58 protein-coding genes and 2 pseudogenes (1 of these 60 only partly in view) are annotated in these 54201 nt (G+C 69.8%); 24 read left to right on the plus strand and 36 right to left on the minus strand.

Going from position 1 to position 54201, the window contains the following annotated elements; genetic code table 11:
• Nucleotides 1-107: 107 nt before the first annotated feature.
• Entirely contained in the window at nucleotides 108-2159 is a 2052-nt protein-coding gene (locus AB0M67_RS00005; protein WP_365740818.1) for a PQQ-binding-like beta-propeller repeat protein, read from the plus strand.
• Here AB0M67_RS00005 and AB0M67_RS00010 read toward each other — a convergent pair.
• From AB0M67_RS00010 to amcB, 4 genes are all read right to left on the minus strand, one after another.
• A complete protein-coding gene (locus AB0M67_RS00010) occupies nucleotides 2114-2353 on the minus strand; it encodes a hypothetical protein (protein ID WP_365740821.1) in 240 nt (79 codons plus the stop codon). The two genes, AB0M67_RS00005 and AB0M67_RS00010, sit on opposite strands and share 46 nt — an antisense overlap.
• 73 nt (nucleotides 2354-2426) lie before the next feature.
• Entirely contained in the window at nucleotides 2427-3131 is a 705-nt protein-coding gene (locus tag AB0M67_RS00015) for a pentapeptide repeat-containing protein (protein ID WP_365740823.1), read from the minus strand.
• A 27-nt stretch (nucleotides 3132-3158) separates the two neighbouring features.
• On the minus strand, nucleotides 3159-3392 hold the full coding sequence (amcA, locus tag AB0M67_RS00020) for a multiple cyclophane-containing RiPP AmcA (RefSeq protein ID WP_365740825.1): 234 nt from the start codon (nucleotides 3390-3392) through the stop codon (nucleotides 3159-3161).
• Nucleotides 3389-4540 (minus strand): cyclophane-forming radical SAM peptide maturase AmcB, encoded by a 1152-nt coding sequence (gene amcB / locus AB0M67_RS00025; RefSeq protein ID WP_365740827.1) that lies wholly within the window; start codon nucleotides 4538-4540, stop codon nucleotides 3389-3391. The genes amcA and amcB overlap by 4 nt, the downstream gene beginning before the upstream one ends.
• A 204-nt stretch (nucleotides 4541-4744) precedes the next feature.
• Here amcB and AB0M67_RS00030 point away from each other — a divergent pair, with 204 nt between their 5' ends.
• A complete protein-coding gene (locus AB0M67_RS00030) occupies nucleotides 4745-5275 on the plus strand; it encodes an NUDIX domain-containing protein (protein ID WP_365740829.1) in 531 nt (176 codons plus the stop codon).
• A 61-nt stretch (nucleotides 5276-5336) separates the two neighbouring features.
• On the opposite strand, the gene AB0M67_RS00035 is transcribed toward AB0M67_RS00030, so the two are convergent.
• From AB0M67_RS00035 to AB0M67_RS00045, 3 genes are all read right to left on the minus strand, one after another.
• Nucleotides 5337-6791, minus strand: coding sequence for a hypothetical protein (locus AB0M67_RS00035; protein ID WP_365740831.1), 1455 nt, complete (start codon nucleotides 6789-6791; stop codon nucleotides 5337-5339).
• 101 nt (nucleotides 6792-6892) lie between these two features.
• Complete coding sequence (locus AB0M67_RS00040; protein WP_365740833.1) at nucleotides 6893-7144, minus strand: DUF397 domain-containing protein; 252 nt, start codon at nucleotides 7142-7144, stop codon at nucleotides 6893-6895.
• The gene (locus AB0M67_RS00045; RefSeq protein ID WP_365740835.1) at nucleotides 7141-8016 is read right to left on the minus strand and encodes a helix-turn-helix transcriptional regulator; all 876 of its coding nucleotides are present in this window, start codon (nucleotides 8014-8016) and stop codon (nucleotides 7141-7143) included. Before AB0M67_RS00045 ends, AB0M67_RS00040 begins: the two co-directional genes overlap by 4 nt.
• Before the next feature lie 205 nt (nucleotides 8017-8221).
• Between AB0M67_RS00045 and AB0M67_RS00050 the strand changes: the two genes are divergently transcribed.
• A complete protein-coding gene (locus AB0M67_RS00050; protein ID WP_365740837.1) occupies nucleotides 8222-8641 on the plus strand; it encodes an ATP-binding protein in 420 nt (139 codons plus the stop codon).
• 4 nt (nucleotides 8642-8645) lie between these two features.
• Nucleotides 8646-9128, plus strand: a complete 483-nt coding sequence (locus AB0M67_RS00055) for an NUDIX domain-containing protein (RefSeq protein WP_365740839.1) — start codon at nucleotides 8646-8648, stop codon at nucleotides 9126-9128.
• 32 nt (nucleotides 9129-9160) lie between these two features.
• On the opposite strand, the gene AB0M67_RS00060 is transcribed toward AB0M67_RS00055, so the two are convergent.
• The gene (locus AB0M67_RS00060) at nucleotides 9161-9520 is read right to left on the minus strand and encodes a DoxX family protein (RefSeq protein WP_365740841.1); all 360 of its coding nucleotides are present in this window, start codon (nucleotides 9518-9520) and stop codon (nucleotides 9161-9163) included.
• Nucleotides 9521-9527: 7 nt separating this feature from the next.
• Nucleotides 9528-10016, minus strand: a complete 489-nt coding sequence (locus AB0M67_RS00065; protein ID WP_365741793.1) for a cupin domain-containing protein — start codon at nucleotides 10014-10016, stop codon at nucleotides 9528-9530.
• A 200-nt stretch (nucleotides 10017-10216) separates the two neighbouring features.
• Here AB0M67_RS00065 and AB0M67_RS00070 point away from each other — a divergent pair, with 200 nt between their 5' ends.
• Nucleotides 10217-11068 carry a LysR substrate-binding domain-containing protein gene (locus AB0M67_RS00070; RefSeq protein WP_365740843.1) on the plus strand — a complete coding sequence of 284 codons (852 nt, stop codon included), beginning with the start codon at nucleotides 10217-10219 and terminating at the stop codon, nucleotides 11066-11068.
• Nucleotides 11069-11234: 166 nt separating this feature from the next.
• On the opposite strand, the gene AB0M67_RS00075 is transcribed toward AB0M67_RS00070, so the two are convergent.
• From AB0M67_RS00075 to AB0M67_RS00090, 4 genes are all read right to left on the minus strand, one after another.
• The gene (locus AB0M67_RS00075; protein WP_365740845.1) at nucleotides 11235-12470 is read right to left on the minus strand and encodes a serine hydrolase domain-containing protein; all 1236 of its coding nucleotides are present in this window, start codon (nucleotides 12468-12470) and stop codon (nucleotides 11235-11237) included.
• Nucleotides 12471-12545: 75 nt separating this feature from the next.
• Complete coding sequence (locus tag AB0M67_RS00080) at nucleotides 12546-12971, minus strand: DUF1048 domain-containing protein (RefSeq protein ID WP_365740847.1); 426 nt, start codon at nucleotides 12969-12971, stop codon at nucleotides 12546-12548.
• 2 nt (nucleotides 12972-12973) lie between these two features.
• The gene (locus AB0M67_RS00085) at nucleotides 12974-13303 is read right to left on the minus strand and encodes a PadR family transcriptional regulator (RefSeq protein ID WP_365740849.1); all 330 of its coding nucleotides are present in this window, start codon (nucleotides 13301-13303) and stop codon (nucleotides 12974-12976) included.
• 116 nt (nucleotides 13304-13419) lie between these two features.
• Nucleotides 13420-14718, minus strand: a complete 1299-nt coding sequence (locus AB0M67_RS00090; protein ID WP_365740851.1) for an MFS transporter — start codon at nucleotides 14716-14718, stop codon at nucleotides 13420-13422.
• Nucleotides 14719-14772: 54 nt separating this feature from the next.
• Between AB0M67_RS00090 and AB0M67_RS00095 the strand changes: the two genes are divergently transcribed.
• Entirely contained in the window at nucleotides 14773-15528 is a 756-nt protein-coding gene (locus AB0M67_RS00095) for a helix-turn-helix transcriptional regulator (protein ID WP_365740853.1), read from the plus strand.
• A gap of 48 nt (nucleotides 15529-15576) precedes the next feature.
• On the opposite strand, the gene AB0M67_RS00100 is transcribed toward AB0M67_RS00095, so the two are convergent.
• On the minus strand, nucleotides 15577-16221 hold the full coding sequence (locus AB0M67_RS00100; protein WP_365740854.1) for a PH domain-containing protein: 645 nt from the start codon (nucleotides 16219-16221) through the stop codon (nucleotides 15577-15579).
• Nucleotides 16222-16427: 206 nt separating this feature from the next.
• On the opposite strand from AB0M67_RS00100, the gene deoC reads away from it, so the two are divergent.
• The 5 genes from deoC (at nucleotide 16428) to AB0M67_RS00125 (ending at nucleotide 20370) form a co-directional block, all read left to right on the plus strand.
• On the plus strand, nucleotides 16428-17375 hold the full coding sequence (gene deoC / locus AB0M67_RS00105) for a deoxyribose-phosphate aldolase (RefSeq protein ID WP_365741795.1): 948 nt from the start codon (nucleotides 16428-16430) through the stop codon (nucleotides 17373-17375).
• A gap of 5 nt (nucleotides 17376-17380) precedes the next feature.
• The gene (locus AB0M67_RS00110; protein ID WP_365740856.1) at nucleotides 17381-18856 is read left to right on the plus strand and encodes an aldehyde dehydrogenase family protein; all 1476 of its coding nucleotides are present in this window, start codon (nucleotides 17381-17383) and stop codon (nucleotides 18854-18856) included.
• Nucleotides 18849-19775: an aldehyde dehydrogenase family protein gene (locus AB0M67_RS00115; protein ID WP_365740858.1), complete on the plus strand. Its 927-nt coding sequence runs from the start codon at nucleotides 18849-18851 to the stop codon at nucleotides 19773-19775. Before AB0M67_RS00110 ends, AB0M67_RS00115 begins: the two co-directional genes overlap by 8 nt.
• A 91-nt stretch (nucleotides 19776-19866) precedes the next feature.
• Nucleotides 19867-20118, plus strand: coding sequence for a type II toxin-antitoxin system Phd/YefM family antitoxin (locus AB0M67_RS00120; RefSeq protein WP_249948180.1), 252 nt, complete (start codon nucleotides 19867-19869; stop codon nucleotides 20116-20118).
• On the plus strand, nucleotides 20119-20370 hold the full coding sequence (locus tag AB0M67_RS00125; protein WP_365740861.1) for a type II toxin-antitoxin system RelE/ParE family toxin: 252 nt from the start codon (nucleotides 20119-20121) through the stop codon (nucleotides 20368-20370).
• 6 nt (nucleotides 20371-20376) lie between these two features.
• Here AB0M67_RS00125 and AB0M67_RS00130 read toward each other — a convergent pair whose 3' ends face one another.
• Nucleotides 20377-20784, minus strand: coding sequence for a hypothetical protein (locus AB0M67_RS00130; protein WP_365740863.1), 408 nt, complete (start codon nucleotides 20782-20784; stop codon nucleotides 20377-20379).
• Between the two features lie 185 nt (nucleotides 20785-20969).
• On the opposite strand from AB0M67_RS00130, the pseudogene AB0M67_RS00135 reads away from it, so the two are divergent.
• Nucleotides 20970-21575: pseudogene (locus AB0M67_RS00135) on the plus strand (uridine kinase); the annotation flags it as partial.
• Nucleotides 21576-21867: 292 nt separating this feature from the next.
• Here the strand turns inward: AB0M67_RS00135 and AB0M67_RS00140 are convergent.
• Entirely contained in the window at nucleotides 21868-22653 is a 786-nt protein-coding gene (locus AB0M67_RS00140) for a SigE family RNA polymerase sigma factor (RefSeq protein WP_365740865.1), read from the minus strand.
• 192 nt (nucleotides 22654-22845) lie between these two features.
• Between AB0M67_RS00140 and afsQ1 the strand changes: the two genes are divergently transcribed.
• The 5 genes from afsQ1 to AB0M67_RS00165 all read left to right on the plus strand — a co-directional run bounded on the left by afsQ1 (nucleotide 22846) and on the right by AB0M67_RS00165 (nucleotide 26869).
• Entirely contained in the window at nucleotides 22846-23523 is a 678-nt protein-coding gene (gene afsQ1 / locus AB0M67_RS00145) for a two-component system response regulator AfsQ1 (RefSeq protein WP_365636338.1), read from the plus strand.
• 119 nt (nucleotides 23524-23642) lie between these two features.
• Nucleotides 23643-25193, plus strand: a complete 1551-nt coding sequence (locus AB0M67_RS00150) for a HAMP domain-containing sensor histidine kinase (RefSeq protein WP_365741797.1) — start codon at nucleotides 23643-23645, stop codon at nucleotides 25191-25193.
• Nucleotides 25190-25864, plus strand: a complete 675-nt coding sequence (locus tag AB0M67_RS00155) for a hypothetical protein (protein ID WP_365740867.1) — start codon at nucleotides 25190-25192, stop codon at nucleotides 25862-25864. The genes AB0M67_RS00150 and AB0M67_RS00155 overlap by 4 nt, the downstream gene beginning before the upstream one ends.
• 156 nt (nucleotides 25865-26020) lie before the next feature.
• Nucleotides 26021-26575, plus strand: coding sequence for a VanZ family protein (locus AB0M67_RS00160; RefSeq protein WP_365740869.1), 555 nt, complete (start codon nucleotides 26021-26023; stop codon nucleotides 26573-26575).
• Between the two features lie 93 nt (nucleotides 26576-26668).
• Nucleotides 26669-26869, plus strand: a complete 201-nt coding sequence (locus tag AB0M67_RS00165) for a PspC domain-containing protein (RefSeq protein WP_365740871.1) — start codon at nucleotides 26669-26671, stop codon at nucleotides 26867-26869.
• A gap of 88 nt (nucleotides 26870-26957) precedes the next feature.
• Here AB0M67_RS00165 and AB0M67_RS00170 read toward each other — a convergent pair whose 3' ends face one another.
• Both AB0M67_RS00170 and AB0M67_RS00175 read right to left on the minus strand, forming a co-directional pair.
• Nucleotides 26958-27296: an ATP-binding protein gene (locus tag AB0M67_RS00170; RefSeq protein ID WP_365740872.1), complete on the minus strand. Its 339-nt coding sequence runs from the start codon at nucleotides 27294-27296 to the stop codon at nucleotides 26958-26960.
• 194 nt (nucleotides 27297-27490) lie between these two features.
• A complete protein-coding gene (locus AB0M67_RS00175) occupies nucleotides 27491-28624 on the minus strand; it encodes an adenosine deaminase (RefSeq protein WP_365740874.1) in 1134 nt (377 codons plus the stop codon).
• 190 nt (nucleotides 28625-28814) lie between these two features.
• Between AB0M67_RS00175 and AB0M67_RS00180 the strand changes: the two genes are divergently transcribed.
• Nucleotides 28815-29543 (plus strand): alpha/beta hydrolase, encoded by a 729-nt coding sequence (locus AB0M67_RS00180; RefSeq protein WP_365741799.1) that lies wholly within the window; start codon nucleotides 28815-28817, stop codon nucleotides 29541-29543.
• A gap of 28 nt (nucleotides 29544-29571) precedes the next feature.
• Here the strand turns inward: AB0M67_RS00180 and AB0M67_RS00185 are convergent, their stop codons facing one another.
• Nucleotides 29572-30585: a LysR family transcriptional regulator gene (locus tag AB0M67_RS00185; protein ID WP_365740876.1), complete on the minus strand. Its 1014-nt coding sequence runs from the start codon at nucleotides 30583-30585 to the stop codon at nucleotides 29572-29574.
• Nucleotides 30586-30647: 62 nt separating this feature from the next.
• On the opposite strand from AB0M67_RS00185, the gene AB0M67_RS00190 reads away from it, so the two are divergent.
• From AB0M67_RS00190 to AB0M67_RS00200, 3 genes are all read left to right on the plus strand, one after another.
• A complete protein-coding gene (locus AB0M67_RS00190) occupies nucleotides 30648-31952 on the plus strand; it encodes an MFS transporter (protein WP_365740878.1) in 1305 nt (434 codons plus the stop codon).
• Between the two features lie 110 nt (nucleotides 31953-32062).
• Nucleotides 32063-32767 carry a L,D-transpeptidase gene (locus AB0M67_RS00195; RefSeq protein ID WP_365740880.1) on the plus strand — a complete coding sequence of 235 codons (705 nt, stop codon included), beginning with the start codon at nucleotides 32063-32065 and terminating at the stop codon, nucleotides 32765-32767.
• Nucleotides 32768-32847: 80 nt separating this feature from the next.
• The gene (locus AB0M67_RS00200; protein WP_365740882.1) at nucleotides 32848-33831 is read left to right on the plus strand and encodes a sigma-70 family RNA polymerase sigma factor; all 984 of its coding nucleotides are present in this window, start codon (nucleotides 32848-32850) and stop codon (nucleotides 33829-33831) included.
• 93 nt (nucleotides 33832-33924) lie between these two features.
• On the opposite strand, the gene AB0M67_RS00205 is transcribed toward AB0M67_RS00200, so the two are convergent.
• From AB0M67_RS00205 to AB0M67_RS00255, 11 genes and pseudogenes are all read right to left on the minus strand, one after another.
• Entirely contained in the window at nucleotides 33925-34182 is a 258-nt protein-coding gene (locus tag AB0M67_RS00205; RefSeq protein ID WP_365740885.1) for a hypothetical protein, read from the minus strand.
• Nucleotides 34183-34337: 155 nt separating this feature from the next.
• Nucleotides 34338-34679: an STAS domain-containing protein gene (locus AB0M67_RS00210; RefSeq protein ID WP_365740887.1), complete on the minus strand. Its 342-nt coding sequence runs from the start codon at nucleotides 34677-34679 to the stop codon at nucleotides 34338-34340.
• A gap of 110 nt (nucleotides 34680-34789) precedes the next feature.
• On the minus strand, nucleotides 34790-35374 hold the full coding sequence (locus tag AB0M67_RS00215; protein ID WP_365740889.1) for a Uma2 family endonuclease: 585 nt from the start codon (nucleotides 35372-35374) through the stop codon (nucleotides 34790-34792).
• Between the two features lie 95 nt (nucleotides 35375-35469).
• The gene (locus AB0M67_RS00220) at nucleotides 35470-36747 is read right to left on the minus strand and encodes a thymidine phosphorylase (protein ID WP_365740891.1); all 1278 of its coding nucleotides are present in this window, start codon (nucleotides 36745-36747) and stop codon (nucleotides 35470-35472) included.
• Between the two features lie 194 nt (nucleotides 36748-36941).
• Nucleotides 36942-37346 carry a cytidine deaminase gene (locus tag AB0M67_RS00225; RefSeq protein WP_030351616.1) on the minus strand — a complete coding sequence of 135 codons (405 nt, stop codon included), beginning with the start codon at nucleotides 37344-37346 and terminating at the stop codon, nucleotides 36942-36944.
• Nucleotides 37343-38614 (minus strand): ABC transporter permease, encoded by a 1272-nt coding sequence (locus tag AB0M67_RS00230; RefSeq protein ID WP_365740894.1) that lies wholly within the window; start codon nucleotides 38612-38614, stop codon nucleotides 37343-37345. The genes AB0M67_RS00225 and AB0M67_RS00230 overlap by 4 nt, the downstream gene beginning before the upstream one ends.
• Nucleotides 38611-39765: an ABC transporter permease gene (locus AB0M67_RS00235; RefSeq protein ID WP_365740896.1), complete on the minus strand. Its 1155-nt coding sequence runs from the start codon at nucleotides 39763-39765 to the stop codon at nucleotides 38611-38613. Before AB0M67_RS00235 ends, AB0M67_RS00230 begins: the two co-directional genes overlap by 4 nt.
• Entirely contained in the window at nucleotides 39762-41414 is a 1653-nt protein-coding gene (locus tag AB0M67_RS00240; RefSeq protein WP_365741801.1) for an ABC transporter ATP-binding protein, read from the minus strand. Before AB0M67_RS00240 ends, AB0M67_RS00235 begins: the two co-directional genes overlap by 4 nt.
• Before the next feature lie 355 nt (nucleotides 41415-41769).
• Nucleotides 41770-42819 (minus strand): BMP family ABC transporter substrate-binding protein, encoded by a 1050-nt coding sequence (locus AB0M67_RS00245; protein ID WP_365740898.1) that lies wholly within the window; start codon nucleotides 42817-42819, stop codon nucleotides 41770-41772.
• Between the two features lie 147 nt (nucleotides 42820-42966).
• Nucleotides 42967-44196, minus strand: coding sequence for an amidohydrolase (locus tag AB0M67_RS00250; RefSeq protein ID WP_365741803.1), 1230 nt, complete (start codon nucleotides 44194-44196; stop codon nucleotides 42967-42969).
• A 327-nt stretch (nucleotides 44197-44523) separates the two neighbouring features.
• A pseudogene (locus AB0M67_RS00255) lies at nucleotides 44524-44628 on the minus strand (ribbon-helix-helix protein, CopG family); the annotation flags it as partial.
• A 165-nt stretch (nucleotides 44629-44793) separates the two neighbouring features.
• Here AB0M67_RS00255 and AB0M67_RS00260 point away from each other — a divergent pair.
• The 3 genes from AB0M67_RS00260 to AB0M67_RS00270 all read left to right on the plus strand — a co-directional run bounded on the left by AB0M67_RS00260 (nucleotide 44794) and on the right by AB0M67_RS00270 (nucleotide 48146).
• Nucleotides 44794-45267, plus strand: a complete 474-nt coding sequence (locus tag AB0M67_RS00260) for a hypothetical protein (protein WP_365740900.1) — start codon at nucleotides 44794-44796, stop codon at nucleotides 45265-45267.
• A 189-nt stretch (nucleotides 45268-45456) separates the two neighbouring features.
• Nucleotides 45457-47583, plus strand: a complete 2127-nt coding sequence (locus AB0M67_RS00265; protein ID WP_365740902.1) for a hypothetical protein — start codon at nucleotides 45457-45459, stop codon at nucleotides 47581-47583.
• Nucleotides 47583-48146 (plus strand): hypothetical protein, encoded by a 564-nt coding sequence (locus tag AB0M67_RS00270; RefSeq protein WP_365740904.1) that lies wholly within the window; start codon nucleotides 47583-47585, stop codon nucleotides 48144-48146. The genes AB0M67_RS00265 and AB0M67_RS00270 overlap by 1 nt, the downstream gene beginning before the upstream one ends.
• A gap of 27 nt (nucleotides 48147-48173) precedes the next feature.
• Here the strand turns inward: AB0M67_RS00270 and AB0M67_RS00275 are convergent, their stop codons facing one another.
• The 6 genes from AB0M67_RS00275 to AB0M67_RS00300 all read right to left on the minus strand — a co-directional run.
• Nucleotides 48174-48545, minus strand: coding sequence for a hypothetical protein (locus AB0M67_RS00275; protein ID WP_365740906.1), 372 nt, complete (start codon nucleotides 48543-48545; stop codon nucleotides 48174-48176).
• 4 nt (nucleotides 48546-48549) lie between these two features.
• Complete coding sequence (locus AB0M67_RS00280; RefSeq protein ID WP_365740908.1) at nucleotides 48550-49134, minus strand: hypothetical protein; 585 nt, start codon at nucleotides 49132-49134, stop codon at nucleotides 48550-48552.
• Nucleotides 49135-49436: 302 nt separating this feature from the next.
• A complete protein-coding gene (locus AB0M67_RS00285; RefSeq protein ID WP_365740910.1) occupies nucleotides 49437-50543 on the minus strand; it encodes a hypothetical protein in 1107 nt (368 codons plus the stop codon).
• A 4-nt stretch (nucleotides 50544-50547) separates the two neighbouring features.
• Nucleotides 50548-51474, minus strand: a complete 927-nt coding sequence (locus tag AB0M67_RS00290) for an N-acetylneuraminate synthase family protein (RefSeq protein WP_365740912.1) — start codon at nucleotides 51472-51474, stop codon at nucleotides 50548-50550.
• Between the two features lie 12 nt (nucleotides 51475-51486).
• Nucleotides 51487-52701 (minus strand): acylneuraminate cytidylyltransferase, encoded by a 1215-nt coding sequence (locus AB0M67_RS00295; RefSeq protein ID WP_365740914.1) that lies wholly within the window; start codon nucleotides 52699-52701, stop codon nucleotides 51487-51489.
• 215 nt (nucleotides 52702-52916) lie between these two features.
• Nucleotides 52917-54201 carry the 3' portion of a DUF6716 putative glycosyltransferase gene (locus AB0M67_RS00300; RefSeq protein WP_365740916.1) on the minus strand. The gene runs 38 nt beyond the window's last position, so 1285 of the gene's 1323 nt are visible here — the last part of the coding sequence; its start codon lies beyond the right edge, outside the window — the gene reads right to left on this strand; the stop codon is at nucleotides 52917-52919.

Below are 54201 nucleotides of genomic sequence, written 5' to 3' on the forward strand. Positions count from 1 at the left end.
TCGTACTGGACGTACTTGGCCGACTCCGACAACGCGGCGAGGTGCGGTGCCAGGCGTCGCGGGCCCGCGAAGATCGACCGGACAGGACCTAGGTGCGGCGGGGGTACGTGGTGGAAGCGTGGAAGGCGTTGCGTCCCGGGGACCCCGTGCGGGTGGGGCCCTACCGCATCGTGGGCCGGCTCGGCTCCGGCGGTATGGGCAGCGTGTTCCTGGGGCGCTCACGCGGCGGGCGGACGGTGGCCGTCAAGGTCGTACGCCCGGATCTGGCCGAGGACCCGCGGTTCCGCCGCAGGTTCGTCCGGGAGGTCACCGCGATCCGGCGCGTGAACGGCGCCTTCACCGCGGGTGTGGTCGACGCCGATCCCGAGGCCGCCTCTCCCTGGCTGGCCACGGTCCACGTACCGGGGCCGGCGCTGAGCGACGCCGTCGCCACACATGGACCGTGGCCGCCGGGACCGGTCCTGACGCTCGCCTCGGGGCTGGCGGAGGCGCTGGACGCGATTCACGCGGCGGGGGTGGTCCACCGCGATCTGAAGCCCTCGAACATCCTGCTCGCCCATGACGGCCCCCGCGTGATCGACTTCGGCATCTCGGTCGTGAGCGACGCCAGCGCGCTGACCCAGACCGGGATGATGGTGGGCACCCCGGGCTTCATGTCCCCCGAGCAGCTGACGGGCGATCGGATCAGCCCGGCGGGCGATGTGTTCTCCCTCGGAGCGGTCCTCACGTACGCCGCCACGGGCGCGGGCCCGTTCGGTACGGGCGCGCCGCACGCACTGCACTACCGGACGGTGCACGAGCCTCCCCGCCTCGACCGACTTCCCCCCGAATTACGCCCCTTGGTGGACCACTGTCTGGCCAAGGAACCCGGCCATCGCCCCACCGTGACCGCCCTCATGCACCACCTGTCCGGGACCGGCGAGTACACCGCCCCGACACCGGCGAGCGGATGGCTGCCGGAACCGCTCGCCCGGACCGTGGAACTCCACGCCGTGCGGGAGCCCCCGCCGGCGACCCTCACCCGCCGCCGGGCGCTGTTCGGCCTCGCGGGGGTCTCCGCCGCGGCGGGAATCGGTTACGGCGCCTGGCGGCTCACCCGTACCACCGACGACAACGGTCCCGCCGACGCCTCCTCCGCCCCCCAGCAGAGCCCGACGGTCCCACGGCGGCCCGGCGCCCGGCGCTGGACGTCCACGGTCGCCACCGGCGACGGCCGCGACGACGCCGACGGGGCGCTGGCCGTGGCCAACGGCATGGTCTACTTCCCCGGCCGGAAGGGCCTGTACGCGGTATCGGCCGCCAACGGCGCGGAACGGTGGACCCACACCACCAGCGCCACGGACGGCACGCTGGTGCCCACCCCGGCCGTGACCGCCGACACGGTCTGCGTGGTCGTCGGCGACGTCCTGCGCGCGCTGGACGCGGACACCGGCCGGCGGATATGGGCGACGTCCGAACTGAACGTCGCCGACGCCGGCCCGTCGGCGGCCGACGGCACCGTCTCCTTCCTCGGCACCAGCGGCGCCTCGACCGTGCTGTACGCGGTGTCCACGGCGACCGAGAAAATCCAGCTGGAGACCTCCGCCGACCTCGAATACGCCGAATCCGCGCGCATAGCCGACGGCACGGTCTACACCAGCAGCGGAGGCGCCCTGTACGCGTACGACCCGGCCACCGGAAAGCGGAGATGGCGGCATCTGACCCCGGCGGTCCGGCTCTCGGACGTGGCCGTGGCCGGTGACACCGTCTACGTCACCGTATTCGGCGAGAACGGCACCACTGTCTCGGCGGTATCCACGAACGGGACGGAGCGGTGGCTCGCCGCCCCCGAGGACGGCGGCTCGTTCCAGGGCCCCCCGGTCGTGGCCGACGACACGGTCTACGTCTGCGGCGAGACCACCCTGTACGCCCTGCACGCCAAGACCGGCGCCCCGAAATGGCGAACCCCCTTCACCACCGCGCTCCACCCGACCCCGAGCGCCGAGGGCGGCACGGTCTGCGTGGCGGCGGACACCACCCTGCACGCGCTCCACGCGGACACCGGCAAGAAGAAATGGGCCTTCCCCGCCGACGAACCACTCCGCACGGGCCCACTGGTATCCGGCCCCGCGGCCTATGTGACGGGCGCGTCGGGCTCGCTGTACGCGATAACGGTGTAGGGGGCTGCGCCCGGGACCGGACTCCCGTCGGCTCGGTGCTGCTCGGCCTCGTCGGCGGTCAGGGGCACCCAGTCGTCGCCGGGGACGATCGCGCCGTCGTCATAGCCGGGGTCGCCGCCGGGCAGCCGGGCCGGTGCGATGTCGCATCGGCCGCGTATGTCGTCGAACGTGTCGAATACGAGTCGCGGGCCCATGCTGTGCCTCCGAGGGCAGGTGCGGGGATAGGGCGTGTTTCGAGAGTCCCGCCCGGCCTGCGGGCGGACGGCGCTACTTCCGAAACACGCCCTGGTTGTCGTCGACATCTCCACCGAAGGTGAGGTCCAGCTCGGCGATGAGGGCCTCGGCCAGCTGGAGTGCCTGGGCCTGGTCGATGACGATCTGCTTGAGCGAGGCGAGGCCACGGAGGTGGGAGAGGTCGTTGCCCCGTAGGTCAAGGCCGCGGTAGTTCCCGCTGTCGAACTCGGTCAGCCGCAGATCGCTGTCGTCGATCAGCGCGGCGCCCAGATCGACGGCGGTGAAGATGGCCTCCCGCAGCGAACACCCGGCGAAGATCACGGGCCCGACTGCCCGGACACGGGCGAAGGTGCTGTAGTCCAACTTGCAGTTCTCGAACAGCACGTTGTCGAACGTGACGTCTTCGAACATGGCGCCCATGAGCTTGCAGTCACGGAAAACGGCTCGGGAGATCTTGCTGTCGGTCCACTGCGGGGAGGACAGGTCACAGCCGATGAACTCCACGGAGTCGACGCGGAGCTTCTCCAGCCGGGTGCGCTGGACCCTGAGACCGGTGATCCGCCCGTCCATCAGGTGGGTGTCGGCCAGATCGAGGTCCCGCAGGTCGGCGTCGGCGTAGTGGAACTCCGCCACCCGGCCACGGCCGCCCCCCAACGAGGTGACGTTGGAGAGGTAGAGGCCCGGCTCGTCCAGGGCAGGCAGCGTGACGCTCGTGCGGCGGATCGTGCGGGTGTCCATCAACAGCCTTTCAGGGCGGTGGGTCGGTCACCGGTGCTGCCGACACGCCCCGGGGTGTGCCGGCGCGGCCTTTTTCTTCTTGTTCCAGTTGTCCCAGGTCGGACGGTTGTCGAAGGGGGCCGGGTTCTTCGCCCAGTTGTCCCACGTGGGCCGGTTGTCCCACCTCGCTTCAACGATTTCCCGGGTCGAGGCGTCATGCGTGGCCGTCAACTCCATCACAACGGGGGTGTCGGATGCGGTGAGTCGGTCCAGTACGGTCATACCGCTGCCTCCTTGGTCGCGAGCGTGGACAGGGCCGTGACCAGGGCCTGCCGGGAGACCCGGCAGTAGTTGGTCTCGGTGGTCGTGAGACTGCCGTTCTCGAAGTAACGGTTGGCGGCCTGGCCGCCGCGGCAGAAGTCGAAGAACTCACACTCGGCCTCACAGCGGTCCAGCCCGGTGAGGAACTCCCGGACGTAGCGCAGCCGGTGGGCGTTGCGGAGGATCTCGGAGAGCGACCGGTCGAGGATATTCCCGGCCGCGAAGTCTCCGTACTCGGGCGCTGTCGTGTCCGCGAGTTCCGGGGAGAGCAAGACCACATCACCCTTCCAGGAGACGGTGGGGATCGGGTCGAGAAGGCGCCGGTCCCACTCGGCTCGCTGCCCGGAACGGGTCAGCTGGAGGTACTCGGCGAGGCGTTCGACCTCCCTCACGGCCAGGGCCGCGCTGTGTTCACGGGTCCAGGTGATCGTGCGCTGCCAGAACTCCTCGGCCTGGACCGGAGTGGGGGGCTGCCGGTCGGTGTTGACCCCTTCGATCTCCTCGATGTTGAAGCCCACCGAGTGGCACCCCAGAGTCGCCAGGAACTCCAGCAGCTCCTCCGGCATCGCGATGCCCGTGGCGCCGACCACCGAGATGACGGAGAACGGGGTGCCGTGCTCGCGCAGCCGTGTGATGCCGCGCAGGATCCGGTCGAAGGCGGGCTTGCCGTGAAGGTCGACGCGCTCGGCGTTCACGGCGGCCGGACCGTCGATGCTCACCCCGACCTGAACGTCGTACGTGGCCAGCAGGTCGCACCACGTATCGCTGATCAGCGTTGCGTTGGTCTGCACGTAGTGATGGACACGGCCCGCCCGTCGCAGGGCCTCGAACGGCGCGAGCAGGACCGCGAACTTCCGCTGCCCCACAGCGAGCGGCTCCCCGCCGTGCCAGACGATGCCGATCGGATGGCCATTGTCCTCGAACTGGGTCACCGCCTCCGCAAGGGCTTCGGCCACCTCCAGGGACATCTGGTGGTTGAGCTTGCGAAACGGCAGGTAGCAGTACCGGCAGTCCAGATTGCACCAGGTCGTGGGCTGAACCACCACGGTCTGCGGGGCCGCGAACCGCTGCTGATATCGGGCACGCCACGGGGATGGGCGAGAGTGCATAGGGGGCCTCTCCTCTACCGACAGGGGGCGCCGCCCCGAGGCGGGGAGCCGCGGGACGGGATACGACCACCATGTGTCCCGTGATGACCTGCACGCGATGACATCGCGTTGTCATTGCCGATGACATGTCATCCGTGCGGCAATGACACCGACGTGAAGTCTCCGCACTGGCATGAGAGTTCGAGCGGATCGCGGTGAGTTATCGTGACGACTGTGCCTCGCTCGATTCTGATCCACGACGGCCAGACCGCCCGCGACATTGGTTTGGTGTACTGCTGCTCGGGCTACCTCGTCGAGCGCGGCAAAGTGCTGCTCGTGCACCACAACCGCTTCGACAAATGGGTTCCGCCGGGCGGGCATATCGAGCCTGGGGAGTCGTTCGCCGGCACGGCAGTACGCGAGTTCAAGGAGGAGACGGGGCTACTGGTGGAGGCGATCTCCAGCCAACCTGCCATCCACCCGGCCGATCACAACGCCACCCCTGAACCTGTGCCGTTCTACGTGGACATCGAGCGCGAAGGTTTCCCGACCCCGGCGTTGGTCCAGTTCTTCTACGTCCAGCGGCAGCCGGGCACCCGCGAGCAGGCCGTGGAGGCCCAGCTCGAAGAGGTGCATGGGGCGGCGTGGTTCGGCTTGGAGGACATCGACGGTCTCAAGACCTTCGACCAGGTACGCTCCCTGGCCCGGTTCGCCCTGCTGAACTACCCGGTGGCGGCGGAGCGCGCCCAGCCGTAAGCGCCAGCTTTGCTGGATCGCCGACGACGGAGGGCGGCACGAGCCCGGCCCGGAAGACGGCCTACCGGCCCGCGAGACGATACCCGCCGGCGCCGTCGACCTGGCAGGCCAAGAGCAGCCGGGCCGGAGCGCCGCCGAAAGCGGCGGACACGGCCTGGTTGAGACGCTGAGCGTACTTGGGCACCGAGGACGGCGCGACGTAGAGCGTCCCCGCGATCTGCTCCGTCACGAGCCCGCCTTCGGGCGCGTTGTGCATGACCTTCACCAGGTCGAATAGGCGCTCCGACAGCTCACAGACCACCTCCCCGTCGCTGCCGCGGGCGCTGAGGATGACCTTGCGTCCTGGGCCGAGCGCGACATGTTCAATGACCATCCCGGCCGACACCACGCCCGTTCCCTCAGGGGCGCCGTCGTCCAGGCTCAGCCGCGTCAGGCGCCGCAACGCCTCGGTGTACGCCGACACCGTGTAGTACGCGGCGCGGATGGTGGCCCGCTTGCCCGAGGCACCCGGCTCGTTCCACAGCCCGGCCTCGGGATCCCACAGGTCGTTCATCAGGTGCCACGCCTTGGTGAGCCGAGGATCGCGCGGGTCGGCGCCGGACCGTACGGCGGCCTGGGTGCACAACGCGTACGCCATGTGTTCCCACGCGGTGCCCTGCACGTCCTTGTCGTCCTCGACGAACGTCTCCCAGCGGTGGTGGTTGTGCAGCAGCCACTGCCCGGCCCCAGTGACCACGTCACCCAGCCGCTTCATCCGAACTGACCCGTGCACGCCCCCAGCCTCCCGGGGCACGTCCGGGTACGCCGGTTCGCCCTCTGGGCCGATTCCGGAGACGACAGCGGAGAAAGCGAGCAGGCACAGCGCGGTCTTACTCGGGCTCGGGTCGGTGTCGACGTACGTGCGCCAGCCCCACGCCCCGCTGGACCGGCGGTGATAGAGCAGGCCGTGCACGCCGTGGTCGATCAGCGGCTCGACACGCTCCAGCAGGCTGCCGGTGTCCACCCCGCCGGGGAGGCGGAGCCCGGGGCCGAGCTCGTGGAGGGCGTCCCGGAGCTGGGCGAGCCCGTGAACGGCGAGGGCAGTCTGATGCAGCGAGGTGTCGTCGAGTCCCACCACCTCGGGCCAGCCGCGGTCGACCCGGTGGTCCTTGAGCCACTCGACGCACCAGGCTGCGGTCTCCGCGACACCGTTGTGGTGAAAGAAATGCGGGTGGGACAACAGCCCGGCGAGACCGAAGGCGATGAACCGGGAGTGCTCGCCACGTCCGCCCTTGTGACGCGGCAGGCAGTGCTCCGGAATCGCGCCGACCAGGAAGTCAAGGGCCCGGCGCACGGGTTGCCCCGCGATGCCGGCGGCCCGCAGGATCGGCAGGACCTCGCTGGTGTTGACGATTGAGGACACCGAGGTCAGCGTGAGCCCCCACCCGCCGTCATAGCCCTGGTTCCGCAGCAGAGTCCGTGCGGCCTCGCCCGCTCTTGCCTCGAACGCGGTGAGCCCGCCGCGCGACCTCTTCATGACTCGCCTCCGCCGCCAAGTCACGGATTACCCCGGACGGTACGTACCCAACTTGGCTGCTGTGGACCCCTGTTCACGCCTCGGCCGCGGCGTGCCGCCGCTCAGAGTTCGGTGCCGTCGGGGATGAGGTGGTCGTACTGCCCCGCCTTGACGGCCAAGATGTGCGCCAGCATCTCCTTGTCGGTGAAACGCAACGCACCGTCCAGGTCACGGCGCTTGGAGTCACCGAAGGCGACACCGCCGTCGATCGGCATGATCTGAACGCAGTCACTGCCTGAGCCGGCGCTGAACGAGGACTTCTCCCACTCACCGTCGAGTGAGGCCGCGTAGAGGGCGTCCCTCTGGTCGCTCATGTGAGTTCCCTTTCGATTTCCTCGATGCACCGCACGGTCGCTTCCTCGTCCAGCGCATGGCTCGCCAGGTCGGTGAACTTTCGGCGAGCAACCCGAACTTCCACGGGATCATCCTGGAGAGTGTCACCCCGTACCCGTTCCAGAAATACGACGCTTCGGTTGTCCGAGCCGGGGAAGTCAAGGATGGTGAACGGCGCGCCCGTTGTGCTTGCGGCTCCCGCGGCGAACGGGATGACTCTCAAGGTGACATTCGGCCGACCGGTCCACGACTTCAGGTGCCGGAGTTGCGCGCCCATGACCTCCGGTCCACCCACAACTGAGCGAAGAGCCGACTCCAAGCAGAGGGCTTCCATCGTGAGCGGGTTGCGGCGCGCGAGGACATCCTGCCGCCTCAACCGAGCCTCGACGAAGGCTTCGCGGCGCTCCGCGCTCTCCTGCTTCTGGCCGAACGCGGCGAGTGCTTCGACGTACTCACGAGTCTGGAGCAGCCCCGGCACATACGTCCCAGAGTGGACCGACATGCGGTCCGCGGCATCTTCGAGGGAGAAGTAGCGGTACGAGTCGCTGCTGAATACGGCCTGGACCTCCGGCCGTTCGTACCACGCGCGACCGTACGATCTGCCCTGCTCGATTGTCGCGACGATCCCGGCTCGTTCCTCGGGCGTCGCCTTGTAGAGCTTGAGCAGTTTGGGGAGTTGCTCCTCGGTGGGAAACGCCTGTCCCCGTTCGATCTTGCTCACGGTGAACCGTGAGACGCCCAGCACCTCACCGGCCGCCGTCTGTTTGAGTCCCGCCTCTATGCGCAGGCGCTGGAGTTCCTCTCCCACACGGCGCATGGCGAAGATGGCGTTCGCGTTGACGCTGACCGTCACGGTTCTCCCTTCCTCGCTTCCAGCGACATGGTCCCCCGACACCGCCAGAGTATCGGTCAGTTGCACACCCTATGACTCTCCGGGCTTGGATCCACACCCTCAGTTGCGTGAGTTGGGTCGCGTGACCCACACTGAGGCGATCGCGCTGCGAGCACTCACCTGCGGGCGCGTATCCCAACATCCGCGCGCCCGAAAGGTGTGGGTAATGGATCAGCGTGGTTACGTCCTGGCAGTAGAGCGCTATCCCTGTACGGCCGTTGCCGTGCCCGAGGCCCGCGCCATAGCCGCCCGCGCCTACGCGCCGTATCCCTGGGTGGACCACGACACCGTCAAGCTGCTGGTCAGCGAGACCGCCACCAACGCCGTGCTGCACGCGGGCGGTGGCGGGTTCGATCTGATCTGCCACGCGCCGTTCGACGGCTCGGTCCAGATCGAGTTGCACGACCGGAGCGCGCTACGCCGCCCCTCCCGTCGCCCGCACGGCGCGTGGGACCAGCACGGCAGGGGGCTGGAGTTACTGGATCTCCTCGCGCCCGGGTGGTCCGTCGTCAGAACCATGGCCGGCAAGGGCCTCGTCTTCACGGTGAAGGCGGCCTCGTACCCCATGACGCTCAACGAGGAGTGAGGACATGTACGTCGAACTCGGCAGGCCCGAACCACCCCGCCGCCGGACCGGCGTCGCCGGATTCTTCACCCGGTGCGTCGGCGATGAGCTGAACGTGCTCCTCATGCCCGCCGGCACCGGGGAATCCTGGCGACTGCCCGGCGGCGACGCCCAGAGCGACGAGTTCATCCACGAGGCGTACGTACGCGAGATCGCGGAGAGGACCGGCCTCTCTCCCATCCCGCCCGAGGAAATCCTCGTGGTGGACCACGTACCCAGAGGCGTGACGGAGGCCGAAGGGCTCGATGTCGTCTTCAAGGGCGCGGACTTCGTCCCGTACGCCACGGATCCCGGCACGACCGCGTACCGGTGGGCGACGCTCAAGGAGACGGACACCCTCTGCCTCGGTCCGGAGCGCGACCGTATCCACTCCGCTCACGAGGCGTGGCTGACCGGCCGTACCGCCTATCTCATCTGGGGCGAACGCGTCACCGCACCGCGCTCCTGAGCGTCCGCCCGGTCAGGAGCCGAGTCGCGACGTCACAGCCAAGTGGTCGCGAGCCAGCCGGTCAGGGCCGCCGTGAGGATCAGTGGGATGTTGATGCCGACCTGCCGGTCGGTCTTCAGGTGGACCGCGATCGCGCCCGTTTGCAGGGCCACGAGGCCGACGGCGGCGGTCAGGGCCAGTACGGGCGCGATGCCGGTCAGCGGAGGCAGGATCAGGCCGATCGCGCCGAGTACCTCGGCCACGCCGATGCCCCTGACCGCCGGCATCGGTATGCGGTCCACCCAGGCCATCATCGGCCGGAGCCGCTCACGGGTCCTGAACACCTTCACCGCGCCCGCGTAGAGGTAGAAGAGGGCGAGCAGGCCCGCGAGAATCCAATAGGCGATGTCCATGGGCCCCTCAGGCGAAGTCGGCGAAGTCGGTCGCGGGCTCGGTGGCGTAGCGGCTCATCACGTGGATGTTGGCCTCGGGGGTCAGCTTCCGGCCGTCGGCGATCATGTCCTGGAGGTCCCGGAAGTACTGCACGTACAGGTCGGGCGTGAAGATGCTGAGCATGACGGCCGGGTGGTCGGTGACGTTGGCGAAGGTGTGCGGGGCGCCGGGCGGGACCATGACGAGCGTGCCCGCGCTCGCGTCGTGGACCTGGTCCCCCACCGTGAACCGCAGCGTGCCGGAGACGATGTAGAAGCCCTCGTCGTGTCGCGCGTGGCGGTGCTGGGGCGGTCCTGGCGTGTGCGGGGCGAGGACGAACTCGGCCAGGCCCAGGCGGTGGCCGGTGGTGGTGCCGTCTTCGAGGATGCGTCCCCGTGTGGTGCCGAGGGTGATCGTCTCGCCGTCCTCCGGGCCGACCACCGATACGGCGGGGTCGGAGGCCGGTCCGCCGGTCAGCGGTTCGCCGGTCGACGGTTCGCCGGTCGACGGTTCGCCGGTCGACGGTTCGTTGATCGGCGGTTCGCCGGTCAGCGGTTCGCCGGTCTGCGGTTCGTTGGTCGTCGGTTCGTCAGCCATGCTCCGATTCCACTCCCCGGACACAGCGGCTGTCCAAGACCCGTTCGGCGACCCCGATACCGGATGGGTATCGTCGCAGCATGGAGCTACGTACGCTGCGCTATTTCGTGGCGGTGGCCGAGGAACTGCACTTCGGCCGCGCCGCTGTCCGGCTGCACATGAGCCAGCCGCCGCTGAGCCGAGCGATCAAGGGGCTGGAGAGCGAGATCGGCGCCCCGCTGCTCCACCGCTCCCCGGCCGGCGTCACGCTCACCGCCGTGGGGTCGGCGCTGCTGGTGGAGGCGCGCTCCCTGCTCGACCATGCCGACCGGCTCCGCGTACGGCTGGCGGTCGCGGCCGGCGCGGCGACTCTCACTGTCGGTCTGCTGGGTGACAGCACCGACCCGGGCGCGAGGCGGTTGGCCGCCGCGTACCGTCGGCGTCACCCGGATGTCGAGGTCCGCGTCCGCGAGACCGATCTGACCGATCCGACCTGTGGTCTGCGCGCCGGACTCGTCGATATCGCCCTGACCCGCGCGCCGTTCGACGACACCGGCCTGACGGTGCACGAGCTGCGCACCGACCCTGTCGGCGCGGTGCTGCGCGCGGACGACCCACTGGCCGGCCAGGACCGCGTGAGCCTCGCCGACCTGGCCGGCCGGCGCTGGTTCCGGTTCCCCGACGGTACCGACCCGCTGTGGCAGTCGTACTGGAGCGGCGGCGAGTCCCGCGAGGGCCCGGTGGTTCGCGCGGTCCAGGAGTGCGTGCAGGCCGTGCTCTGGAACGGTACGGTCGGGATGGCCCCGCTCGGACACGACCTGTCACCGGAGTTGGCCGTGGTACCCCTGATCGACATGGCGCCGAGCCGCGTGGTGGCGGTGTGGAACGAGGGCGACGCGAACCCGCTGGTCCGGTCCTTCGTCGAGATCGCGACATCCGCCTACCGCGACTGAACGCCTCGCCAGCCTGAACGCCTACCGCGACTGAGCGCCTCGCGGAGCAGCTGAACGCCTCGCGGAGCTGGACGCCTCGCGGACCTGAGCACGCAACGTGGCGGCGTCGACGGCCGGAGCCCGGTCGAGGTCTTCCGCCGGACCGACCTCGACCGGGCAAGGCGGGTCAGTCGTCGATGGCCTGGTAGAGGGTGGTCCAGAAGTCATGGATCGCGTGCGCCGAATCCGGGGTGGACATCCCGGTCTGGGTGAGCAGGATGCCGACGAGCTGGTTCTCCGGGTCCGCGTAGGTACTGGTGCCGGCTCCGCCGTCCCAGCCGAACTGGCCGACGGGCGCGAAGTCACCACGGTAGGTACGTACGGCCATCCCGAAGCCCCAGCCGCCGTGCTGCCCCTGGCCATGTGACAGATGGACGACCTCGCGGGCCCAGGCTTCCCGGGCGGCGAGCTGCTCGGGCCTGAGGCGGTTGGTGGTCATCAGCTCGACGGAGGGCCGGGACAGGATCCGTTGGGTGCCGTGCGTCCCATGGTTCAACAGCATCCGGAAGTAGGCGTGATAGTCGTCGACGGTCGAGTCGAGTCCGCCGCCGCCCGACTGGAACGCCGGAGGCCGGCTGTGGTGTCCCCCCTCGGCCTCGTCCGCCACGATGAACTCCCCGGTCCCCGGATCGGGGGCGTACAGCGGAGGCAGCCGGTCGATCTTGTCTGCGGGCACATGGAAACCGGTGTCCTTCATGCCCAAGGGCTCGAAGACGCGTTCACGCAGATACGTCTCGAACGACTGGCCGGTGACCCTGGCGACGAGCACGCCGAGCACATCGTCGCTGACGTTGTACAGCCACCGTTCTCCGGGCTGGTACATCAGCGGGAGCGTGCCAAGGCGACGCATCCACTCGTCCGGTTCCGGGGCCGGCAGCATCCATTCCTGGCCGTACACCCCCTTCTCGAAGAACGCGCTCATCATCGGGGAGCCCAGCGCCGTCGTATCCAGTCCGAGCCCGCACGTGGAAGTGAGCAGGTCCCGCACGGTGATCGGACGGCGCGCCGGCACGGTGTCGTCGAGCGGGCCGTCGGCCCTCTTGAGCACCCGCCGGTCGGCGAGCTCGGGCAACCACCGGTCCACCGGGTCGTCCAGCCGCAGCCGGCACTCCTCCACCAGGGCCATCGTCGCCGACACCACGACCGGCTTGGTCGTCGAGGCCATCCGGAAGATGGTGTCCCGGCGCATCGGCGCGCCACCGTCATGGCGCATCGTCCCGATCGCTTCGACGTGTGTCTCCTCGCCCCGGCCGACCAGGGCGACGAGCCCGGGAATCCTGTTGGACTCCACGTACCGGTCCAGTACCTCGCGCAGTCTGCGCAGCCCCGCTTCGGAGAAGCCGCTCTTGCCTTTTTCCGTCATGAATCCCCCTGCGTACGGTGTTCGATCACACGCTGTTCGACCTTGCGAGACCCGCCCCGACGCGGCGTGCCGTTGTCAGACCGCCCCGGCCGCCTTATCTCCCTGGTCTCCCTGGTCTCCCTTGTCTTCGTTTCCGGTGTCCTCGGCTACGGCGCGCTCGATGTCGTCGGTCAGCCGCTTCCGCGCACGGGCGGGCACATAGCCACCCTCCGAGTAGTTCTGGGCGAACGCCTCGGCGAACTCCACCGGGTCCTCGCCGACGATCTCGCGGATCGGCGTGCCGTCCGCCATGGCCTGCTCGAACAAATCGGCGAGGTCTTCGAGCATCGCCGCGGTGCTGTCGCCGTCGGCCGGCACGAAGTGCATCAGATACCGCTCGATCGCCTCGACCGCCGTGCGGTGGGCGGCGGGAAGCTCCTTGACCCGCGCCTTATACGCCCACCAGCGCTTCTTGGGCCCTATCAGCTTCGAGATGAAGCCGCTCTTCTCGACATCGGACATGATCACTTGCCCCCTTCGCGGAGCTGTTCCAGTCGTTCCGAGAGGAAGCTCCAGGTCGTCCAGAACTCTTCGAGGTATTCCCGTCCCTGAGCGTTGAGGGAGTGCACCTTGCGTGGCGGCCCCTTCTCGGAGGGGACCTTCTCCACGTCGACGAGACCGCGCTTCTCGACCCTGATGAGCAGCGCGTAGATGGTCCCTTCGGAGATATCGGAGAAACCCTGCTCCCGCAGCCATGCCGTGATCTCGTAGCCGTAGGCGGCACGGCCGGACAGGAAGGCGAGAATGATGCCCTCCAGCGTGCCCTTGAGCATCTCCGTCACCAGCTTGGCCATGGAACACCTCCTCTCTGCGCTAGTCAGCGCTGTTGAGTACCGGTAGACCGTAACACTGACTACCGGTACTCAGCAAGACGGAATAGCGGAGCGGTGGCGCTCTCCTGTCAGGGTGATCAACGGTCCTCGGGCCGGGCCGGAGCGAGCCCGGCACCGGCACCGGCTTCGGCATCGGCATCGGCATCGGCATCGGCATCGGCATCAGCACCGGTGCCAGTGCCGGTGCCGGTGCCGTCCCCCTCCTGATGTGCCTTATGCGCCGCCGCCCCGAGCGAGAGCGGCACCGCCGGTTCCGGCAGCGAGCGGAACAGCAGCCAGCTCAGGAGCGGCATGAGGATCAGCGGCGCCAGAGCGGTACGCAGGGACGTGGCGTCGGCGACGCTGCCGATGAGCGGGCCGGCCAGACCGCCGATGCTGACGGTCAGACCGAGCGTGATCCCGCTGGCGGTGCCGACGCGCGTGGGCAGGTAGTCCTGCCCGAGCGTGACCTGGAGGGAGAACGGTACGTAGAGGCCGACCGAGGTCAGCGCCACGAACAGGTACAGCGTGGGACCGGGTACGAACACGACCCCCGCGACGGACACCACCGAGAACAGATACGACCAGCGGGAGACCGTCACCCGGTCCCGGCGGCCGGCCAGCCGGCCGCCCAGGACGGACCCCACCGCTCCGCCGATGTAGAGGACGAACAGCGCCGCGGTACCCGCCGACTCGCCCCCGTCCATACGCTCCTCGGCGTACAGCGAGATGAAGGTGCTCAGGCCGATGAAGACGATCGACCGGCAGACCACGGCCAGCGACAGCTTCACGAACGACACCTTGTCGTCCCGGCCGACCGCCACCGCCGCGGAGGAACCGGAGGCGCGCCGCCGCTCCAGTTCGCGCAGCACCGGCAGGCACAGCACGCTGCCGACCAGCGCCGGTACCACCAGGAGCGGTGTGAGACGCAGGCCCCCGGTCGCGACGACGGCGGCGACCATGAGCGGGGCCGTGGCGAAGCCGAGGTTGCCTCCCAGCGAGAACCAGCCCATCGCGCTGTGGCTGCCCCCGCTCGCGAGCCGGGCGACCCGGGCGGACTCGGGGTGGTAGGCGGCGACGCCGACCCCGGACACCGCCACGAACGCCAAGGTCAGCGCATACGAGCCGGTGACCCCGCTGAGCGCGATGCCCACCCCGCCGAGGACGGTGCTCACCGGGAGCAGCCAGGGCATCGCCCGGCGGTCGGTGAGCAGACCGAACACCGGCTGCGCCACGGAGGACAGCAGGGACGCGGCGAGCACGATGCCCGAGACCGCGGCGTAGCTGTAGGCCCGTTCGGCGACGAAGTACGGGACGAGGGCCGCCACGGCGCCCTGGTAGACGTCGACGCAGGCATGCCCGACCGACAGCAGCGTGATCGATTGTTTTCCTGACACGTCGCCATGGTCTCCAGCGGGCAAGGTGTCGTGCTTCCGATAAACTGCCAACCGATGCAGAAAATCCGCCATGAACCGATCGCGCCGACCCGCACCCAGTGGCTGGCGCCCGGTGCCGAGATCGACGCCCACCGGCATGACGACCACCAGATCGTCTACGCGGGCCGGGGAGTCCTGGCCGTCACCACCGGCGCGGGTTCCTGGGTCGCGCCGGCAACCCGCGCGATCTGGGTACCGGCCGGCACGGTGCACGCCCACCAGGCCCATGGCCAACTCGAACTGCATCTGGTCGGGCTTCCCGAGAGCGACAACCCGCTCGGGCTGGATACGCCGACCGTGCTGGCCGTCGGCCCCCTGCTGCGCGAGCTGATCCTCGCCCACACCCGGGCCCCTGACGACAACAGCCCCGAACGCGCCCGGCTGCGGGCCGTGCTGCTCGATCAGCTGCGGGCCTCACCGCAGCAGCCGCTGCACCTGCCCTCGCCGACCGTCCCCCAACTCCGGGCCCTGTGCGAGATCCTGCGCGCCGACCCGGCCGACGACCGCACGCTGGCCGCGCTGGGCAGAGAGGTCGGGGCGAGCGACCGCACCCTCTCCCGGCTCTTCAGGAGCGATCTCGGCATGACCTTCCCGCAGTGGCGCACTCAACTCCGGCTCCACCACGCCTTGGTGCTGCTGGCCGGGAACACGCCGGTCACCGCCGTGGCGCACCTGTGCGGCTGGTCGTCGGCCAGCGCCTTCATCGATGTCTTCCGCCGCACCTTCGGTCATACGCCGGGCGCGCACCAGCCGCGGGATCGGGCCAGCTGAATCAGGCCGAATCAACCCAAGAGAGCCCGCGCTACGTCAGCACCCGCGCTACGTCAGCAGCAGCACGATCAGCACGATCAGGCCCGCGACCGCCGGGCCCATCACCTCGTACGCCCACCGCACCGTCGGCTCCCCCTGCGCCGACGGCCGCGACGCCGACCTTTCGGACAGCTCGCGCAGTTCGGCGACCGTACGGTCCGCCTGGGCCATGCCCAGCTGGTCGGCCGCGTTCGCGTGCGCGGTGGCGGCGGCAGCGGAGGCGGAGCGGCCGGAAAGACCCGCTCCCGGCCGCGCCTGGCGGCGGTTCGCGCGCTTGCGCTGGCGCAGCGAGACCGGGACCGCCCACAGCTGGTACTTCGTGCCGTCCTCCGTCAGCGCCTCACAGGAGAACGTGGCCCGTACGGTCGAGACCGAGGACCACGGCAGCGTGATCGTCCGGAAGGGGTTCCTGATCCGCAGCCGGTCGGCGTTCGCGTAGACCGCCGGGCGCAGGGTGAACGCGATCACGAGCGGTACGACGAACAGCAGGGAGGCGAGCGCCAGCCATGGCGTGCGGCCCGCCCCCCGGAAGAGCGCGTCACCGCCGAGCCAGAGGGTGATCAGGAGCAGCAGGCCGCCGCCGACGATCCCGCCGGCCGACCGGAAGACGCGGTCGGCGTAGCTCGGCTCGGTGGGCTGCTCGGGGCTCGTCATACGTCCGATTCTGCCGTATGGCCCGAACATGCCTCCACACCCCCGGCGGGGACCCCCTTCACCCTCCCGATCACCGGCCCCCTCTCCCTCCCCCTCGGTCTCCCCCAGGTCCCCGCTCCGGGTCACATCTCGGGAACGGCTCCCCCTCGTATCCCCGCACCCCCTGTACAGGCTGCTACGCGCGTAGATATGCTCATCTGGTGACCATGCCCACCATTACCCCCGCATTCGCTGACGTGACCGCGTCCGACAGCACACTGCGCCGATTCCTCCACGGGCTCCCCGGCGTCGACGCCGTCGGCCTGGAGGCACGCGCGGCGTCGCTCGGTACGCGCTCGATCAAGACCACGGCCAAGGCGTACGCCATCGATCTGGCCATCTCGATGATCGACCTGACCACGCTTGAGGGCGCGGACACCCCGGGCAAGGTCCGGGCGCTCGCCGCCAAGGCCCTCCGGCCCGATCCGACCGACCGTACGACGCCCGCCACCGCCGCGGTCTGCGTCTATCCGGACATGGCGGAGACAGCGGTCGCCGCGCTGGCCGGTTCGGATGTCAAGGTCGCCTCCGTCGCCACCGCCTTCCCGGCCGGCCGTGCCTCGCTGGCCGTCAAGCTCGCGGACACCCGCGACGCCGTGGCCGCGGGCGCCGACGAGATCGACATGGTCATCGATCGCGGCGCGTTCCTCGCGGGTCACTACCTCAAGGTGTACGAGGAGATCCGCGCCGTGAAGGAGGCCGCGGGGGCGGCCAGGCTCAAGGTGATCTTCGAGACCGGTGAGCTGTCCACGTACGACAACATCCGCCGCGCCTGCTGGCTCGGCATGATCGCCGGCGCGGACTTCATCAAGACGTCGACGGGCAAGGTCGGCGTCAACGCCACACCCGCCAACACCCTGCTGCTGCTGGAGGCCGTACGCGACTTCCGCGCGCAGACCGGGACGCAGATCGGCGTGAAGCCGGCGGGCGGCATCCGTACCAGCAAGGACGCGATCAAGTTCCTGGTGCTGGTGAAGGAGACCGCGGGCGCGGACTGGCTGGACAACCACTGGTTCCGGTTCGGCGCCTCCAGCCTGCTGAACGATCTGCTGATGCAGCGTCAGAAGCTCAGCACAGGCCGCTACTCCGGCCCCGACTACGTGACGGTGGACTGATCACCATGACATCCGTATCCGCGTCCACATCCGCGTCCGCATCCGCGTTCGAGTACGCCCCGGCGCCCGAGTCCCGTGCGATCGTCGACATCGCGCCCTCCTACGGGCTCTTCATCGACGGCGAGTTCACCGAGGCGGCCGACGGCAAGGTCTTCAAGACCGTCAGCCCGTCCACCGAGGAGGTCCTCTCCGAGGTCGCGCAGGCCGGCGCCGACGACATCGACCGCGCGGTCAGGGCCGCCCGCAAGGCGTTCGAGAAGTGGTCCGCGCTGCCCGGCGCCGAGCGGGCCAAGTATCTGTTCCGTATCGCGCGGATCATCCAGGAGCGCTCGCGCGAGCTGGCCGTCCTGGAGACGCTCGACAACGGCAAGCCGATCAGGGAGACCCGCGACGCGGACCTCCCGCTGGTCGCCGCGCACTTCTTCTACTACGCGGGCTGGGCCGACAAGCTCGACCACGCCGGGTTCGGCCGAGGCGGGTCGACCCCGCGCCCGCTCGGGGTGGCCGGCCAGATCATCCCGTGGAACTTCCCGCTGCTGATGCTGGCGTGGAAGATCGCCCCGGCGCTGGCGACCGGCAACACGGTCGTGCTGAAGCCCGCCGAGACGACCCCGCTCTCCGCGCTCTTCTTCGCGGACATCTGCCGTCAGGCGGGGCTGCCCAAGGGCGTCGTCAACATCGTGACCGGTGACGGGAGCACGGGCGCCGCGCTGGTCTCGCACCCGGGCATCGACAAGGTCGCCTTCACCGGCTCGACCGCCGTCGGCAAGGCCATCGCGCGCGAGATCGCCGGTACGGGCAAGAAAGCCACGCTCGAACTGGGCGGCAAGGGCGCCAACATCGTCTTCGACGACGCCCCCATCGACCAGGCGGTCGAGGGCATCGTCACCGGCATCTTCTTCAACCAGGGCCAGGTCTGCTGCGCGGGCTCGCGGCTGCTCGTACAGGAGTCGGTCCAGGACGAGCTGCTGGACTCGCTCAAGCGCCGGCTGGCCACGCTGCGCGTCGGCGATCCGCTCGACAAGAACACCGACCTCGGCGCGATCAACTCCGCCGAGCAGCTGGCCCGGATCACGGCGCTGGCCGACGCGGGCGAGGCGGAGGGCGCCGAGCGCTGGTCGCCCGCGTGCGAACTGCCCTCCTCCGGCTACTGGTTCGCTCCGACGCTCTTCACGAACGTCACCCAGGCGCACACCATCGCCCGCGACGAGATCTTCGGCCCGGTGCTGTCCGTGCTGACGTTCCGTACCCCCGAGGAGGCCGTGGCCAAGGCCAACAACACCCAGTACGGGCTGTCGGCCGGCATCTGGACCGAGAAGGGCTCCCGCATCCTCGCGGTCGCGGGCAAGCTCCGGGCGGGTGTCGTCTGGGCCAATACGTTCAACAAGTTCGACCCGACCTCGCCGTTCGGCGGCTACAAGGAGTCGGGGTACGGCCGCGAGGGCGGTCGCCACGGCCTGGAGGCGTATCTCGATGTCTGAAGCGAACCGTCTGAGCGTCCTCAAGACCTACAAGCTGTACGTCGGGGGCAAGTTCCCCCGCAGCGAGAGCGGCCGGGTGTACGAAGTGACGACTGCGACCTCAGGGGCTGACGGGGCGGCCGGGCAGGGCACCTGGCTGGCCAACGCCCCGCTGTCCTCCCGCAAGGACGCCCGTGACGCGGTCGTCGCGGCGCGCAAGGCGTTCGGCGGCTGGTCGGGCGCGACGGCGTACAACCGGGGCCAGGTCCTCTACCGCGTCGCCGAGATGCTGGAGGGCCGCAGGGGCCAGTTCGTACGGGAAGTCGCGGACGCCGAGGGCCTGTCGAAGTCGAAGGCGGCCGTGGCCGTCGACGCGGCGATCGACCGGTGGGTCTGGTACGCGGGCTGGACCGACAAGATCGGCCAGGTGGTGGGCGGAGCGAACCCGGTGGCGGGCCCGTTCTTCAACCTCTCCACCCCCGAGCCGACCGGGGTCGTGACCGTACTGGCGCCGCAGGAGTCGTCGTTCCTCGGCCTGGTCTCGGTCATCGCGCCGGTGATCGCCACGGGCAACACCGCGGTCGTCGTCGCGAGCGAGAGGTCCCCGCTCCCGGCGCTCTCCCTCGGCGAGGTGCTGGCCACCTCCGACCTCCCGGGCGGCGTGGTCAACATCCTCTCCGGAAGGACGGCCGAGATCGCGGCCCCGCTCGCCGCGCACCAGGACGTCAACGGGATCGACCTGACCGGCGCGGACGAGGTCCTCGCCAAGGAACTGGAGATCGCGGCGGCGGACAACCTGAAGCGGGTACTGCGCCCGGAGCGCGCGGGGCACGTGGACTGGTCGACGGACCCCGGCACCCACCGGCTGACGGCCTTCCTGGAGACGAAGACCGTCTGGCACCCCACGGGCAGCCTGGGCGCGTCGGGTTCGGCGTACTGAGCGGTCGCGCTGAAGCCCCGTTTCCCCTCGTTCGAGGGGAAACGGGGCTTTTTCAGTGCACCGCACTAGGCAGAACCGTACACTTCTGCACATGACTGACACCTATGGCATGACAGAGGCCCGTGCCAACTTCGGCACGCTGGTGCGCCGGACAGCCCATTCCCACGAACGGATCGCCATCACGGACCACGGGCATGTCGCGGCCATACTGATCAACCCGCAGGATCTGGCGGATCTGGAGGACGCGCTCGCGCTGGCCGAGTACCAGCTGGAGAAGGAGCGCGGAACCCTGAAGCCGGGTATCCCGCACGCCGAAGTCGGCCGGATGCTGGGGCTGCGGTAAGTGACGTACGAGATCATCTGGGAGCCGCGTGCCACGGACGCGGCCCTTCGTTTCCTCAAGGACGACCCGGTCGGACTGTCCGCCGTATACGAAGCCGTGGACGCGCTCGCGACACAGCCGTACCCCGACGACTCGCTCGCATACGGGTCGGCCGATGTGCGACGCCTGCACATCGGCGACTACCGCGTCTTCTACGTGATCGATGACGACGTCATCCGGATCCTCGTCACCCATCTCGGCCGTACGCCCTGACACACCTCACCCGAGCAGCAGCTTCACCGCAGGGCCGAGCACCGGCAGGTCGCTGATCGCCGCGCCCTCCGTGAGCGGGGCGGTCAGCTGCGCGGTGGAGACCGGCTTGAAGTCGGCGATCTGTGTACCCACCGCGTTGTCCAGGGGATCCACGCCCGTCTTCGCCAGCGGGTTGAGCTTCAGATCCGTGAGCGGGCCGAGCGCGTACCCGACGGAACCGACCAGAGCCTGGCCCGCCGCCGAGGAGGAGTCGGAAAGCCGCTGACCCGAGTCCGTCGCGGGCGCGGGGGCGACGGGCTGCGCCGCCTGGGCCGCCGTGCCGCCGAGACCGAGGGCCACTGACGCCGCGGTGACGGTCAGACCGGCGCGGAGCAGAGTGCGCCGGGGAGAGAGGGAAGCTGCGTGACGTGCCATGGGGATTCCTGCCTGGCCGGATCGATGAGTAATCGGACTGACACGCAGAGTAGTTGAGGTGGGGTCACCGATACCAATAAACCCGCCAAACCGGCCGAACTGACCCACCCATCCCGCCCGATCGGTCCCCGGGATCGGTCCCCCGGGGGTTCCTTGGGCAGGTACATGCCTCACACTGGTGTCCCGTGAGTTCACCTACTGTTCCGACCCGAGTCGTTCTGCTCGCGGGCCCCTCCGGCTCGGGGAAGTCGTCCCTCGCCGCGCGGACCGGACTGCCCGTACTGCGCCTCGACGACTTCTACAAAGAGGGCGACGACCCCACGCTGCCGCTGGTGGCGGGGGGTTCGGACATCGACTGGGACTCGGTGCGGTCCTGGGACGCGGACGCCGCGGTCGCGGCGGTCGAGGAGCTGTGCCGTACGGGACGTACGACCGTGCCCGTCTACTCCATCGCGACCAGTTCACGCGTGGACGCCGAAGCCCTCGACCTCAGGCGGGCGCCGCTGTTCCTCGCGGAGGGCATCTTCGCCGCCGATATCGTCGCGCGCTGTCAGGAACTGGGGGTGCTGGCGGACGCGCTCTGTCTGCGCGGACGTCCGTCGACCACGTTCCGGCGCCGACTGGTACGGGATCTGCGCGAGGGGCGGAAGTCGGTGGCGTTCCTGCTGCGGCGCGGCTGGCGGCTGATGCGGGCGGAGCGCGCGATCGTGGGCCGGCAGACGGCGCTGGGCGCGTATCCGTGCGCGAAGCCGGAGGCGCTGGGCCGGATCGCGGCGGCGGCGGCCGGGCGCCGCGTCAAGCCGCGCACCACCCGTATCGCGAGCCCCGCGGGCCCCGCGAGCACTGCCAGCGCCGCAAGCACCGCGGGCACTGCGAACCCCGCGAGCACTGCGAACACCGCTCGCACCACGCGCGCCGAAGCGTCCCCGGCGGCGACCAGCCACCCGTAGGCCCGGCCCTGAGCCGACGGTACGCACACAAGCGAAAGCGGGATCGCACAAGCCCCCCAGACCTGTGCGATCCCGCTCCCTGCCCCGTATTCCCCCGCGATCCCCCCGTATCCCCGTGCTTCCCCCTCGGCCTTCAGGCGACAAGCTCCCCGAAGGACTCCTCCTCGTCACGGCCGAAGCTGAGGACCTCGTCCTCGCGCAGTCGGCGGAGCGACCGCCAGATGCTCGACTTCACCGTGCCGACACTGATGTCGAGGATCTCCGCGATCTCCGGGTCGGTGCGGCCCTCGTAGTAGCGCAGTACGAGCATCGTGCGCTGGAGCTCCGGGAGACGGGAGAGCGCCTGCCAGAGCACCGCGCGCAGTTCCGTGCCGCGCATCGCGTCGGTGTCGCCCGCCGTCTCCGGCAGCTCCTCCGTCGGGTACTCATTGAGCTTGCGCCTGCGCCAGGCGCTGATGTGCAGATTGGTCATGGTGCGGCGCAGATAGCCGCCGACCGCGGCCTTGTCGCTGATCCTGTCCCACGCCCGGTAGGTCGAGAAGAGGGCGCTCTGGAGCAGATCCTCGGCCTCGAACCGGTCGCCGGTCAGGTGGTAGGCCGTCGCGTACAGGGAGGCGCGGCGCTCCTGGACGTACGCGGTGAACGCCGCTTCGGCGTCCGCCCGCTCCGTCAGGACCGTCCGTTCCCCCGGAACCTCCCCGTACGCGGCTGCCTTGGCACCCCCGTTACCCCCGCTGCCGCCGCCCGCCCGGTCCGTGCGGTCCGCGTCAACCACCGTCATGTACGACGGCATGTGCTGACGCCCGGCGCCGCGAACGCACCCCCGCCCGTTCACGGCGCCGGACTTCTCGCTGCTCCGCGTGACGTCATGAAGACGCGTGACCACTGCGCTTGAGGTCATGCCGTGCAGTGCGTTCATCCCGCGCCCCCCGTCGGTGGAGTCTGGTTCGTTCCGTGTGCCAATGAGCTTGCCGGGGCAGTTTCATGGCCCTGTCCGCCGTCTGTCACAGCCCTGTCACAGGGGACTTCGGTGCTTGTGAAACGCGTGGGGAAAAGGTGGGAGCGCTCCAACGGTCGAACTCCGGTCCCCCCATGGGACACAATGACCTCCGTGCCTTTCCTGTTGCTGATCGAGGACGACGACGCCATCCGCACGGCCCTCGAACTCTCGCTGTCACGCCAGGGCCACCGAGTGGCCACCGCGGCGACGGGAGAGGACGGCCTGAAACTGCTGCGGGAGCAGCGGCCGGATCTGATCGTGCTGGATGTGATGCTGCCCGGGATCGACGGCTTCGAGGTGTGCCGCCGCATCAGACGCACCGACCAGCTGCCGATCATCCTGCTCACGGCGCGCAACGACGACATCGATGTCGTGGTCGGGCTGGAGTCCGGGGCCGACGACTATGTGGTCAAGCCTGTCCAGGGGCGGGTGCTCGACGCGAGGATCCGCGCGGTGCTGCGCCGTGGCGAGCGTGAGTCCACGGACTCCGCGACGTTCGGCAGTCTGGTGATCGACCGTTCCGCGATGACGGTCACCAAGAACGGGGAGGACCTCCAGCTCACGCCGACCGAGCTGCGACTGCTGCTCGAACTGAGCCGCAGGCCCGGTCAGGCGCTGTCCCGGCAGCAGTTGCTGCGGCTGGTCTGGGAGCACGACTACCTCGGTGACTCACGGCTGGTGGACGCGTGTGTGCAGCGGCTGCGCGCGAAGGTGGAGGACGTGCCGTCCTCGCCGACCCTGATCCGTACGGTGCGCGGTGTGGGCTACCGGCTGGACGCGCCTTCGTGAGTGCCGTGCCCAGGGAGAACGGACCGGACGCCGGCCCGCCGCGGAACGACGCGCACGGCGCGCACCTCGCCGATGGCATCGACCCGTACCGGAACCCGCGCCGGCGTCCGCGCCGCGACCTGGCCGGCGCTGCCGGTGAGGCGGGCGCGGGCGCGGCGAAGAGGGCGGTGCTCGCGGGGCTGCGCTGGACCAGTCTGCGGTTGCGGCTCGTGGTCGTCTTCGCGGCCGTCGCGCTGACCGCCGCCGTCTCCGCCTCGGGCATCGCGTACTGGCTCAACCGCGAGGCCGTGCTGACCCGGACCCAGGACTCGGCCCTGGAGGACTTCCGGCAGGAGATGCAGAACCGCGCCGCGGAACTGCCCCTGCGGCCGAGCCAGTTCGAGTTGAAGAGCGCGGCCGAGCTGATGGCGGGCGAGAGTCCCGGTTACAGCGTGCTGCTCATAGGCACGCGCGACGGCGGAAAGCCGATCGTGGGCGTCTCCGATCCGGACGCCTTCACCATGGACGACGTACCGAAGTCCCTTCAGGACGCGGTGAACGACAAACAGAAGGTCACGTCCGGGAACAAGTACCCGTACCACGTCTTCTGGCAGCGCGTGGAGCGCGGCGGCACGCCCTATCTGGTCGCCGGTACGCGGATCATCGGCGGCGGGCCGACCGGGTACCTGTTCAAGTCGCTCCAGCAGGAACGTACCGATCTCAACTCGCTCGCCTGGTCCCTGGGGATCGCCACGGCGCTCGCGCTCGTCGGCTCCGCCCTGCTGGCGCACGCCGCGGCGACGACCGTGCTCAAGCCCGTGCAGCGGCTGGGCGAGGCGGCGCGGCAGCTCGGCGAGGGCAGGTTCGGCACCCGGCTGCGGGTGTCGGGCGGGGATGAACTGGCCGATCTCTCCCGTACGTTCAACAAGGCGGCGGAGTCGCTCCAGAAGAAGGTCGCGGACATGAGCGCGCGGGAGGAGTCCAGCCGCCGCTTCGTCGCCGATATGTCCCATGAGCTGCGCACCCCGCTGACCGCCCTGACCGCGGTGACGGAGGTGCTGGAGGAAGAGGCCGACAGCCTCGACCCGATGATCGCGCCCGCCGTGACGCTCGTGGTGAGCGAGACCCGCCGGCTCAATGTGCTGGTCGAGAATCTGATGGAGGTCACCCGCTTCGACGCGGGTACGGCCCGGCTCGTCCTGGACGATGTCGATGTCGCCGACCAGGTCACGGCCTGTATCGACGCTCGGGCCTGGCTGGACGCGGTCGATCTGGACGCCGAGCGCGGCATCATGGCACGGCTCGATCCGCGCCGACTCGATGTGATCCTGGCGAATCTGATCGGCAACGCGCTCAAGCACGGTGGCTCGCCGGTGCGGGTGGCGGTGCGTACGGAGGACGACTGGCTGGTCATCGAGGTACGGGACCACGGCCCCGGTATCCCCGAGGACGTCCTGCCGCATGTCTTCGACCGCTTCTACAAGGCGAGCGCGTCCCGGCCGCGCTCCGAGGGCAGCGGGCTCGGGCTGTCGATCGCGATGGAGAACGCGCATATCCACGGCGGTGACATCACCGCGGCCAATGTGCCGGACGGCGGCGCGATGTTCGTACTGCGGCTGCCCCGGGACGGCGCGGAGGCCGCGGGGCGTGACACCGATCAGGATCCGGAAGAGGAAGGCGACACCCCGTGACGCGCTGGAGGGGGACGACGGGGAGCGGCACGAGGCGCCCGCGGCGGCCAGGTGCGGCGGCGTGGGGGCGGCTCGCGGGCGTGCTCGTACTCACCGCGCTCGCCGCGGGATGCGGCATCAGGACCACGTCGGTACCGGTGGACGCCGGACCCGCGCCCTCCCGGAAGCCGTGCGAGGTCTCCGGGAAGGACGTCATCACCCAGGCGCGGCCCGGCGTTCCCGTGCGGATCTATCTGGCCTGCTCCTCCGGGCTCGCGTCGGTGGAGCGCACGGCACAGATCCAGCAGGGCAAGGGTCCCGACGACCGGGTCCGGATCGCGCAGGGGCTGCTCGACGAGTTGCAGGCCCAGCCGTCCGCCGATGAGCGGGAGGCGGGGTTCAGCACGGCCGTACGGGGACCGCTGGTGATCTCGGCCTCGCGGGGCGGCGACCCCGTCGGCACACTGCGGCTCAGCCGCCAGCCGGAGGATCTGCCCGCGACGGCGCTGGCCCAGATCGTCTGTACGTTCGCGGAGAGCGAGGCGACGGACGGACAGGTCGTCCTCGGCGGGCCCGGTGACTATCCGCCGCGCGTCTACGGCTGCACACCCGCGACGAAGGCCCAGCCGGACGGGCCGGTGCCGACGCTCGGCCCGGTCTCGGCGTCGTCCGCCGCCGCCTCCGGCCGGTAAGCCCCGGGGCCCGGACGCGGCCCCGGGCGGGCCGGCCGGGTGATACCCGTCTCATGAACCCCTTCTTCCACGGCCGGCGGAACCGATCCCGCCGGCCGCCGCGTCTTGGGGAACGTGCGTCAAGGTCCTGGCGGCAGTGCCGTCATCCGCTTCCGTATGGCGGGGTTCGTTCTTCTCCTGCTGCATCTGCTGCTGGTGGGATGGGTGACGCTCCGCCCGTTGGACGTCATGTGGGTGAACGCCGCCAATCTGACGCCCTTCGCGGGTATCAAGGCCGATCTGGCGCTGGGGCCCGTCCAGGCCGCCCGGCGCATCGGCGAGGGGCTTCTGCTGCTGGCCCCGCTCGGTGTGCTGCTCCCGATGGTCGACGGCCGGCTCTTCGTCGCCGGGTGGGCCTCCATGGCCCGTACGGTCACGGCCGGCGCGATGATCTCGCTCGGCATCGAACTGCTCCAGACCGGGGTGCCCGGCCGGGTGGTCGATGTGGACTCGCTGCTGCTCAATACGGCCGGGGTGGCCCTGGCCCATCTCGCGGTGGTTCCGGCGGGCCGGGCCAGGCTGCGCCGCGCGCGCCGTACCCGTACGGTCCCCCACCGGGTCCCCCGCGGGTCGTACCCGGGCAGCCGTGAGAATGAGTCCGACACCCTCACACGGGATGAGGCGCTTCAGGGCACGACCCCGACGATTCCCAGGGTCGGCATCGCTCCGTAGAGCGACGCTCTGCCCCACGCTCCCGGCGCACCATGGAGACATCGGGGAGCACGACGAGAGAGGCTCCCGGACAGTCTCACGAAGGAGCCCATCATGGCCGGTTTGGTCCGCCCTCGACACGGACGGATGCTCGGTGGAGTGTGCGCGGCGCTGGCCCGGCGCTTCGGTACCTCCACGAACACGATGCGGGTGATCTTCGTCGCCTCGTGTCTGCTGCCGGGCCCGCAGTTCCTGCTCTACGTGGCGCTGTGGCTGCTGCTGCCGGCCGAGAAGACCGCCACGGCCGCCTGGTAGCCGCCGGGCCGACAGGTACCCGTACGCGTAACGGTGGGGCGTACACCCGGGGTCCGGGTGTACGCCCCACCGCTGTGTGCGCTCGTGCTCAGCCGCCGAGCGGGAGCCCGTTGACGGGGAGCCCCTTGCCCAGGCCGTTCACCGGCAGCCCGCCGACCAGCTGCTGGACGGGGCCGGCCTCCTTCACCGCGTCGGTGGCGTACGGCATGGTCTGCTGGATGGTGCCGAGCGCCAGCCCGGTCGCCGCCAGCGCGCTGGGGAGGGGCTGGGGGAGCTGGCCGACAAGGTCGCCCACCGGCAGCGTCTTGGTGACGAGGTCCCCCGGTGCGGCGGGCGCGGGCGCGGCGGTGGCGCTGCCCGCGGCGGTGGCGGCGAAGGCGGCTCCGAGGGCGACGGTGCCGAGCGTCTTGATGGCGGACTGCTTCATCTGGGATTTCGTCCTTGCGGGAGGGGAGGGGGAAGAGATGGGGAAGGGAATCGGGAAACCAGAAAACGGGGGAATGCGAGCGGTTTTCCAACCTAGCCAGCCGCGCGCATGGCCCGCAAATACCCGAGAGCGGCCGGGATTCCGTGTTCCCGGCCGCTTCCCCATTCCGGCGATCACCCCGCCGTCCGTAAGAACTAGCTGGTCACAGCGGTCTGCTTGAACAGCCATTCGGATTTGAGCTCGGCGTATCCGGGCTTGATCACTTCATTGATCATGGCCAGTCGTTCATCGAAAGGAATGAATGCTGATTTCATCGCATTGACCGTGAACCACTGCATGTCGTCGAGTGTGTAGTCGAAGGCGTCGACCAGCAGCTCGAATTCCCGGCTCATGCTCGTGCCGCTCATCAGCCGGTTGTCGGTGTTGACCGTGGCCCTGAAGTGCAGCTTGCGGAGCAGCCCGATGGGGTGTTCGGCGATCGAGGCGGCGGCGCCCGTCTGGAGGTTGGAGCTGGGGCACAGCTCCAGCGGAACGCGCTTGTCGCGTACGTACGCCGCGAGCCGGCCCAGCGCCACCGAGCCGTCCTCGGCGACCTCGATGTCGTCGATGATGCGCACGCCGTGGCCGAGCCGGTCGGCGCCGCACCACTGGAGCGCCTGCCAGATCGAGGGCAGCCCGAAGGCCTCGCCCGCGTGGATGGTGAAGTGGTTGTTCTCGCGCTTCAGATACTCGAAGGCGTCGAGGTGGCGGGTGGGCGGGAAGCCCGCCTCGGCGCCCGCGATGTCGAAGCCGACAACACCCGAGTCGCGGTAGCGGTTGGCGAGTTCGGCGATCTCCAGGGCGCGGGCCGCGTGCCGCATGGCGGTGAGCAGGGCGCCGACGCGGATGCGGTGGCCGTCGGCCTGGGCACGCCGCTCACCTTCGCGGAAGCCGTCGTTGACGGCCTCCACGACCTCTTCGAGGGTGAGTCCGCGCTCCAGGTGCTGCTCGGGCGCGTACCGCACCTCGGCGTAGACGACACCGTCCCGCGCCAGGTCCTCGGCGCACTCCGCGGCGACCCGGAAGAGCGCGTCACGGGTCTGCATGACGGCGCAGGTGTGGGCGAAGGTCTCCAGGTAGCGTTCCAGCGAACCGGAGTCGGCGGCCTCGCGGAACCAGAGGCCGAGTTTGTCGGACTCCTGCTCGGGCAGGCTCTCGTAGCCGACCTCACGGGCGAGATCGATGATCGTGCCGGGACGGAGTCCGCCGTCCAGGTGGTCATGGAGAAGGGCCTTGGGGGCGCGGCGGATCTGGTCGGCACTGGGCGGACGGTAGGTCTGGCTCGTCATCTCCGCACTCTAACGCCTACGCGCGTAGAGCACGGGGGGTCGATATGTAACAGTGACCGGGCGGACGGGTGGAGTACACCTCTCCTTCTGAGACTGTTCTGCTATGGGACAGCAAGCGGTTCCCGGGCCGGGGGGACGTACGGCAGGCCGGGACGGTTCGGCACGCGGTCGCGCGGAACCGCGGGCACGGTTGGGGCGGGCGTTCGGCGCATCTGCCGCGGGGACCGCGGTGGGGGGCGTGATCCTGGTGCTTCCCGAGGGCGAGCCCGTCTCCGCGCGCCGCCCCTCCCCCGTCGCGTACGCGCGCATGGTGCCTCTGCTGCGCCATCTCGCCAGGGCGGGGGCCGCCGAGGGGCTGGTCGCGCATGTGGTGCACTACGGCGAGCGCGGCTGGAACGGCGCGCGGGCCGGGCTGGCGGCGGACGCCGAGTGGGCGGCGGACGAGGTCGTACGGCGCTACGGCGATGTGCCGGTGTGTCTGGCGGGACACGGGATGGGCGGCCGGGCCGCGCTGCACGCGGCGGGCCACCGCGCCGTCAACTCCGTACTGGCGATGGCCCCTTGGCTGCCGGAGGACGACCGGGCCGCCGAACCTGAGCCGGTACGGCAACTGACGGGGCGTCAGGTCCTGATCATGCATGGCACCACCGACGCGCGCACCGACCCCGAACTCTCCTACCGGCTGGCCGAGCGCGCCAAGAAGGTCAACCGCGACACCTGCCGCTTCGAGATCCACTCCGACGGCCACGCGCTGCGCCAGCACCACGGCGAAGTCCTCGCGCTGGCCGCGGACTTCGTCCTGGGCGCGCTGCTGCCGCGTGCGTACTCCCGGCCGGTCGCGGACGCGCTGGCCGCGCCGCCGCCGCTGGGGCTGCGGATGCCACTGGCGGCGGGGTTCGGACGGTCGCTGCGGCGGTGAGCCCTTTCCGTCCGGCCCCCGCTTCCCCTCAGTCCGGGAGCAGTTGGCCGCGACGGGAGAGCAGGAAGCGCTTGAAGGCCGCCACGGGCGGGGTGTCGGGGTGTCCGTCCAGCCAGGCGACGCCGATCTCGCGGGCCGCGCGGGGCGCCGTGACGGTCAGCTCGACCACCCCGGGTCGGGCCACGGCGGGCGGCGGCAGCAGGGCGACGCCCAGGCCCGCGGCCACCAGGCCGCGCAGCGTCTCCGCCTCCTCGCCCTCGAACGCGACGCGCGGCCTGAAACCCGCCTCGGCGCACAGATCGTCGGTGATCCGGCGCAGCCCGTACCCCGGTTCGAGAGTGACGAACGTTTCGTCGGCGGCCTCGGCGAGACGTACGCGCCGGCGTCCGGCCAGCCGGTGGTCATCGGGCACGACCAGCCGCAGCCGCTGTTCGTCCAGTCTGCGGGCGACCAGATCGGGGGCGTCCGGCACGGGTGAGGTGAGACAGAGGTCCAGCTCGCCCGCGCGCAGCCGCTCCAGCATCGCCTCGCCGTAGTTCTGGACGAGTTGGAACCGTACCCGCGGGTGGTCGGCGCGGAAGGCCCTGATCAGTGCGGGTACGGTCTCCGAGCCCATGGTGTGCAGAAAGCCGAAGGCGACCTTGCCGGACGCCGGGTCGGCGTCGGCGCGTACGGACTCGGCGGCCCGCTCGACCTCCGCGAGGGCCCGTTCGACCGAGGTGAGGAACGTACGGCCGGCGGGCGTGAGGGAGACCGTACGGCCCTTGCGGGCGAACAGGGCGACGCCCAGGTCCCGTTCGAGCCTGACCATCGCCCGGGAGAGCGTGGACTGCGGGACGGCCATGTCCTGGGCGGCGCGGGTCACATGCTCATGGCGGGCCACCCCCGCGAAGTGGGCGAGCCGGGGCGCGAGGACCGCGGACCAGGAGTCGGGGTCCAGGCCGGCCACGGGCGCCGTGCGATCCACGGGACCGGTGTGATCCATGTCGTGTTCGTAACTGTTCCGTGACAGCCGCGGCCGTGAGCTGGGTTCATGCACCATGGGAACGATTATCGCCTTTCCATGCATTGGACGCATGAAGCTGCGGTGCCTACTTTCGAAGCATGCCTTCTGTCAGTACCGAGGCACCCGCCACCGCGGGTGCCTCCGCCGCGCCGTCCCCCGCCGCCACCGATTCGCTGCTCTCCCCCGGCCGCCCCGGCTACCGCCGGATGAGCTTCGCGCTCTTCGCCGCCGGAGTCGCGACCTTCGCACTCCTCTACTCCACCCAGGCCCTGCTGCCCGCCATCTCCGCCGGTCTCGGTGTGACGGCGAGCCAGGCCAGTTGGACGGTCTCCGCCGCGACGGGCGCGCTCGCGCTGTTCGTACTGCCGCTGAGCGCCCTGTCCGAGCGGTTCGGCCGGCGGGCAGTGATGACGGTCTCGCTGGCGGTCGCGGTGATCGTGGGGCTGCTGGTGCCGTTCGCACCGAACGTGGAGTGGCTGGTGGCGCTGCGCGCCGTCCAGGGCGCGGCGCTGGCCGGTCTGCCCGCCTCGGCGATGGCGTTCCTGGCGGAGGAGGTACGGCCGAAGGCGCTGGTCGCCGCGATCGGGCTGTTCGTCGCGGGCAACAGCGTCGGCGGGATGAGCGGCCGGATCCTCACCGGCTGGGTCGCCCAGCTGTGGGGCTGGCGGGCGGCGCTCGGCGCGGTCGGGCTGCTCGCGGTGGTGTGCGCGGTGGTGTTCCGCGCCCTGCTCCCGAAGGCGCGGAACTTCACCTCGCGGTCGCTGAGTCCGCGCGCGCTGGCGAAGACCGTGGGCGGGCATCTGGCCGATCCGCTGCTGCGCCGGCTGTACGCGATAGGCGCGCTCTTCATGACGGTGTTCGGCGCGGTCTACACCGTGATCGGCTACCGGCTGGTGGAGGCGCCGTTCCATCTCCCGCAGGGCGTCATCGGCTCGATCTTCCTGGTCTATCTGGTCGGTACGGCCTCCTCGGCGGCGGCCGGCCGGCTGGTCGAGCGGCTGGGCCGGCGCGGCGCGCTCTATCTGGCGGTGGGCACGACGGCGGCGGGTCTGCTGCTGTCGCTGGCGGACTCGCTGACCGCCGTACTGCTCGGACTGGTCCTGATCACGGCGGGCTTCTTCGCGGGCCACGCGGTCGCCTCGTCGTCGGTGAGCCGTACGGCGAAGACGGGCCGCGCGCAGGCGTCGGCGCTCTATCAGTCCGCGTACTACCTGGGCAGCAGCGCGGGCGGCACGCTGGGCGCGATCGCGTTCCACGCGGGCGGCTGGGCGGCGGCGGTGGCGCTGGGTCTGCTGGCGGTGCTCGGTGTCGTCTCGATCACGCTGTACGGATCGCACGCGGCGCGCGTGGAGCGGCGGCGGTCGCTCGCCGGGACGCGGGCCCGGGCACTCGCCACCGACTGAGTCGCGCCATTCCGTCCCCTCCGCGCAACTAAGCCCTCGTTTCACCCGTCTAGCCCACAGAACGCGCCTTCCGAGTGGCGCGGCCGAGGGACAGAGGGGGACGGAACGGGATGAGACATGCGGAGATAACCCGTAACGGGGCCGTGGCGGCGGGGGTTGCCGCGCTGGTGGTCCCACTGACCGTGGTGCTGGGCGGCGCCACACCCGCGCAGGCGGCGTCGTGCACCACCAGCACGGGCCCGTACCAGAAGCAGGTCGAGAAGTTCCTGGGACGGCCGGTGGACGGAAAGCAGTCGGCCACGGACTGCAAGGCCACCCGCGCCTTCCAGTCGAAGCACGGCATCACGCCGACCATCGGCTACGCCGGGCCCATCACCTGGGGCGTGATGGATGTGATGAACAAGCAGAAGGCCGCGGGCAAGACACCCAACAAGGCGGGCAAGTGCCCGACCAACAAGGGCCGTATCGCCTGCGTCGACCTCTCACGCCAGCTGAGCTGGATCCAGGACGGCAAGAAACTGGTGTACGGACCGGTGCCGGTGCGTACCGGGCGTGACCGCTACGAGACCAGGACCGGGCTCAAGAAGATCTACTGGCGGAACAAGAACCACGTCTCCACCATCTACGACGTGCCCATGCCCTACAGCCAGTTCTTCGACGGCGGGCAGGCCTTCCACCAGGCGAACCTGAGCATGTGGAACCCGCCCGGCTCGCACGGCTGCGTGAACATGACCAAGACGGACGCCGCGAAGTACTGGTCGCTGCTGAAGAACGGCGACGATGTCTACGTTTACGGCCGTAAGCCCGGAACCTGAGCGGATTGTCAGTGCCCTGCGGTAGCTTCCGTGAGACCGGTCTCACAGACTGGTCTCAAGGGGGCGACTGGGGTGACACGATGAGTGATCTTGCAACTGCACAGGACCTGGATTCCCGGCTGGAGAAGCACCGTACGGAGCTGACCGGCTACTGCTACCGGATGCTGGGATCGGCCTTCGAGGCCGAGGACGCCGTACAGGACACGATGGTGCGCGCGTGGAAGAGCTTCGAGAAGTTCGAGGGCCGCTCCTCGCTGCGGTCATGGCTCTACCGCATCGCGACGAACGTATGCCTGGACATGCTCAACGCGGGCAACCGCCGGGCCCGGCCGATGGATCTGTCGGGCCCGACGCCGGTGGCCCAGGCGCGGCTCACCTCGCTTCCCGAGAACGTCTGGCTGGAGCCGGTGCCGGACGGCCGGGTGCTGCCCTCGGTGGCCGACCCGGCCGAGACGGCGGTGTCGCGGGAGACGATCCGGCTGGCGTTCGTCGCCGCGCTCCAGCATCTGCCGCCGAAGCAGCGGGCCGTGCTGATCCTGCGCGAGGTGCTGGCGTGGAAGGCGAGCGAGGTCGCCGAGCTGCTGGAGACGACGGTCGCCTCCGTCAACAGCGCGCTCCAGCGGGCGCGCGCGACGATCGCCGAGTCGGAGCCGGCCGCGACGGATACGGCGGATCCGCTCGACGAGGAGCAGAAGGCGCTGCTTGAGCGGTATGTGGCGGCCTTCGAGGGCTACGACATGAAGGCGCTGACCGCGCTGCTCCATGACGACGCGAAGTTCACCATGCCGCCGTACGACCTGTGGCTCCAGGGCCACGACGACATCACCGGCTTCATGCTCACGATCGGCGCGGGCTGCCGGGGCTCGCGGCTCCTGCCGACGCTGGCCAACGGCACCCCTGCCTTCGCGCACTACAAGCCGGCGGAGTCGGGGGACGGCTTCACCCCGTGGGCGCTCCAGGTGATCGAGATCGAGGACGGCAAGATCGCCACGATGCACTGCTTCCTGGACACGGAGCGGTGGTTCCCGATGTTCGGTCTGCCGGCGGGGCTGGGGAAGGCGTAGGAGACGGCGTACGAGTGGCGCGCCGACGCGGGAGGGGACCGCGTCGGCGGGCCCGCCGCCTCGGGCTGTCGGCGCCGGGCTATCGGCCCCCGGCTATCGGCCCCGGACGCCGTCCTCGCGCGCGTCCGCCCACCAGCCGTTCTGGCAGACCCGGCCCTGGGGGTCGGTGGCTCCCTCGGCGTAGTCCCCGAAGCCGTCGATCTCACCGTTCGGGCCCTGGCCCCCGGCGTGGTAGTAGTAACGGCATTTCTGCGCAGCGGAGTTGGGCGCGGCCTGGGCCGTGGGAACGACGGCGAGGGCGGCACCGGCCGTGCAGACGACGACCGCCACGGCACGCGTGAACACTCGCATGTCGAGCACCTTTCCTTCATGGGGCACGTGGCCCGCGCCCCGGGATGATGCCCTTCCCGCCACCGGGCCCCTCCCCACGGACCGCAGCGCGAACCACCTGATCGACCGGTGCGCCGCGTATCTAGGGCCGGACGGGCCCTGGGGCCTTTGCCCTCCTAAACCACCATGCCGCCCAGACCCACGAGATCCAGCAGCAGCCGCAACTCCCGCCCGGCGTCCCGCAACCGGACCCGGCAGCCCCGTCTGCGGGCGTCGAGCTGGAGCCTGGCGAGCACCTCGACCACCGCCAGATTCGGCCGGTCGAGACCGCCGACCTCGCAGATCACCTCCGTCGCGACGAAGCCGTCCGGCCGCGCGGCCAGCTCCCCGTCCAGCCGCTCGTACAACTCCTCGTAGAACCGGGGCACATCGGCCGGCGTGAGGTGGCCGGCGACAACGAGAACGATCGGTTTCGTGGCATCCACACTGGGGAGACCGGTCCGGCGGCCGGAACTCATCGCAGCGCTCCGGGCACGGCCCGCGCACTGACCGGCCCCGGCACGGTCGTCTTCGACGACATGCGGGATCTGCCGGGACTGCTGGCGGGGCGGTCGGTGAACTGATTCCGTCAGCCGACGGAAAACGTGCTCGTGTCGATGGTCAGGTCGAAGGGGTCGGGCAGAGTGATCTCTTCGCCGAACTTCACGGCATGAAGGACTCGGTACACATCCCCTTTGGGTTCGCCGTAGAGGGTGACTGTGGGGCCGCCTGGGGCCCACCTGTCGATCAGCAGATAGAGCGGGATGCCTGCTTGGGCGTAGTTCGCGACCTTGGTGATGCGGTCGTGACTCGCGTTTGACTTCGAGGTGACCTCTACGACCAACTCGGCTCCGGCTGCGGGGATGTAGTTGCCGGATTCACTCAGAACATCCTCGGGCGCCACAAGCAGGTCCGGAATGTACAGCCCCAGACGCGAGGGGATGGCGATGGCCTGGGTCTGGTAGATGTTCCATTCCTCGGGAATCACGTTGTACAGACGCCGCTGGACCTTGCCCGCGATGCTGTTGTGGTAATTGGCGGGCGCTGGTGACAAGGTGATGAGCCCCTCAATGATCTCCACCTTGTAGCCCTCGGGCGCGTCCGTCTGCTCCCAGGCACGGACGAGGTCGTCCCAGCCCTGGTGGGGCTCATGGTCGACAGTGAGTGCGGTCATGGCGGTCTCCATCCGTTTCACCAGCAATCCCAGCATGCCGAACGGGACCGGTGGCCGTCCACCGATCCCGTTCACCCCTCCGGGGAAGCTACAGGTCAGGCGATACGTTCCCGCACCACCGGCGTCGCCTTGAACTCCGTGTCCGGCGCCTCGATGTCGTACGCGCCCGCCAGCGCGTCCAGCGCGTAGTCGAACTTCTCCGGGGTGTCCGTGTGCAGCGTCAGCAGCGGCTGGCCCGCCGTGACCGGGGTGCCCGGCTTGGCGTGGAGTTCGATGCCCGCGCCCGCCTGGACCGGGTCCTCCTTGCGGGCGCGGCCCGCGCCCAGGCGCCAGGCCGCGACGCCCACTCCGTACGCGTCCAGGCGGGTCAGGACGCCGGTGGTGGGGGCCACCACGACATGGGTCTCGCGGGCCACCGGGAGCGCCGCGTCCGGGTCGCCGCCCTGCGCGGCGATCATGCGGCGCCAGACGTCCATCGCCGAGCCGTCGGCCAGTGCCTTCGCCGGGTCCGCGTCCTTCAGGCCCGCCGCGTCGAGCATCTCGCGCGCGAGGGCGAGGGTCAGTTCGACGACATCGGCCGGGCCGCCGCCCGCCAGGACCTCGACGGACTCGCGTACTTCCAGGGCGTTGCCCGCGGTGAGGCCGAGCGGGGTGTCCATGTCGGTGAGCAGCGCGACGGTCCGTACGCCGTGGTCCGTGCCCAGGCCCACCATGGTGGAGGCGAGTTCACGGGCGTCCTCGATCGTCTTCATGAAGGCGCCTGAGCCGACCTTGACGTCCAGGACCAGCGAGCCGGTGCCCTCGGCGATCTTCTTGGACATGATCGAGGAGGCGATCAGCGGGATGGCCTCGACGGTGCCGGTCACATCGCGCAGCGCGTACAGCTTCTTGTCGGCGGGGGCCAGTCCGTCGCCCGCCGCGCAGATGACGGCGCCGGTGGTGTCCAGGACGTTCAGCATCTCGGCGTTGGAGAGCAGCGCCCGCCAGCCGGGGATGGACTCCAACTTGTCGAGCGTGCCGCCGGTGTGGCCGAGGCCCCGGCCGCTGAGCTGCGGTACGGCGGCGCCGCACGCGGCGACCAGCGGAGCCAGCGGCAGCGTGATCTTGTCGCCCACACCGCCCGTGGAGTGCTTGTCGGCCGTGGGGCGCGACAGCGCGGAGAAGTCCATGCGCTCACCGGAGGCGATCATGGCCGCGGTCCAGCGCGCGATCTCCGTACGGTTCATGCCGTTGAGCAGGATCGCCATCGCCAGCGCCGACATCTGCTCGTCGGCGACCTCGCCCCGGGTATAGGCGTCGATCACCCAGTCGATCTGCTCCGGGCTCAGCTCGCCCCGGTCCCGCTTGGTGCGGATGACGGAGATGACGTCCATGGTGATCCTTTCGATGACTGCCGTACGTGGGCGAGAGTATCCCGGAGACCTCTACGCGCATAGATCCGAGGGGGGCGAGGGAGGCCGAGGGGTTGTACGGCCCCTCCGCCGCCGGGTCGGTCGCGGCGGCGGAGGGGCCGGGTTCAGGAGGGGCGTACGCCCCAAGGGCCGGACGTACGCCCCAGGGGCCGTGGTCAGTTCAGATGCCCCGGGCCGAACGCCTGCGGCAGCATCTCGGCCATCGTGCGGAAGCCGTCCGGGGTCTCCAGCACCAGCTCCGGGCCACCGAACTCGTACAGCAGCTGGCGGCAGCGCCCGCACGGCACCAGCACCTCGCCCGAGCCGTCGACGCAGGTGAAGTGGGTGAGCCGGCCGCCGCCGCTCAGCTGGAGCGCCGAGACCAGACCGCATTCGGCGCACAGCCCGATGCCGTACGAGGCGTTCTCGACATTGCAGCCGGTGATCGTACGGCCGTCGTCCACCAGGGCCGCGACCCCGACGGGATACTTCGAGTACGGGGCGTACGCGTGCGTCATGGCGGCACGCGCGGAGGCCCGCAGCGCCTCCCAGTCCACCGCCGGTCCGGCCGGTGCGGTCATTTTCCTTGCCCCTTCCGGTACGGCATCCCGTCCGCCTTGGGCATCCTGAGCCGTTGCGCGGAGAGCGCGAGGACCAGCAGCGTCGTGACGTACGGGGCGGCGTCCACGAACTGGCTCGGCACCTGGTCGGTCAGCCCGTACCAGGCGAAGAGCAGCGCCGAGACGGCCGCCGAGATCACCGCGGAGACGTACTTCTTCTTGTACAGCTGCCACGCTACGACCAGGACGAGCAGGATCGCGAGAAGCAGCAGCATGGCGTGGACGTTCTCGGCGCCGCCGCGCAGCTTGAGGCTGTCGGTGAAGCCGAAGAGCCCGGCGCCCAGGGCCATACCGCCCGGCATCCAGTTGCCGAAGATCATCGCGGCGAGACCGATATAGCCGCGGCCACCGGTCTGGCCCTCCTGGTAGATGCCGGTGGCGACGATCGCGAGGAAGGCGCCGGCGAGCCCGGCGAGCCCGCCGGAGACGGTGACGGCGATGTACTTGTACTTGTAGACGTTGACGCCCAGCGACTCCGCGGCGACCGGGTTCTCACCGCAGGAGCGCAGCCGCAGGCCGAACGCCGTACGCCACAGCACCCACCAGGTGCCGGGGATCAGCAGCAGCGCGACGACGGTGAGCAGCGACAGATTGGTCACCAGACCGCCGACGACGCCCGCGATGTCCGAGACCAGGAACCAGTGTCTGGCCTGGAGGTCCTGCATCCAGTCGGCGAGCCCCGGGACGGTGATCTCGGTGATGGAGTCGATGCGCGGGGACTGCTTGGAGGAGCCGCCGTCGACCCCGTCGAAGGCGAAGTTGGAGAGATAGCGGGTGGCGCCGACGGCGAGGATGTTGATGGCCACACCGGAGACGATGTGGTTCACACCGAAGGTGACGGTGACGACGGCGTGCAGCAGACCGCCGAGGCAGCCGCCGAGTATGCCGAACAGGACGCCGGCCCACGGGCCCCACTGGAAGCCGGCCCAGGCGCCGAACCAGGTGCCGAGGATCATCATGCCTTCGAGGCCGATGTTGACGACGCCCGCGCGCTCGGCCCACAGTCCGCCGAGTCCGGCCAGCCCGATAGGGATGGCGAGTTCGAGGGCGCCGGCGACCTGACCGACGGAGGTGATGTCATCGGCGCCGCTGATCAGCCGTACGAGCGAGACGAGGGCCAGCGCCCCCGCGACGATCAGCAGGATGACGGGCAGGGAGAGTGTGCGGCGGCCACCGCCCTTCTTGGGGGCGGCGCTGGTGGCTGAGACGGTGCTCGTGCTCGTACTCACAGCGCGGCCCCCTCCTTCTCGGACTCGGTCTTCTCGTTCTTGGGGTGGGCCTCGGTCGTGAGGGCTCCTCCGGCGGCGAGTTCCGCGCCGACCTTCTGCTGCTGGCGGCGGATTCCGTAGCGGCGGACCAGCTCGTAGCTGACGACGACCGAGATCACGATCAGGCCCTGCATGATCGTGGCGATCTCCTTCTCGTACCCGTACTGGTCGAGAGAGGCGGACGCCTTGTCCAGGAAGGCGATGAGCAGGGCGCTGAAGGCGATGCCGAGCGGGTTGTTCCGGCCGAGCAGGGCGATGGTGATGCCGGTGAAGCCGATGCCGGTCGGGAAGTCGAGGCTGTAGGTGTGGGTGTCGCCGAGGAGCGTCGGCATCCCGGCGAGGCCGGCGACCGCGCCCGAGATCAGCATCGAGGTGAGGATCATCTTCTTGGCGTCGACGCCGGAGGCCTGGGCGGCGGTCTCGCTGGCGCCGGTGGCGCGCAGGTCGAAGCCGAAGCGGGTACGGCCGAGGACGAACCAGTAGATGAGGCCGCAGGCGGCGGCGACAAAGGTGAAGCCGTAGATCTCGCCGGCCTCGGCGCCCATGGAGAGGCCGGGGAACCAGCCGGACTCCGGGATGTCACCGGTGGTCAGGTTGTTGGAGCCGGCCGGCTGGACGCCGAAGTTCTTGGGCAGGATCAGCCAGGCGACCAGGCTGGTGGCGATCGAGTTGAGCATGATCGTGGAGACGACCTCGCTCACCCCGCGGGTGGTCTTCAGGATGCCGGCGATGCCGGACCAGAAGGCGCCGACCAGCATCGCGACGATCACGATCAGCGCGATCTGGAACGGGCCCGGCAGATCGACGCTGGCGCCGACGAGCGCCGCCATCATCGCGGCGAGCCGGTACTGCCCGTCGACACCGATGTTGAAGAGGTTCATCCGGAAGCCGACGGCGACCGCGAGCGCGGCCAGATAGTACGTGCCGGCCTGGTTGACGATCAGCACCTGGACATCGACGTACGAGGCGGACTCGAACATGATGCGGTACGGCTCGAAGGGGTCGCTGCCCGAGACGAGCAGCACCACGGTGGTGAGGACAATGGCGACGACCAGCGCGAGCACCGGGCCCGCGAAGCCCAGGATCAGCCGGTCCTTGTCGAACTTCTTCATCGCGCTTCGTCCTCCGGGGGTGCCGCTGCGGCCTGTGGCTGTGGTGCCTCTGCCGTGGGCTCGGCTCGCGCCGCCGGCTCGGGGTCTGCCTCCAGATGACCGGTGGCGGCGCCGGTCATGGCCGAGCCCAGTTCCTCCGGAGTGATGGTGGCGGGGTCCGCGTCGGCGACGAGCCGGCCGCGGTACATCACCCGCAGGGTGTCGGAGAGCCCGATCAGCTCGTCCAGGTCCGCGGAGACCAGCAGGACGGCCAGCCCCTCACGGCGGGCCTCCCGGATCTGGTCCCAGATCTGCGCCTGCGCGCCGACGTCCACACCACGGGTCGGGTGGGCGGCGATCAGCAGCTTCGGCTGGTGGCTCATCTCGCGGCCGACGATCAGCTTCTGCTGGTTGCCGCCGGAGAGCGAGGCCGCGGTGACCTCGATACCGGGTGTACGGACGTCGTACTCGCGCACGATCCGGGTGGTGTCGGCGCGGGCGGCCTTCAGATCGAGCAGTCCGCCGCGGCTGTTGGGCCGCTCGGTGACATGGCCGAGGATGCGGTTCTCCCAGAGCGGGGCCTCCAGCAGCAGGCCATGCCGGTGCCGGTCCTCGGGGATGTAGCCGATGCCGTCCTCGCGGCGCTTGCGGGTGGGCGCGTGCGAGATGTCGGCGTTGTCGAGGGTGATCACCCCGCCGTCGGGGTCGCGCAGCCCCATCAGCGCCTCGATCAGCTCGGTCTGGCCGTTGCCCTCGACGCCCGCGATGCCCAGGACCTCGCCCTGGTGGATGGTGAAGGTGATTCCGTCGAGCACCTCGCGTACCGCGCCGTCGGGGTCGGTCGCGGTCAGCCGCAGCCCGTTCACCGTGAGCGTCGGTATGTCCGTCACCGTCGACTCGCGGGTCTCCGGCGAGGGCAGCTCGCTGCCGACCATCAGCTCGGCGAGCTGCTTGGTGGTGGTGTGCGCGGGGTCGGCGGTGCCCACGGTCGTACCACGGCGTATGACGGTGATGTCGTCGGCGACCGACAGCACCTCGCCCAGCTTGTGCGAGATGAAGATGACGGTCAGGCCCTCGGCCTTGAGCTCGCGCAGATTGTCGAAGAGCGCCTCGACCTCCTGCGGCACCAGCACGGCGGTGGGCTCGTCCAGGATGAGGATGCGGGCACCGCGGTAGAGGACCTTGAGGATCTCCACGCGCTGGCGGTCGGCGACCCCGAGGTCCTCGACGAGCGCGTCGGGACGTACGCCGAGGCCGTACGCGTCCGAGATCTCCTTGATCTTCTTGCGCGCCTTCGCGCCGATGCCGTACAGGCTCTCGCCGCCGAGGACGACGTTCTCCAGGACGGTGAAGTTGTCGGCCAGCATGAAGTGCTGGTGCACCATGCCGATGCCGCGCGCGATGGCGTCGGCGGGGCTGTTGAACGCGGCGTCCGCGCCGTCGACGGTGATGGTGCCCTCGTCCGGCTTCTGCATGCCGTAGAGGATCTTCATCAGGGTCGACTTGCCCGCGCCGTTCTCACCGACCAGGGCGTGGACCGTGCCCTTGCGGATGGTGATGTCGATGTCGTGGTTGGCGACAACGCCGGGGAATCTCTTGGTGATACCGCGCAGTTCGACTGCGGGGGGACTGCTGGAAGGACCGCTGGGCGGGCTGCTGGACGCGTTGATGACGCACTCTCCTTGGCGGGAAAGGAGTGAAGGCGGGGGTGAGTGGCAGGCGGGGGTGAAGTTATCGCGCCGGAGGGTCGTCTACACGCGTAGCGCTGCCGAATCGTAAGGCGGGGGGTGCCGGGCCGGTCGGGGGGTGACCGGGCGGTGACCGGGGGTTCGTACGACGGCCGGTGCGCCGGGGCGTACGCCGGTTCATCCATATCGGGCCGGTCCTGCCGGTCCTGGCCGGGGGACCTGGCCGGTCCTGGCGGGATCCGGCCGGTCCTGGCGGGTGCGCCCGGGGCCCGGGGCGACGGCGTACACCGTCGCCCCGGGCCCGCGGGAGATACCACCGCGCGACCGGACAGAGCCGTTACGGCGTGGTCTTGACGGTGATCTTGCCGTCCACGATGTCCTTCTTCGCCTTCTCCACCGCGGCGACCACATCGGTCAGCTTGGTGTAGGCCGGGTTGGAGTCGGCCAGGCCGACGCCGTCCTTGTCCAGGCCGTAGCGGATCTCACCGGTCTGCGGCGTCCCGTCCTGGACGGACTTGATCAGGTTGTAGACCGAGTCGGCGACATCCTTGGTGACCGAGGTCAGGATCTGGTCCTTGTAGGCGGCCAGGCCCTTCTGGCTGTACTGGTCGGAGTCGACGCCGATGGCCCACTTGCCGGCCTGAGCGGTGGCCTCGATCGAGCCGGAGCCGGCGAGACCGGCGGCGGCGTAGACCACGTCGGCCTTCTTGTCGAGCTGTCCCTGCGCGGCGGCCTTGCCCAGGTCGGGCTTGGAGAAGCCGTCGAAGTTCGGGGGCTGGGTCAGGTACTGCGAGAGGACCTTGACCGCCGGGTCGGTGTCCGCGACGCCCTGCGCGAAGCCGGCCTCGAACTTCTTGATCAGCGGGGTCTCGACACCGCCGATGAAGCCGACCGTCTTGGACTTGGTGACCTTGGCGGCGGCGACGCCGGCGAGGTACGAGCCCTGCTCCTCGTTGAAGACCATGTTGGCGATGTTCTTCCCGGTCACCGAGGAGTCGTCGATGATCCCGAAGGTGGTCTTCGGGAACTTCGGCGCGACCTTCTTGATGGCGGGCGCGTACGCGAAGCCGACACCGATCACGGGGTTGTTGCCGGAGCGGGCCAGCTCGGTCAGGCGCTGGACCTTGTCGGCGTCCGACTCACCCTCGGAGGGCTCGGCGGCGCTGCCCTTTATCTTCAGGTCGGTCTCGGCCTTGGACAGACCGGCGTAGGCGGCGTCGTTGAACGACTGGTCACCGCGGCCACCGATGTCGTACGCGATGGCGGCGCCGGCTTCCTTGGAGTCGGAACCGGCGTCCGACGACGACTTGTTGCCACACGCGGTGGCGGTGAGCGCGAGTGCCGCTGACGCGACACCCACGGTGGCGATCCTGGTGATCCGGCGCAAGGGAGGCTCCTTCAACCTGACCGAAGCGCCTCGGCTGGCGCTGGTTTCGCGGCGATCGTAACGCGCGTAGATGTCAGATAAAGACCTGTACGGAAGCTGTTATCGGATCGTCGCGAACGGAGTGCGAGCCGGAGGTGTCATGGCCGCCTACAAACGGTTTCCGTCGATCAACGCGGCGGCCGTGAAAAGCTCCACGCCGACCTGGATCGCCTGCTCGTCGACGTCGAAATCGCCACGGTGCAGGTCATACCGCGCCTGGCTGCCCGGCGTGCGTACGCCGAGCCGCGCCATCGCGCCGGGCACCTGCTCCAGATACCAGGAGAAGTCCTCCCCGCCGAGGCTCTGTTCGGTGTCCTCGATCGCATACGAACCGCGGCGGGCGGTCTGCGCGGCGCGCAGCAGCTCCGTGACGACCGGATCGTTGACGACCGGCGGCACGCCCCGGATGTACTCGATCTGCGACTTGGCGTGATGCAGCGCGGCGATCTCGTCGATCGCGGCGTGCACCAGGTCAGGGGCGTCGCGCCAGGCGGGCAGGTCCAGGCAGCGGACGGTGCCGGAGAGCTCGGCGTGCTGCGGGATGACATTGCAGGCGTGGCCGGACGCGATACGTCCCCAGGTGACGGAGAGCCCGGAGCGGGCGTCGACCCGGCGGGCGAGCAGCGCCGGAACCTCGGTGGCCACCTTGGCGGCGGCGGTGACCATGTCGGTGGTGAGGTGGGGGCGCGCGGTGTGACCGCCGGGACCGTCGAGGCTGATCTCCAGCCGGTCGCAGGCGGAGGTGATCGGGCCTGGCCGCAGTCCGATCAGCCCGGCGTCGACCTTGGGGTCGCAGTGCACGGCGACGATGCCGCCGACGCCGTCGAGCACCCCGGACTCGATGGCGTCGGCGGCGCCGCCGGGCAGCACTTCCTCGGCGGGCTGGAAGATCAGCCGTACGGCGTTGGGCAACTGTCCCCGCCGGTCGAGCTCGGCGAGAACCAGCCCGGCGCCGAGCACGGCGGCGGTGTGGACGTCGTGCCCGCAGGCGTGCGCCCGGTCGGGCACGGTGGAGCGGTACGGGACCCCCGTCTTGGTGTCAGGGATGGGCAGTGCGTCGATGTCGGCGCGCAGGGCCAGCATGGGACGGGCGGGGTCCGGCGTCCCGATGTCGCACATGAGTCCGGTGCCGGTCTTGAGCACCCGCGGCACGAGCCCCGCCCGCTCCAGCCGGTGCTTGAGCGCGGCGGTGGTACGGAACTCCTGGTTGCCCAGCTCGGGATGCATATGCATGTCCCGGCGGAAAGCGATCAGCTCGGTACGGAGTGTTTCGGGCAACGTGCCGGGGAGTGCGGCTTCCGCCGGCGCGGGCAGGTCTGGCTCGGACTCGCAGGACATCAACTGGCTCACCTGTTGAAGAGTAGGCCCCTTTAGTGATCAACCAGCCCTGGATCAAGAAAATTTCAGCCACACAGGCCAAGAAACCGGGTTCGGGCGTGCATGAGGTACGGACCAAGCGGGTATACCGCGCCATCCTCGCGGTCCGCGCGGCGTCTGGCGGGCGGCGAGCGGCCGGCGACCGGCGACCACCCGAAGACCGCCGGAGGCCGTCACTGATGGTCTGAGGTCCTCGGGCAGATCCGGAAGTGGGTATACCGGCCACCGAGCGGCCGGACGGTCCGGAAGTCGCGGAGGTCCCGGGTCAGGATGGCGTCCGTGTCGTACTCGACGGACTATCTCGGCCTCGGACACGCCCAAGCGGGCCGCGGCCTCCTTGATCAGTGCGAGGTCACTGTCGTCGGCGTAGACATTGGTGCGCTTCAGGGACATGACCCCATGGTGCAGGTCATGTACCACCGCGATCTTTGCGCGAGATGCGCCCTCGGCGCGAACGCCGGCGGAGACGCCGACAACCCTTGCAACTGGCCCTTTACGATAGCTAAGTTGATCCGGAATGCTCAGACCGAGGGCACATTCGGGGGAAGGAGCCCGCAGATGCCGTGGGACGAGTGGGAGCAGCTGAAATCGGACGCTGCCGGGAGGCAAGCCACCGGGATGCGGCTCAATCAGCTACCGGGAGGGCCCGGGAGCGGGGGCGGGGACGATCTGGTGGTCCAGCAGGACGATCTGGGCGCCGTGGGCCATGAAGCCTTCGTCCTCCACCGCGACCTGGGCAAGCAGGCGGACATCGCCGGAGCGGGCGCGGACAAGAGCGGCTCGGGGTCCAGCATGCAGGCCGCAGCCTCCCTCAAGACCCACAACTTCACCCTCGGGTCCGCCCTGGAGACGACGGTGTCGACCTGGACCAGCCAGCTGAAGTCGCTGCTCCAGGCGTGCGCCCACATCTCCAACCACCTGGACTACACCAAGGCGTCGCACGCCAAGGACGACATCGCCATCGAGGCATCGATCCGCAGCCGCGACGGCTCCACCCTGCCCGTGTCACGGCTCGATGAGTACTTCAAGTAGGGAAGAAGGAAGACAGCGGTGGCCAGTCTCACCTTCATGGATGTCGCCGAGGTCGACCTCGGCAAGCTCGGATCAGCCGTCTCGGACTGGAAGACAGCCGTCGGCAACCTCAAGACGCTTGAGGGAAACGCCAAGTCCGGTCTGCTCGCGAAGTCGGACTCCGCCCGCTGGGCCGGCGTCAACGCGACCGTGACCCGGGACTTCGTCGGAAAGACGGTGAAGGAGTTCACCGACGCCCACGCGCAGGCCGAGACCATCTGGAAGCTCCTCGACGACGCCCATTCGGAACTCCTCAAGATCCAGAAGAGCATGAAGACCGCCGTCGAGGTGGACGCCCCCGCGATGGGGGTCAGGATCGAGGACATCGGCGGCGGGGCGGTCCGGTGGTTCTTCCCACATGTCCGTGGTGACACCGACGAGCGGACGCAGGAACAGCGCGACGCGGCGCAGGCGCTGGCCGACCGGATCGCCGGCCTGATCGCGCACGCCACGGAGATCGACGGCTCGGTGACCCGGGCTCTCGGCAAGACCCATGGCGGCGACGCCTACAACTTCGGCCACTCGAACTACACGTCCCTGGACGACGCCCAGGTGGAGCGGCAGTTGGAGCTCGCGGCGCTGGGGCCGAAGATGACCGACGCGCAGCTGGCCGAGTTCAACTCGCACATGAAGTACAACGCCAAGGACCCCGATTTCACCACGGCGTTCTACCAGGGGCTGGGTGGTCCGGAAAAGACCCTTGAGTTCTACGGCCGCATGTCGATCGACGGCACCGGCGGGGACGACAAGGCGCGCCTGGCTCTCACCCAGGAGCTTCAGCGCACCATGGGCACCGCACTGGCCACCGCCACCGACCCCGACAACAAACCCCACCTGCCGGCGAGCTGGGGCGCGGAGTTCCGGAAACTCGGCACGCAGCCCATCGAGCTCGAACCGGGGGCGATGAACTCCCCCTACGGTTACCAGGTGCTCGGCGGACTCCTCCGCTACGGCAACTACGACCCGGAGTTCCTCAACCCCATCGCCGAGCATGTCACTCAGCTGCATCGCGACGATCCGACCCGGTTCATGCTCAACGCGCCGATGGGCAGCGATGACATCTACGGCTTCAACCCGTCCGGGAAGCTGGGCTCCGGGAACGACCCGTTGAACAGCGTCCTTGAGGCGCTGGGGCACAGCCCGGAAGCGTCGGAGAAGTTCTTCACGGATACGCCGACCAAGTACAACGAGGACGGCACGGTCGACAAGAACAACTCGGCCGGCTTCTCCTCGTACCTGGACGAATTCACCAAGGAAGACTTCAAGTGGAACATTGACACGAACGCCGCCAACGTAATGGCGGACGAGGAAAACACCGCGGATGCCCTGAACGACGGCCCGAACGCGCTGGGGCACGCGCTGGAGGCGGCCACGACGGGGCGTCCGTACGACAGCGACGACACCGCGGACGCCATTAAGCACACGCCGGAACGGGCGCAGCTCACGCATGACATTGTCGAGAAGTTCGGCACGAACCCCGAACTCATCCGGCACAATGAGAACGGGGACGTGGACGTCGAAACCGGCCCCCTCTACGCGTTGCGGGACAGTCTGGGAGACATCACCGCCGAGTACATGGGCGATTTTCAGCGCACCATGTACGAAGAAGACAGTTCCAGCGAGATGTTCCCCACTTTCGGCACCGGCGCGGACCTCACTCCGGGCACGGCTCAGCGCTTCCTGGCCGAAGTGGGCCAGGATCCCGATGCCTATGCGTCCATCACCACTGCTCAGCAGGCGTACTCCTCCAGCGTGGTCGACCACGTCATCAACGGCGAGAACACCTCGCAAACGTCTTTGGACGGACGTGTACGGGATGCCGTAGCTCCCGGTGCGGCGATGGCGGGGATCATGAGTGAGGCCCGCGCGAATGCGATCCTCGAATACCACACGGCATCCGATGAGGACTTCAACAAATCGGCCGAAGACAAGCAGAAGTGGGTCGACCGGATCATCGGAATGGGGATCGACAACACTGCTGGAAGAGTACCGATCGCCGGAGACGTTGTCGGATGGATATCCGAAGACATCCAGTCGAGCGTGATGGAGAGCATTCAGCAGGACACGACCAACGAAGCGGAACGAGAAGCGAGCGATGATTACAGCAAGGGTCGTTCCCAGGCGATCCGGTCTGCTGAGGACGCTGTCAATCGGGCTCTGATGGAACGTCCGGACATCAACTACGACACGCACGAGGCGCTACAGCGTGCCGCACGTACTGCGGCGGGCATCAGCCACAGCGATGGGGCGAAATGGGAAGCCGCAGGAAACAAGTGATGATGAAGAAGGGTTGCCTCGCCACCGTTGCCGCCGGTCTGGCCTTCGTACTCTCCGGCTGCAGCGGTGGGGGGTCGGACGGCGGCACGGTGGGATACAGCATCCCGAAGTCGCTCTGCGGCGTAGCCGTCGACCCCAAGCTGCTTGAGCCTTTCCTTCCGGCCGGGAAACAGCTCGCCGTCAAGGAGGATGAGCCGGTTGCGGATGCCATCACTACGTGCGAGTTGTCGATTGACGACGCGGTCGTGGTCAGCATTGAGCGGGAGCGACGTGAGCCCGGCGCTTCGCCGAGGGACATCGCGGTCAATCAACTGAACGTGGGCAACCCGGAGGAGAGTTCGACCGGGGGGTATGTCTATTCAGACAGGATCGCTGTATCCGTCGTCCACTGCGACAGTCCCGGAGCGGTGGCGGAGGACCTGTCGTCGGTCGTCAAGGTCCTCAAGCCGGGCATCGCCGGCAAGAGCGCCATGAAGAGCTTCATCGCTTCGTACACAACGGCGTACGAGAAGCAGCAGCCGTGCCGGGACGAGAACGGCTCACCCGCCCCCACCGCACCGTAGGAGGCGGGTACCGGCTCGGCCCGGGTGTCACTCAGGGAGCGGCTCGGGCGGAAAGCCGCCCGGGAATTCGCCGCCACCGCTCCCGCCGTCACCGCTCCCGGCGTCTCCCCCGCCTCCGTCAGGAGCGGGCGCGGCGTTGCTGACCGGTGTGGTGGAGTCGGAGACGGGGTTGCCGTTGGCGTCGGCCATGTGACCCTGCTGGTCGAAGACCTGGGTGGCCCTGTCGATCGTCTGGTTTCCGTCGGCGTCCTGTTGCCGCGTCTCGTGTCTGAGGGCGGTCACGAAGCCGCTGGGATCCCGGTGAACGTAGTCCGTCTGGGCCTGTCCGTCGGATTGGCTCACGGTCTTCTCTATCGAGCTGCCGTCGACCTGCCGTGTGACCGTCGTCTGGCTTCCCATGGCGTCACGTCCAGGTGGTGCGGGCGAAGTTGACGAGTCCCGTCAGGGCGTTTCCGCCCGCCGAGATGTTGTTGTCCTCGCTTCCGATGCCGAGAGGGCCGCTGACCTGCTCGAACCCGCTGACGGTGCCCACCGCGTACGGGCCGTCGCTCCAGGTACCGAAGAACGCCCCGCCCGAGTCGCCGGGCGTCTCGTCAGCGTGGTGCTCCAGTTCCTGCGCGTCCCCGTCCTCGTCGTCGTCGATGACATGGATCGAGGACTGGAAGCTCGGCCGTTCGCCGTTGTCCACATCGCCCGGGTAACCGACCGAGGTCCAGTAGGCGCCGCCCCTCCAACTGTCGTCGAAGGGCCTCGCGCCCATGCCGCCCAGCCAGTCTCCGAGCGGGTCCGCGAGCCGCAGCACGGCCATGTCGTGCGCCGTCACGTCCTGGCCGGCGTATCCGTGGGCGGCGGTCGCCCACGACTGGCCGCCCGCGCCGGCGCTGGAGTTGCCGTCGAAGTAGCCCGTGACGAACTGGATGGATGCGTTCGGCGCGCCCCACGGAACCGCGTGGGCGGCGGTCGGTACGGCACGCTTGCCGACAAGCACCGCGGGCGGTGCCCGACGCGTCCCAGTTGGGGGAGCCGCACGGTGGCCAGGCCTTCCCTGACCTCGTCCGGGGCCTTCTCCTCGGCGGCGAGGTCGTCCAGGCGCGCCAGTTCGTCCAGAGTGAGCGGGGGTGCCGGGTGGGCATGGTGAGCGGTCAAGGTCGGTCGCCCCCTTCTCTCCTTTCACCGTGCGTCTGTTCGAAGGCGCGCGGGTGCGTAGGTGACCTGTGGGGCTGATGCCAGCGCCGTCTACGTCCCCTTTGGGCCAAACGGGTGAACGAGTGAACGTGCAACGTGCCGGGCTCAGGCCGGCGAAGGCAGTCTCGGGAGGCGGTGGATGTCCCGGGCCGTGCCCGTCACCCCCGACAGGAAGCCCTGGGCGCGCGGGCTCGCCGTCTCCTTCAGCCATTCCGGGGCGATGTCGCAGACCGCGACGCGTACGCCCGTACCCGCCAGGGCCAGGGGGAGGGTGTGGACCACCGTGGAGGGGAAGCTCAGGATCGTCTTGCCGATCGGCCCGCGGCGCGCGATCACTTCCAGGGGGAGGTCCGGGCGGACGATCTCCAGGCCCGTGACCGTGTGGAGGCGGTGCAGCTTCTCCACGTCCTCGCGGCGGTGCGCGAAGTAGCGGGTGGCGCCGTGCGTGCGGGCGAGGGCCGTGACCGCCTCGATGTACTGGTCCGCGTCGATCACGCCCGTCTCGACCAGCGACGTACCGACCATGTCCGCGCCCGCGGATATCCGGGGCGGTCCGAACGTGGCCCGCGTCCACTCGAAGCGGTTGGCGGTGACGGTGATGCCGGGCGGGATCTCCTCGACGGGCATCGAGGTGAAGACCTCGACCGTACGGCCGTCCGACGGGGAGAGCCGACGCCGCGCCGCCGCGGTGACGGGCGCGAGGACCAGTTCCCGCGGCCCGCGGCTGCCGCCGCGCCGGTGCCAGCGCACCAGCCGTTCGCCGCGGGCGATCTGCCCGATGAACTCCAGCGTGGCGGTGCCGTCGTCCACCACCGTCAGTTCCTTGCCGCTGACCAGGGTCAGCAGCAGCTGTACATAGCGGGAGAACGGGTCCCCGATGACTATCCGGCCGGCCTTGCGGAGCAGCGGGGTGAGTTCCCGCAGCGTCCGCAGGGGCGCCCCCGCGCCACCGCGCGCCTCTTGCCAGCGCACGGTGAAACCCTCGTCACGGGCCAGCTCCGCCATTCTGCGGAGCTGACCGCGCGACATGGGATCGGTGGGTGACAGCACGACGACGGTGAGGGCGTCACCGGTCGCGCTGGCTCGCGCCCACTCCAGCACATTGAGCAGCTGGACCGGGCTCTCCACGAACGCGATCGCGTCGGCGTTCCCGCCGGCGTCTCCGCCCGCGGTCGCACGAGGGTGCGGGGAGCCCCCGCCGGCACCGGTCATGGCGTCAGACCGCCACCGGCTCGGTGGACTCGGCGACGACGCCCGCGACACGGCGGAGCTTCTTCATCGGGCCGAGCTCCGACTCGTAGACCTTCTTGACACCGTCACCGAGGGACGCCTCGATGGTGCGGATGTCGCGGACGAGGCGCTGGAGACCCTGCGGCTCGACGGAGGCGGCCTGGTCCGAGCCCCACATGGCGCGGTCGAGGGTGATGTGACGCTCGACGAAGGTGGCGCCGAGGGCGACGGCGGCGAGGGTGGTCTGGAGACCGGTCTCGTGGCCGCTGTAGCCGATCGGGACGTTCGGGAACTCGGCCTGGAGCGTGTTGATCACGCGCAGGTTCAGCTCCTCGGCCTTGGCCGGGTACGTGGACGTGGCGTGGCAGAGCAGGATGTTGTCGCTGCCCAGGACCTCGACCGCGTGACGGATCTGCTTCGGCGTCGACATGCCGGTGGAGAGGATGACCGTACGGCCGGTGGCGCGCAGGGAGCGCAGCAGCTCGTCGTCGGTGAGGGAGGCGGAGGCCACCTTGTGGGCGGGGACGTCGAACTTCTCCAGGAAGGCGACGGCCTCGGTGTCCCACGGGGACGCGAACCAGTCGATACCGCGCTTCTTGCAGTGCTCGTCGATGGCGCGGTACTCGTCCTCGCCGAACTCGACGCGGTGACGGTAGTCGATGTACGTCATCCGGCCCCAGGGGGTGTCCCGCTCGATGTCCCACTGGTCGCGCGGGGTGCAGATCTCCGGGGTGCGCTTCTGGAACTTGACCGCGTCGCAGCCGGCGTCGGCGGCGGCGTCGATCAGGGCCAGGGCGTTGTCCAGCTCGCCGTTGTGGTTGATGCCGATCTCACCCGTGACGTAGACCGGGCGGCCGGGTCCGGCGGTCCGCGTGCCGAGGGTGCGCAGGCGCGAGGTGGAGTTGGTGCTCATGGAGCGTCCTTACTACTTGTTGAGGGTGGGGGTGTGGGGGGTCTGGAGACCCGGCCCGAGGATCCAGGCGGCGATCTCGCGGATCGCTCCCTCGCCTCCGGGGGTCGTAGTGACGGCACGCGCCGCGGCGCGTACGGCGTCATGGGCGCTCGCGACGGCCACCGGCCAGCCGACGAGTCCGAAGCACGGGAGGTCGTTGACGTCGTTCCCGACGTAGAGCACCCGCTCGGGCGCGATCCCGTGCTCGTCGCACCACTGCTTGAGCGCGACGTCCTTGCGGTCGATGCCATGCAGCACCGGCACCTGGAGCTTGCGGGCGCGGGCGGCGACGACCGGGTTCTGTTCGGTGGAGAGGATGAGCAGCTTCAGTTCGCTGCGGCGCAGCGCGGCGATCCCGAGTCCGTCGCCGCGGTGCACGGCGACCATCTCGCGGCCGTCGGAGTCGACGAAGACCTTGTCGTCGGTCTGGGTGCCGTCGAAGTCGAGTACCACCGCGTCGATGTCGTCGTACGTCGGCAGGACGGCCGGGTCGAGGAGCGGGGCCAGGGCGCGGGCGCGGGCCAGATCGTGCGGGTCGTCGATCTCCAGGACCCGGGCGGGGTCGGTGGTGACGAGCGCGGTGTGGCCGAAGAAGCGGTGCTTCGCCTCGCGGAAGCCTTGGGCGCGCATCGCGTAGGCGGCGCCGGTCTCCAGATACTCCTGGGGGCGGTCCTGGCGGCGCGGCCGGTTCGCCTTGTCGTGGTTGACGCCATAGCCGCCCGAGGCCCCGGCGTCGGCGCTGCCCGCGCCGTCCTGGCGCCAGATGAAGCCGTGGGTCGGCGCGACGGTCAGCGCGCTGTCCGCGCCGTCCTCGGTGACCGCGCCCGCGACGCCGTCGAGGTCCTCGGCGGTGATGAACGGGCTCGTGCACTGCACCAGCAGGACGACCTCGGCGGTCTTGCCGCGCATCGCGCCGTAGGCGTCCATCGCGTGCAGCACGGCGGCCTCGCTGGTGGCCGTGTCCCCCGCGATGGCGGCGGGGCGCAGGACGACCTCGGCGCCGGCGGTGCGGGCCGCCTCGGCGATGGCCGCGTCGTCGGTCGAGACGACGACATCGGTCACGCGCCGGGCCGCCAGACAGGCGCGGACGGCGCGCACGACGAGCGGTACGCCACCTACGGGGGCGAGGTTCTTGGCGGGTACGCCCTTGGATCCGCCGCGTGCGGGGATCACCGCGAGGACGGTCATCTGTACTCCTTGGTCCGCGGACGGCTCGTCCGCGGGTCGTTCAGCTGCGGGTCGTTCAGCTGCGGGTCGGTCAGCTGCGGCCCGGTCAGCTGGGGTGGGTCGGTTCGGGGCCGGGGCGGCCACCGCGGGGGCGTCCGCGGCCCGGTCGTCCGCCACCCGTCCCGGGGTGGCGGGCCGGCCGGAGGCCGGTTCCTGTGCCGGCGCCGACGGCCCGGTCACAGGTCGCCCATGCGGCGGATGACGGGCGCCACGCGCTGCACTCCATGGCGGTAGGCGCCGCGCGCGGCGCCCCGTACGGCCTCGCGCACCACGCGTCTGACCCCTCGGGCATCGCCGTCGGAGGTCCTGGACGGCAGTGGAGTCCCGTCCACGGCCAGGTGGTAGCGGGCCAGCAGCGGCGGCAGATACCCCGGTGCGGTGGTGGCCGTGTAGTACGGGCTGATCTCGGGCAGCTCGGGCCCGTCGAGCAGCTCCGCCACCCGCTGCCGGGCCGTGTCGAAGGCCGACGCGTACGATCCGTCGGCGGCGACGCCCTGCCGGTCCGCCCAGACGGCGTCGGGGCGCGGGCGCCCGCCGCCGTCCAGCTGGTCCCAGGACGCCAGACAGCCCGAGCCGATGAAGTGATGGTTGCCGAGCGGTTCCCGCACCCCGAAGTCGGTGAGGATCGCGGTCGGGATGCGCCGGTGCAGGGATTCGAGTGCGGCCGTCGAGGAGACGGTGACCAGCAGATCCGTACGGTCGAGGACCTCGCCCATGTTCCCGTACACGAGCCGGAAGTTGGGCGGCAGACCGCCCGGCACCTTCTCGGCGAGGCGCTGGTACGGGAACTCCTCCACATGCGTGGTGTGCTCGCCGGGCTTGCTGCGGAGCTTCAGCAGCACCTCGCGGCGCGGGTGGAGCCTGGCGTGCTCGACGAGGCGCCGCAGCAGATACGTACGGTCGGCGCGGCTCGCCGGTACGGAGGGCTGGGCGGCGAAGACGACGGTGTCGCGGCCCTCCTCGGGCACATACCGCTCACCGCCGAGGAAGGGCAGCGCGGCCTCGGTGACCGAGGAGGCGTCGGCGCCGACCCCTTCGTACACGGTGCGGAACCGCTGCGCGTCGTAGCGCGAATTGGCGAGGACGACATCCGCGCCGTGCCGCAGCAGCAGCCCGTCGGAGAGCTTCTCGTAGACGACCCCGACATAGCCGGTGACGATCGCGGGCCGGTCGGTCAGCTTCAGGGCGGCTATCCCGTGCAGCATCGCCTGTACGGCGCCGCCGACGAGGGCCAGGACGACGATGTCGTACGACTCCTCGCGCAGTGTCCGCAGGAAGTCCGTGCCGGTGAGCTCACGCAGGGCGTCCGCCTCCGCGCCGACCTCGGCGAGCTGTCTCGCGGTGGGCGTGGCCCGTCCGCGCAGGAGAAAACCGCTGAGCTCTATGGAGCGGTCGTCCGGCGTGATGCGGCGCGCGGTGAGCGCGCCCCACTTCCACCGGGTGTCGGAGTCGGCGAGCACG

Origin of the sequence: Streptomyces sp. NPDC051662 (assembly GCF_040681655.1) — a bacterium.
Classification (GTDB): Bacteria; Actinomycetota; Actinomycetes; order Streptomycetales; family Streptomycetaceae; genus Streptomyces.

What these genes read in the sequence shown, in the direction of transcription:
- AB0M67_RS00010 (WP_365740821.1), bottom strand. Translation starts at nt 2,353, where the DNA reads ATGGGCCCGCGACTCGTATTCGACACGTTCGACGACATACGCGGCCGA.
- AB0M67_RS00015 (WP_365740823.1), bottom strand. Translation starts at nt 3,131, where the DNA reads ATGGACACCCGCACGATCCGCCGCACGAGCGTCACGCTGCCTGCCCTG.
- amcA (WP_365740825.1), bottom strand. Translation starts at nt 3,392, where the DNA reads ATGACCGTACTGGACCGACTCACCGCATCCGACACCCCCGTTGTGATG.
- amcB (WP_365740827.1), bottom strand. Translation starts at nt 4,540, where the DNA reads ATGCACTCTCGCCCATCCCCGTGGCGTGCCCGATATCAGCAGCGGTTC.
- AB0M67_RS00035 (WP_365740831.1), bottom strand. Translation starts at nt 6,791, where the DNA reads ATGAAGAGGTCGCGCGGCGGGCTCACCGCGTTCGAGGCAAGAGCGGGC.
- AB0M67_RS00040 (WP_365740833.1), bottom strand. Translation starts at nt 7,144, where the DNA reads ATGAGCGACCAGAGGGACGCCCTCTACGCGGCCTCACTCGACGGTGAG.
- AB0M67_RS00050 (WP_365740837.1), top strand. Translation starts at nt 8,222, where the DNA reads ATGGATCAGCGTGGTTACGTCCTGGCAGTAGAGCGCTATCCCTGTACG.
- AB0M67_RS00055 (WP_365740839.1), top strand. Translation starts at nt 8,646, where the DNA reads ATGTACGTCGAACTCGGCAGGCCCGAACCACCCCGCCGCCGGACCGGC.
- AB0M67_RS00060 (WP_365740841.1), bottom strand. Translation starts at nt 9,520, where the DNA reads ATGGACATCGCCTATTGGATTCTCGCGGGCCTGCTCGCCCTCTTCTAC.
- AB0M67_RS00070 (WP_365740843.1), top strand. Translation starts at nt 10,217, where the DNA reads ATGGAGCTACGTACGCTGCGCTATTTCGTGGCGGTGGCCGAGGAACTG.
- AB0M67_RS00075 (WP_365740845.1), bottom strand. Translation starts at nt 12,470, where the DNA reads ATGACGGAAAAAGGCAAGAGCGGCTTCTCCGAAGCGGGGCTGCGCAGA.
- AB0M67_RS00080 (WP_365740847.1), bottom strand. Translation starts at nt 12,971, where the DNA reads ATGTCCGATGTCGAGAAGAGCGGCTTCATCTCGAAGCTGATAGGGCCC.
- AB0M67_RS00085 (WP_365740849.1), bottom strand. Translation starts at nt 13,303, where the DNA reads ATGGCCAAGCTGGTGACGGAGATGCTCAAGGGCACGCTGGAGGGCATC.
- AB0M67_RS00095 (WP_365740853.1), top strand. Translation starts at nt 14,773, where the DNA reads ATGCAGAAAATCCGCCATGAACCGATCGCGCCGACCCGCACCCAGTGG.
- AB0M67_RS00100 (WP_365740854.1), bottom strand. Translation starts at nt 16,221, where the DNA reads ATGACGAGCCCCGAGCAGCCCACCGAGCCGAGCTACGCCGACCGCGTC.
- deoC (WP_365741795.1), top strand. Translation starts at nt 16,428, where the DNA reads ATGCCCACCATTACCCCCGCATTCGCTGACGTGACCGCGTCCGACAGC.
- AB0M67_RS00110 (WP_365740856.1), top strand. Translation starts at nt 17,381, where the DNA reads ATGACATCCGTATCCGCGTCCACATCCGCGTCCGCATCCGCGTTCGAG.
- AB0M67_RS00115 (WP_365740858.1), top strand. Translation starts at nt 18,849, where the DNA reads ATGTCTGAAGCGAACCGTCTGAGCGTCCTCAAGACCTACAAGCTGTAC.
- AB0M67_RS00120 (WP_249948180.1), top strand. Translation starts at nt 19,867, where the DNA reads ATGACTGACACCTATGGCATGACAGAGGCCCGTGCCAACTTCGGCACG.
- AB0M67_RS00130 (WP_365740863.1), bottom strand. Translation starts at nt 20,784, where the DNA reads ATGGCACGTCACGCAGCTTCCCTCTCTCCCCGGCGCACTCTGCTCCGC.
- AB0M67_RS00140 (WP_365740865.1), bottom strand. Translation starts at nt 22,653, where the DNA reads ATGAACGCACTGCACGGCATGACCTCAAGCGCAGTGGTCACGCGTCTT.
- AB0M67_RS00160 (WP_365740869.1), top strand. Translation starts at nt 26,021, where the DNA reads ATGGCGGGGTTCGTTCTTCTCCTGCTGCATCTGCTGCTGGTGGGATGG.
- AB0M67_RS00165 (WP_365740871.1), top strand. Translation starts at nt 26,669, where the DNA reads ATGGCCGGTTTGGTCCGCCCTCGACACGGACGGATGCTCGGTGGAGTG.
- AB0M67_RS00170 (WP_365740872.1), bottom strand. Translation starts at nt 27,296, where the DNA reads ATGAAGCAGTCCGCCATCAAGACGCTCGGCACCGTCGCCCTCGGAGCC.
- AB0M67_RS00175 (WP_365740874.1), bottom strand. Translation starts at nt 28,624, where the DNA reads ATGACGAGCCAGACCTACCGTCCGCCCAGTGCCGACCAGATCCGCCGC.
- AB0M67_RS00185 (WP_365740876.1), bottom strand. Translation starts at nt 30,585, where the DNA reads ATGGTGCATGAACCCAGCTCACGGCCGCGGCTGTCACGGAACAGTTAC.
- AB0M67_RS00190 (WP_365740878.1), top strand. Translation starts at nt 30,648, where the DNA reads ATGCCTTCTGTCAGTACCGAGGCACCCGCCACCGCGGGTGCCTCCGCC.
- AB0M67_RS00195 (WP_365740880.1), top strand. Translation starts at nt 32,063, where the DNA reads ATGAGACATGCGGAGATAACCCGTAACGGGGCCGTGGCGGCGGGGGTT.
- AB0M67_RS00200 (WP_365740882.1), top strand. Translation starts at nt 32,848, where the DNA reads ATGAGTGATCTTGCAACTGCACAGGACCTGGATTCCCGGCTGGAGAAG.
- AB0M67_RS00205 (WP_365740885.1), bottom strand. Translation starts at nt 34,182, where the DNA reads ATGCGAGTGTTCACGCGTGCCGTGGCGGTCGTCGTCTGCACGGCCGGT.
- AB0M67_RS00210 (WP_365740887.1), bottom strand. Translation starts at nt 34,679, where the DNA reads ATGAGTTCCGGCCGCCGGACCGGTCTCCCCAGTGTGGATGCCACGAAA.
- AB0M67_RS00215 (WP_365740889.1), bottom strand. Translation starts at nt 35,374, where the DNA reads ATGACCGCACTCACTGTCGACCATGAGCCCCACCAGGGCTGGGACGAC.
- AB0M67_RS00220 (WP_365740891.1), bottom strand. Translation starts at nt 36,747, where the DNA reads ATGGACGTCATCTCCGTCATCCGCACCAAGCGGGACCGGGGCGAGCTG.
- AB0M67_RS00225 (WP_030351616.1), bottom strand. Translation starts at nt 37,346, where the DNA reads ATGACCGCACCGGCCGGACCGGCGGTGGACTGGGAGGCGCTGCGGGCC.
- AB0M67_RS00235 (WP_365740896.1), bottom strand. Translation starts at nt 39,765, where the DNA reads ATGAAGAAGTTCGACAAGGACCGGCTGATCCTGGGCTTCGCGGGCCCG.
- AB0M67_RS00250 (WP_365741803.1), bottom strand. Translation starts at nt 44,196, where the DNA reads ATGTCCTGCGAGTCCGAGCCAGACCTGCCCGCGCCGGCGGAAGCCGCA.
- AB0M67_RS00260 (WP_365740900.1), top strand. Translation starts at nt 44,794, where the DNA reads ATGCCGTGGGACGAGTGGGAGCAGCTGAAATCGGACGCTGCCGGGAGG.
- AB0M67_RS00270 (WP_365740904.1), top strand. Translation starts at nt 47,583, where the DNA reads ATGATGAAGAAGGGTTGCCTCGCCACCGTTGCCGCCGGTCTGGCCTTC.
- AB0M67_RS00275 (WP_365740906.1), bottom strand. Translation starts at nt 48,545, where the DNA reads ATGGGAAGCCAGACGACGGTCACACGGCAGGTCGACGGCAGCTCGATA.
- AB0M67_RS00285 (WP_365740910.1), bottom strand. Translation starts at nt 50,543, where the DNA reads ATGACCGGTGCCGGCGGGGGCTCCCCGCACCCTCGTGCGACCGCGGGC.
- AB0M67_RS00290 (WP_365740912.1), bottom strand. Translation starts at nt 51,474, where the DNA reads ATGAGCACCAACTCCACCTCGCGCCTGCGCACCCTCGGCACGCGGACC.
- AB0M67_RS00295 (WP_365740914.1), bottom strand. Translation starts at nt 52,701, where the DNA reads ATGACCGTCCTCGCGGTGATCCCCGCACGCGGCGGATCCAAGGGCGTA.